Source organism: Stenotrophomonas sp. LC732 (assembly GCF_052446685.1).
Taxonomy (GTDB): domain Bacteria; phylum Pseudomonadota; class Gammaproteobacteria; order Xanthomonadales; family Xanthomonadaceae; genus Stenotrophomonas; species Stenotrophomonas muris.
Genome location: NZ_CP199214.1, coordinates 2,400,290 through 2,455,802 on the forward strand (window position 1 = coordinate 2,400,290; position 55,513 = coordinate 2,455,802).

The following is a 55,513-nucleotide window of genomic DNA, read 5'->3' on the forward strand; positions in this document are numbered from 1 at the left end:
TGCCAGCAACAGGTCCAGCGCCGCGCGTGCGGCACCGTCCAGTGCCAGGCGCGCTGCGGCGGCAGCGTCCGCCAGCGCCTTTCGTTCACCCGCCCCCTGCAGCGAATAGGGCCGGTAGGTGCGGTAATGCCCCAGCACGGACGCCAATGCGCGGGCCAGCGCAGCCACTCCGATATCGGCTTCGGCCAGCCGCGGCTGCAGGACCTGCTGCGCGCTGCGCAGCAGCCGCTGGAAGTCGGCATGAAGGCCCTGGCGCAGCAACATGGCGCGGGCGTCCTGCTGGATCCGGTCGAAGCTGCGCGGGTCACCACCCAGCGCCTGCCACGTGCGCGAGAGCGCGGGTGCAGCCGCCGGATCGTGCAACCAGGCACCGGCCTGGTCCATGAAGTCATAGCCGGTGGTGCCGTCGCAGGCCCAGCCGTCGGGCAGCTGCTCGCCCTCGGCCAGTATCTTCTCCACATGCAGGCTGACGGTCTGCGGGTCACGACCGCCGGCCGCGCAGGCGGCGTCGAGCGATTCACGCAGGCGCTGCAGGTACGCGCCCGGGCAGGACAGGCCATCCACGTGGTCGATGCGCAGGCCGTCCACCCATCCCTCGCGTACCAGCCGCAGCGGCAGCGCATGCACTGCCTCGAACACATCCTCGCGCTCCACCCGCAGCGCGGCCAGTTCGTTGATATCGAAAAAGCGCCGGTAGTTCACCTGATCGCCGGCCGTGCGCCACCAGGCCAGACGGTAGTGCTGCCGCTGCAGCAGCGTGTGCAACCGTTCAACGCTGCGGTTGCAGCGTTCGGCCCACGCCGGCCACTGCGCGGGTTCCAGCGGATGGCTGCGCGGCGACAACGGCAATGCCAGGCCATGGTGGCGCAGCACGGGCCGCGCGTTGTCCACCACCACGCGCACCACGCCGTCGCGTACCGCGTCGTGCAACGGCCGGTCCAGTACCGGCAGCCAGAGCCGGCCCTCGCAGCCCGGCGCCTCCCACTCGATGTCAAACCAAGCTGCGTGCGGGCTTCGAGGCCCGTGCATCAGCACATCGCTCCACCACTGGCTGTGCGGGGACGCCGCCAGATGGTTGGGCACGATGTCCAGGATCAGGCCCATGCCGTGCGCGCGCGTCACTTCCGCCAGCTGCAGGAAGCCCGCTTCACCGCCCAGTTCCGGATTGATGCGAGCCGGGTCGACGCCATCGTAGCCATGCGTCGACCCGGGCACCGCCGCAGCGATCGGTGACAGGTAAAGGTGGCTGACGCCCAGCGCGGCGTAGTACGGCACCTGCGCGGCAGCCGCCCCGAGGTCGAAGCCTGCGTGCAGCTGCAGGCGCGCGGTGGCACGCAACCCCGTCATTGCCCGGTCCTGCGGCGCGTGGCACTCAGGCGCGCCACGCGCGCATCGGCCGCGTCAGCATCCCACGTCGGCGGCAGGCGGCGGCGCCAGTTGGGATGGCCGTCGACGGTGCCTGGCAGGTTCACCTGTGCGCGACCGCCCAGCGCGTCTTCCAGCGGCAGCAACGCCAGCCGGGACGCCGAGTGGGCGACCAGAGACAACGCCCTGGCGTCCAGCGGCGCGCCCTCGCCGCCAACCACCGCAGACAGTGCCTGCGCGTCGCTGGCGCGCGCGCGCAGTGCCGCTGGCAGATCCGCCAGCTCACCCAGGCGTGCACGCCAGCGCAGGTCACGCCCGCGCAGCCAGCCGGCCAGCGGTGGCAGGTCATGGGTGGAGGGCATGGCCACTGCATCGCGGCGCCACTGCGGCGCCGGCAGGAAGCGCGCGCCGTTTCGGGCAAACGGCAGCACCTCGATGCCCAGAATGCCCCGGGCTGCCAGCCGCTGGCGCATGCCCGGCGGAACCACGCCCAGGTCTTCGCCGATCAGCACGCAGCGATGCCGCCAGGACTCCAGCACCAGCAGGTTGATCAGATCATCGAACGGATAGCGCAGGTACACGCCCTGCCCGGCGCCCGCGCCACGGGGCAACACCCACAGCCGCAGCAGGCCCAGGATGTGATCGATGCGCAAGCCTCCGCGGCCGGCCATCACGGCGCGCAGCACGCGAAGGTAGGGTGCGAAGCCCTCGCGCTGCAACGCCATCGGTGACCAGCTGGTGATGCCCCAGGCCTGGCCGAGCGGATTGAACGCGTCCGGCGGCGCCCCCAGCTCAAGTCCCTGCAGCAGATCAGCACCCCCGGTGCGTGCCTCCACGCCCTGCGGCGCGCAGCCCACGGCCAGGTCGGCAATCAACCCGATCGAAGCGCCCTCGTCGCGCAGCGTGGCGTGTACCTGCGCCCAGCCCTGCTGTGCCAACCACTGCGCAAACGCATGGTCGTCCGCGCTGCCGGTGAACCGGTCGGCGGCATGCTGGCAATAGTGCCGCAGCGGATCGCCCTGCATGGCACGCCAGGTTTCGATCTGCGCGTGCTGCGACGGTGCCTGCGCTGCAACCCATTGGCGAACCTGCCGTATCCAGCGCCACTTCACTGCCGCCGAGTGCGGCCAGTCGATGCGACGTGCGGCAGTCCCCGCTTCCACCGCCGCCGCCAGCGCCTCGTCCCCGCCCAGCACGCTGTTGGCGGCATCGGGCAATACCTGCGGCAGGGAGACCTGCAGCGGGTCGAGCCAGCGCCGGTCGCTGGGCGAATAGGGACTGTAGCCTGGGCCCGGTGGCATGCCCGCGTGCAGCGGGCTCAACGCCAGTGCGTCGCCGCCGTGTCGGTGCAGCAGCTCGCTCCATCGTGCACAGCCGGCACTGTCACCGATGCCGGCATCACCGGGCGCGCGCAGGCTGTAGACCTGCGCCGACAGGCCCCAGCCGCGCAGCGTGCCCCGCGGCCACCAGGCACGCTGTGGCGCCACCGCAACCGCCTGTTGCTGGTCGCCCCGGCGCCACTGCCAGTAGCCCGGCTGGTCCGGCACGCGCCAGCGGCCCTGCGCATCGGCACGGGCGGGCAACGCTGCGCCCTGCTCATCCACCCAGCACGCTGCACCGGCTGCCTCCGGCATCACCAGCAGCTGTCCGCAGCAGGCCGTGCGCAGGCCAGCGTGCTCGGGCACCGCCTCGCACTGCAGCCCCTCCAGCACGGCGCGCAGCACGTCCGGTGCGACCTCGCGCGCGGCACCGGCCACGTCGGTCCAGCGGACCAGCAGGCCCGCACGGCGGGCCGTCTCCCGCACCGCTGCATCCGTATTCATGCGGCGACCCAACAGGCCAGCACGCCGCCGCCTGCCGGCAGCATCCCGGCAGCGTCCGGCCCCACGACGCACTCGCCGGCCGGCACCGCATGCGCCACCGGCACAGGGCCCACGTTGATCGCGATCCACCATTGGCCCGATGGCAACTGCCAGCCCGCCTGCACCGCGCCTTGGCCCAGCACGCGCGCGCCCAGCGACCGCGCCTGCAGCAGGCCCGGCTGCAGATAGCGCCTGCGCAGGCCGAGGAACTCACCCGTGCAGCGCAGCCAGTGCTGCGACCAGGGACCATCGCCGGGCGGTGGCGTGTACGACGCCTGCAGGGTCGCCGCATCGTTCGGGTCCGGAATACGCGCTCGCGCGGCGGCGTCGGCAAAGGCGCTGAAACCAGCGAACTCACGGCGACGCCCTTCGCGCACCGCCTCGTCCAGCGGCGGCGCGTAGTCGGTGAAGAACAGGAAGGGCGATTGCGCCTGCCACGGCTCGCCCATGAACAGCAGCGGGATCATCGGCGTCAGCAGGGTCAGCGCCAGCGCCGCGCGCAGCGGCGCAGGATCGGTCAGCATCGACAGGCGCTCGCCGAAAGCGCGGTTGCCCACCTGGTCATGGTTCTGCGCGAATACCACAAAACGCGCGGGCGACAGGTCGGCGCTGGGTTCGCCGCGGGGATTGCCGCGCAGGTCCGGTTCACCCTGCCAGGCGAATCCTTCGGCCAGGCAGCGCGCCAGCAGTGCTTCGGCGCGACCGGCATAGGCCGCGTAATAGCCTTCCTGCTCGCCGGTCAGCATCACGTGCAGCGCATTGTGGAAGTCATCGTTCCACTGTCCCTGGTAGGCGCCGCGCAGCCACCGCGCCTGGTTGCGCTCGTTCTCCAGCACCAGGTGCGCGTGCGGGGCCACCGCACGTACCTCATCGGCCAGCTGCTGCAGGAAACGGTCATCGTCAATGGCGTGCACCGCGTCCAGGCGCAGGCCATCGAAGCCGTAGTCGCGCAACCACATCAGCGCGTTGTCGATGAAAAAGCGCCGCACCCAGGGCTGGCGGAAGTCGATGGCCTCGCCCCACGGCGTGCTGCGGTCGTCACGGAAGAACCCGCGCGCGTAGTCGCGCAGGTGGTTGCCCTGGGGTCCGAAGTGGTTGTAGACCACATCCAGCAGCACCGACAGCCCTGCATCGTGCGCCGCCTCGATGAAGGCCCTCAGCGCTGCCGGCCCGCCGTAGGCATGGGCCGGCGCATACGGGAACACGCCGTCGTAGCCCCAGTTGCGCTGCCCGGGAAACTGCGCGACCGGCATCAGTTCAATGGCGGTGATGCCCAGCGCGGCCAGCATCGGCAGTTGCGCGGTCAACGCCGCGAAGCCGCCCCCGGCCTCGATATGCACCTCATAGATCACCAGGTCCTGCCAGGCATGCCCCTGCCAGGCAGGCCCCGTCGCGTCGGTATCCAGCACCACCGCGCTGTCGCCGTCGATGCCGTCCGGCTGCCAGCGCGAGGCCGGGTCGGGCACGTCCTGGCCAGAAGGCAGGCGGAACCGGTAGCGGTCGCCATGCGATGCCGGTATTCGCAGCCAGTGGCAGCCGTCCGGGTCGCGTTGCATCGGCCGCTGGGTGCCTTGCAGGCACAGCGCCATCGTCCTTGCGCCCGGTGCCCACACGCGGAACTCCACCCCGTCACCGGCCACCGGCCAAGCGCCCAGGCGCGGGGCCACTGTGGTCATGCATCAACCTGCAGGTAGAGCGTGGACAGCGGCGGCAGCGTGAGCCGCAGCGACTGCGCGTGGCCGTGCATCGGCCTCGGCTCGGTATGCACTGCGCCGAGGTTTCCCGCATTGCCGCCACCGTAATACGCGCTGTCGGTGTTGAGCCGTTCGCTCCAGCGCCCCGGTTGCGGCACCCCGACCCGGTAGCCGTCGCGACGCAGCGGGGTGAAGTTGCTCACCACCAGCAGGGTGCGGCCGCTGCCGGCAGGATCCCGGCGGATGAAGGCGTAGACGCTGTTGCGACTGTCGTCCGCCACGCTCCAGTCGAAGCCGCGTTCGTCGCGTTCGTCGCGATGCAACGCAGGTTCGGCGCGGAGCACGTTATTGAGGTCGCCCACCAGGCGCGACAGGCCCTGGCCCTCGTTGCTGGCCGCCCGTGCCCAGTCCAGTGCCGCATCGTGCGACCACTCATGGCCCTGGCCGAACTCGCCGCCCATGAACAGCAGTTTGCTGCCCGGGTGCGCCCACATGAAGCCGTAATACGCGCGCAGCTGGGCCAGCCGCTGTGCCGGCTCGCCCGCCATCTTGGCCAGCAGCGCGCCCTTGCCATGCACCACCTCGTCGTGGGACAGCGGCAGCACGAACCGTTCGGAGAAGGCGTAGACCAGGCCGAAGCTGATCTGGCTGTGGTGATGCGAACGATGGACCGGATCGCGCCCCAGGTACTGCAGGGTGTCGTGCATCCAGCCCATGTTCCACTTGTGGGTGAAGCCAAGCCCGCCCTCCTCCACCGGCGCTGTCACCCCCGGCCACGCGGTGGATTCCTCGGCGATCACCAGCACGTCCGGGAAGCGCTCCCGCAGCGTCTGGTTCATCCGCCGCAGGAAAGCGACCGCCTGCAGGTTCTCGCGCCCGCCCTGCTCGTTGGGTACCCACTCCCCCTCGGCACGGCTGTAATCCCGGTACAGCATCGACGCTACGGCGTCCACGCGCAGACCGTCGACATGGAAGCGCTCCACCCACTCCAACGCACTGCCGATCAGGTAGGCGGCCACTTCGTTGCGGCCGTAGTTGTAGATCAGCGTGTCCCAGTCGGCGTGCACCCCTTCGCGCGGGTCGGCATGCTCGTACAGCGCGGTGCCATCGAACCCGGCCAGGCCATGCGCATCGTTGGGGAAGTGCGCGCTCACCCAGTCCACGATCACTCCCACGCCGGCCTGGTGACAGCGGTCCACGAAGCGTGCGAAGGCCTGTGGCGTGCCGTGGCGTGCCGTCGGCGCGTAGATCCCCAGCGGCTGATAGCCCCAGGAACCGCCGAAGGGATGCTCGCTCACCGGCAACAGCTCGATATGGGTGAAGCCAAGACCGGCCACGTACGGAATCAACCGGTCGGCCAGGGCATCCCAGTCCAGCGGCGCACCATCGTCGCTGCGCTGCCAGGAACCGGCATGCACTTCGTAGATCGACAGCGGTGCGCAGGTTCCGGCCAGGCGGCGGGCCGCCAACCAAGCATCATCGTGCCACTCCATTTGCCCAGCCGAAGGCACCCGCGATGCGGTCGCCGGTGGCAGCTCGGCCCAGCGCGCCATCGGATCGAACTTGTCGGGCATCACCCGCCCGTCGGCGCCGACGATGCGGAATTTGTAGCGGGCACCGGCCTGCACGCCCGGCAGGAACAGCTCCCACACGCCGGCGGTGTGACGCAGCCGCATCGGATGGCGTCGGCCGTCCCACCCGTTGAAATCGCCAACCACGGCGACCCGCTGGGCATTGGGCGCCCACACCGCGAAGCGCACGCCCGCAATGCCCTGCACCTGCATCGGCACCGCACCCAGCTGCCGCGCCGCATCGGCATCACCGGCATGGAACCGCTGCAGCAGGGCTTCGTCCAACAGTGGACCGAACGCATAGGCATCGTGCACCTGCTCCACGCCCTGTTCGAAATGCAGGGCAAGCAGCGGTATCGCCGCGTCACCGGCCGCTCCCTCGAACAGGCCGGGCAACGGGCCAGGGGACAGGTTCCAGCGCCGCCCATCGTCTGCAATCACCTCGACGCGCTGCGCATGCGGCACCAGCACGCGCAGCTGGCGTCCGCCTTCTGGCTGGCGATGCGGGCCCAGCCAGGCGAATGCATCGGCCGGGCGCGCGTGGACGAGGTCCTGCAGCGCCGGGGCGATACGCTGATCCAATCCCGTCTCCGTGATCGCTTCATCCTCCAGGGCGGCCAGATGCAGGCTGTCGTGGCTCATGCGGCCACCTGGCAGGTCTGCTGGTACAGGGCCAGGTACGCGCGACCGGCCGCATCCCAGCCACCCGGCCGCAGCATGGCGGCGCGGCGCATGGCCTGCAGCAGGCCGGGCAGGCGGAAGGTGCGCATCGCCCGTTCCACGCAGCGGCGCAGGCCATCGGCATTGGCGCCGTGGAACAGGAATCCGGTCACGCCATCCTCGACGGTATCCACCAGCCCGCCGGTCGCGTGTGCGATGGGCAGGCAGCCGAAGCGCTGCGCGTACATCTGGCTCAGCCCGCAGGGTTCGAAGCGTGAAGGCATCAGCAGGAAGTCGGCGCCGGCAAACATCTGGCGGGCCAGCGCCTCTTCGAAGCCGATGAATGCGCCCACCCGTCCGGGGTAGCGCCGGGCCAGCGCCTGCACCTGCGCTTCCACCTGCGGCTCGCCGCCGCCGATGACGACCAGCTGGCCGCCGGCCGCCACGATCTGCGGTGCCACGTCGCAGGTGATGTCCAGGCCTTTCTGGTGCACCAGGCGAGAGACCACCGCGAACAGCGGGCCGGTCGACGGCGCCAGCCCGAACGCCTTGCGCACCGCATGCGCGTTGGTGGCGCGCCCGGTCCATTCGCCGATGCCGAAATGGGCCTTGAGGTGGATGTCGCGGCGTGGATCCCAGCTGGCGTCGATGCCGTTGACGATGCCACTCAGGTGTCCGCCGGCCGCCCGGCGCGCCAACAGGTCATGCAGCCCGCAGCCGTCATCCGGGGCGGTGATCTGCTGCGCGTAGCGCAGGCTGACCGTGTTCAGCCGCGTGGCATTGGTGATGCCGCCCTGCAGGAACGACATCTGCCCGTGGAAGTGCAGTTCATCCAGGTGTTCGGCCGGCACGCCCAGCACCGGCGCAAGCGCGTAGGGGAACAGCCCCTGGTAGGCCAGGTTGTGGATGGTCAGCAGGGTCGGCACGGCTGTCCGGTCCCAACGTACGTAGGCGGCAGCCATGGCCACCGGCCAGTCATTCAGGTGCAGCAGCTGCGGCGCCCAGTCCAGCCCGGCACGCCCGGCCGCAATCTCCGCAGCCGCATGCGAAAGCGTGGCGAAGCGAACCGCGTTGTCTTTCCACTCCTGTCCCTGCCCATCCACGTAGGGCGAGCCCTCGCGCTCGTACAGCCCAGGCGACAGCAGCACGTAGATAGGAAGGCCGTCGGCCTGCACCGCCATGCCGATCGTGCACGCGGGCAACCCGGCTCGGGCGCTGACCCGCCCCACCGGTCGCAGCTGTGGCAGGCGCTGCAGAACCTCCGGGTAGCCGGGCAGCAGCACGCGCGAATCACATGCACCGCGCACCGCACGCGGCAACGCCGCGGCCACATCACCCAGTCCGCCGGCCTTGATGAAGTCAGCCATCTCGGTGGCGACGAACAGCACGCGCTGCACCAGTTCTGGGAGATCCAACGGTTGCGAGTGGCCGCGGCGAGTGCCGATCGGCACGGGCGTGAGCGGAGAGATCGCAACGGGTGAAGCGGACTGGGCGGCGCGGGCCATGGGGATGATCTCGGATGCTTCAGGCAGACAGACGCCAGCGGCGCCCGGACGGGCGCTTGTGCTGGGAAGGAAGTCGACGCAGGACGTGGGGGACGTCAGCGAGAGGCTCAGGACGACAATAGCCCTCCATGCGATCAATCAACCGTGAAGCCATGGCGATTTCTTTGTGACAAGGCGTCATGAGCTCAGTACACATGACAGGCGCCCGCCTCCTGCCCGTGTCTCTCCTGTAGAGCCGAGCCCGCGCCCGGCTGCCGGCAATCCCGTTTGCCCCGTGAGCCGAGCATGGGCTCGGCTCTACAGGGATTCTTCCTGCGACACCCGGTCGCAGGCCATCGAGCGACGCGCTTGACCAATGTCAAACCGCCCGCCGCCGCGCGGGCGTATTTCTATGCAGGACCCGAACACGCCGGCACTGCCGGCATCCACAAGGACCCTGCGATGAGCTACACCCCCGACAACGCCCAGCTGCTGAACGCCATGCAGAACGTCATGGTGATCTCCACCACCGACCTGCAGGGCAACATCACCTACGCCAATGACCTGTTCTGCACGCTCACCGGCTTCGCCCGCGAGGAACTGATCGGCCAGCCGCACAGCATCGTGCGCCACCCGGACGTGCCCAAGGCCGTCTACAAGGACATGTGGGACACCATCAAGGCCGGCAAGACCTGGACCGGCATCGTGCCCAACCTTGGCAAAGGCGGCGTGCTCTACGTGGTCGACACCACCGTGCAGCCGCTGTTCGACGCCGACGGCAACATCACCTCGTACATCAGCATCCGCCGCGTGGTGAACGACCTGATGCAGAACTACGACCTGGTCGAGTTCAGCAAGGAAAAGTTCGACGACTTCTACGAGGCCGCGTGAACGCTCTCCCGACCAGTACGCCCTTCAGCCGCCTGCTGGTGGGTTTTGCGTCCGAGTCGGGCAACGCCCGCGCCCTGGCCCAGCGCCTGGGCGCGGGCCTGCAGCTGCACGGGCCGCAGGTACTCCCGTTCAACGACATCGACGTGGCCAGTCTCGGCCAAGGCGATGTGCTGCTGGCAATCTCCAGCTCGTTCGGCGATGGCGAACCGCCGGCCAATGGCGAGCAGTTCTTCGAAACACTGCGCCAGACCCCGACGCTGCGCGGCCTGCGCTATGCGGTGTTCGGCCTTGGTGACACCGGCTACCCGAGCTTCTGCGGCTTCACCAAGGCGCTGGATGCTGCATTGAGCGAGCGCCAGGCCCAGCCGCTGCTGCAGCGGGTGGACGCCGATCTGGGCTACGAGCAGTTCTTCCAGCAATGGCAGCCGGTGCTGGGCCAGGTGCTGGAGGGTGACCTCAGCGCTGGCCAGCACCTGCACCTGCAGGTCACCGCCTATGGCGAAGACAATGCCTTTGCCGCGCGCATCCTCGAACGCCGCCGCTTGAACAGCAGCGACCCGGCCGCGTGGCACCTGCAACTGGACATTGCCGGCAGTGGCATGGCCTATCGCGCGGGCGACACCCTGCACGTAGTACCCGAGAACGATCCTGCCCTGCTGCAGGCGTTGGCCACCTGGTACGGCGACACCGCCGCCGTGGCCGCCCTGCACGACCGCGAGCTGCGCCTGCTGAGCAAGGGCGTGCTGCGCGAACTGGCCCGGCTGGGCGGTAGTGAGGCACTGAAGGGCCTGCTGAAGGTCAGCCAGAAGCGCGAGCTGGACGCCTACCTGCACGGCCTGGACCTGCTGGACGTGCTGCAGGACCACGCCACGCCGGACAGCGTGCCGCTTGCCCGGCTGCGCGAACTGCTGTCACCGCGGCTGCCGCGCGCCTATTCGATCGCCTCGCACCCGTGCGACGACCAGCTGAGCCTGTGCCTGCGCGAAGTGCGCTACACCCTGCGCGGCCGCGAACGCTTCGGCACTGCCACCGGCAGCCTGCTGCATGGAGGCGACCATGCCCGTGTGTACCGCCGCTCCAACCCCGGCTTCCACCTGCCCGATACCGGCGAGGCACCGCTGCTGCTGGTCGGTACCGGTACTGGCATCGCACCCTTGATGGGCCTGCTGCAGGAACTGCAGGCCAAGGCCTGCGAACGCGAAGTGCACCTGGTGTTTGGCGAGAAGCACCGCCAGCACGACTACCTGTACCGTGACCAGCTGCTGGACTGGCGCACGCGTGGCGTGCTGGCCGGCCTGCATACCGCGTTCTCGCGCGATGGCGCCGAAAAGATCTATGTGCAGCATGTGCTGCAGCAGCGCGGCGATGAAGTGCGCGATGTGCTGGCCCGCGGTGGGCATCTGTACCTGTGCGGCAACAAGCGCCACCTGGAAAGCGCGGTGCGCGAGGCCATCGATGCCATCGGCGGCGAAGGCCACTGGGACACGCTGCGCAATGAAGGCCGCACGCACTGTGAATTGTACTGATCCGTTGATCCTGTAGAGCCGAGCCCACGCTCGGCTGCTGTTGGCGTTGTCGCGCAGAGCAGCCGAGCATGGGCTCGGCTCTACAGGTGCAGGTCAACCGTCGACCATGCGGCCATCCACCACGCGCGCCACCTGCTGGCCGAACATGGCCACATCCTGCGGGTCATGGCTGATCAACAGCAGCGGAATGCCGGTCTTGTCCAGCACGGTCTCCAGCTCCTGGCGCAGGTGCTGGCGCAGGTCGTGGTCCAGCGCGGAAAACGGTTCATCCAGCAGCAGCGCCTGCGGCTGTGTCACCAGCGCGCGCGCCAGCGCGGTACGCTGGCGCTGTCCGCCGGAAATCTGTGATGGCAGCAGATCGCCCACCGTGTCGATGCGGAATGCGTGCAGCCACTGCTCCACCGCATCGAAACGCTGGCCGACCCGCGGATTCAGCCATCCCTTCTGCAGCCCGAACGCCACGTTCTGGCGCACGCTCAGGTGCGGGAACAACGCGTAATCCTGGAACACGTAGCCCAGCCGACGGCGCTGCGGTGGCAGGTCCACGCCGGTGGCCGTATCGAACAGGGTCTGCCCCTGCAGGCGCACATGGCCCTGGCCCGGCCGCAGCAGCCCGGCCACCGCCTTCAGGGTCAGGCTCTTGCCGGCGCCGGAGGGTCCGAACAGCACCACCTGCCGCTGCGTGCACTGCAGCGATACGTCCAACACGAAATCCTGGCCGGCCGCCTGCAGGCGACGCTGCACCTGCAGGTCAAGCCACATCACGCAGCTCCCGGCGACGTCCGCCCACCAACCGCGCAGCCAGCAACAGGATCACGATGCACACCACCGAGGTCAGGATCACCAGCGCATTGGCCTTGCCGTCCTGACCGGCCTGCACCGCCTCGTAGATGGCGATCGACAACGTCTGCGTCCGGCCCGGAATGCTGCCGGCCACCATCAACGTCGCGCCGAATTCACCCATCGCGCGTGCAAACGCCAGCAACAGGCCGGCAAGAATGCCGCGCCAGGCCAGCGGCAGCGTGACGCGGAGGAACACCGCCGCTTCGGACACACCCAGCGTCCGCGCGGCCTGCTCCAGCTGTCCGTCCACTTCCTCGAACGCCGCGCGTGCCGGCTTGAACACCAGCGGCAGCGAAGCCACCGCCGCCGCAATCACCGCAGCCTGCCAGGTGAACACCAGGTTGATGCCGAACCACGACTGCAGCCACGCGCCGATCGGGCCGTTGCGACCGATCAGCACCAGCAGGTAATACCCCAGCACCGTTGGTGGCAGCACCATCGGCAGGGTCAACAGCGAATCCAGCAGCTCACGGCCGGGAAAGCGCCGACGCGCCAGCAGCGCGCCCAGCGCCACGCCCAGCACCAGGTTGGCCGCGGTGGCCCAGCCGGCCACCTTCAGCGACAACCCCAATGCACTCCAGTCCAGATCCATGCGTCAGGGCTTGCCGAATCCGTGCCGGGCCAGGATCGCCTGGCCCTGCGCCGAACGCACAAAGGCGACAAACCGCTTGGCCTCTGCCGGCTGCGCGCTTGCCCTGGTCACCGCCAGCGGATAGGCGATGCGCCCGGACACCGGTACCGCGAAGGCACGGCGTACCCGGTCCGGCATCGCCTGCGCGTCAGTGGCATAGACGAAGCCGGCATCCACTTCACCGCGCGCCACGTAATCCAGCGACTGGCGCACGTTCTGCGTGGTGATGATCCGGCCCTGCACCGACGGCCACAGGCCGGCCGCTTCCAGCGCGCCCTTGGCATAGCGGCCGACCGGCACGCTGTCCGGGTTGCCCAGTGCGATGCGTTGCACGCCGGCACCGGCCAGGTCCTTCAAGCTGCGCGGCGCGGCCCTGGCCTGCGGCGGCGCCACCACCCACAGCGCGTTCACCGCGAACACCGCGCGGCTGCCGGCCGCCAGCAGGTCCTGCTGCTGGGCCTGGTCCATGGTGGCTTCATCGGCCGACGCGAACACATCCACCGGCGCGCCGCGGCTGATCTGCTGCAGCAGTACGCCAGAGGCGGCGAAGTTGAAATCGACCCTGGTTCCCGGGTGCGTCTTCTCATAGGCCGCACCCAGTTCGCGGAAGCTCTCGGTCAGGCTCGACGCCGCCGACACCGTCAGGTCGGCCGCCCAGGCCGGTACCGTGGCCAGCAGGCCCAGCCACAACAATGCCGCTCGCTTCATGCCCAGCCCCCTGCCTGATCAGTCCAGTCCGGCGTCCCGGGCTACGGCCAGTTCCGCCAGCCGGTCCGGGTCCAGCAACAGCATCTCACGTTGGTTCACCGCAATCACACCGTCGTCGCTCAAGCGGCGCAGTACCCGGCTCACCGTCTCCGGCGCCATCCGCAGGTAGTTGGCGATCTCGGTGCGGGCCATGCTCAGGTTGAAACGGGTGGCGGAGAATCCGCGCCGGGCATAGCGCTCGGAAAGATCCAGCAGGAACGCCGCCATGCGCTCCTCGGTGCGATGGTTGGCGGCCAGCGTGGCGACCTTGCCGATCTCGGCGCTGAGCAGGCTGAACAGCCGCGCCTGCAACCCCGGCATGCGCGTGGCCAGCAGGCTCAATCGCGGAAACGAGATCCGGCACAGGTAGACGGTGTCCAGGGCCACGGCGTTGCAAGGGAAGCGCGCGCCGTGGATGGCATTGAGCCCGATCACCTCGCCCGGCAGGCTGAAACCCAGCACCTGCTCGTTGCCCTGGCTGTCATCGACGAACGTCTTGACCATGCCGGCACGCACCGCGGCGATCGAGTCGAACGGATCGCCGGCACGGAACAGGTAGTCGCCGGCCTGGAACGGGCCTACGTGGTCGACCAGCACATGCAGTTCGCCCAGCGCGGTCTTGTCGTAGCCCTGCGACATGCAGGCGTCGGAGAACGCACAGGTGCTGCAGAAGTGCAGCGCGTCTCCGTCATCGGCTGCTGCCGGATTGGGCGTGGCCGGCCGGGACGCAGAGGGAGCGGAGGGGTTCAGGGGCATTGCAGCGAGGCAGGAACGAAGGCCCTCATCATACGACAGCGCACCGCCCGGCCCTGCGCAACGTGCGCCTACTCTGGCGCGGGTTCGGAACGCCGCTGCGGGCCACGCTGCCGCATGCTGTCGCGCACGTCCACGTCGAACTGCAGCTGCAGCATGCTGTCGTCATCCAACGCGATACCGAAGCCCAGCCCATCCCGGCAGGGCAGCCTGCCCGCCAGCAACTCAACGGCCTGGCGAGGCAGTACCAACCGGCAGAATGTCCCGCCATCGAGCAGCACCGCCTGATCGCCGGCATGCAGCGACAGCGCCACGCCCCAGCCACCGCTGCCACCAAAGCGCGTCAGGTTCTCCACTGATTCGCCGGCCAGCAATCCTGCCAGTTCTTCCTCATCCACGCGCAGGCGCATCGATTGCTGTTGCAGCTGGACCTTCATGCTGTGATGGACTCCCATTCCGACGGGGTGTTGCAGTTGAGCAGCAACGCCTGATCCTCCGGCGCCAGTGGCATCCGTGTCACGCCCAGGCGTTCCTGCAGGGCGCGCAGTGAACGGCGCGCCGTCGGATCATCGATCAAGGCCTGCAGCACGCGGCGGCAATGATCATCGATCCGCAACCGCATCGGCAACGGTTCATCGTCGAATACCGTGCAGGCACGCCCTTGATCGGCCTGCAGCCGCTGCAACAGCGCGGGTGTCACCCGCGGCGTATCGACCGGCACCACCCAGGCGGGGCCGTCTGGCATCTGCATTGCCACACTGTAGAGGCCGCCCAGCGGGCCGCAGCGTGCGACCCGGTCCGGGATGCCACCAAAAGCTGGGTAGTCGCCGCTCACCCATACCCTCCCGGCGCCGGCCTGCAGCAGCAGGCCGCGCATGTGTTCCAGCAGCGTGCGGCGGTGCCAGAGCAGCAGCGCCTTGTCGCGGCCCATCCGGCTGGACAGGCCGCCGGCCAGCACGATGCCATCAATGGGGATGTTCGTGATCGTGCGCATGGTCATGGCCGGGTTCGCCGTCCGCATGGCACAGGCTGCAACCCTCGCTCCACGCGCTGTCGCCGTCCTCGTAATGCTCCTGCTTCCAGATCGGGCACTGGTGCTTGACCACCTCGATCAACTGCCGGCAGGCGCGGAACGCCTCGTCACGGTGCGGGCTGCCGGCGGCCACCACCACCGCCACATCGCCGATGCCGAGCCGGCCCTTGGCATGCGCCACATACAGCTTCAGCTTCGGACCGAACGTGGCTTCGACCTCGGCGGCCAGGCGCTTGAATTCGTTCAGCACCAGCGGTTCGAACAGATCGTAGGTGATCCCGGTCACCCGCCGGCCCACGTTGACGTCGCGCACCTTCCCGATGAACACGTCGATGCCGCCGAAGCCCGTATCGGAAACCGCCGCGATGCCCTCGGCCGGATCGATTGCCGCCTGCGCGCGGTCCACGACCTTGGCGATGATCGTCTCGCTCATCGCTCAGCCCCCGCTCACCGGCGGCAGGATCGCCACCCGGCCATCGTCGGGCAGCGCCTCGTGGTCGCGCAGCACGCGTTGCTGGTCGGCGAATGCCGAGTAATCCAGCAAGCCGGCACGGAAACCCGGCCAACGCAGCGGCAGCAGCTCGCGCAGCGCCTGGCGCAGATCGGCCACGGTGCCACCGGCTACATCCACGGCGATCTCGCGGCTGGCATCCAGATCGGAAAACGCACCGAACAATTGCAGATTCACCTGTCTCATCACGGCTCCTGGCTCGCCAGCTGCACCGGGTCCTGATGACCCCAGCCCTGCACGCGCACTGGCGTGCCGGCAGGGGCGAGACCGCCCTCGCCGTCCAGCACCACCCAGGCGTTGGCCTGCAGCATGGACATCAAACGGAACGACTCCTGCCCTGCCAGCACGCGCGCACTCAGGCGGCCCTGCGCGTCCACTTCCACCCGGGCCCGCGCATGGAAGCGCAGGCCCGGCGGCGTGCGCACGTCGGCCTGCAGCGGCAACATCAGCACCTGCTCCGGTGCCAGCCCCAGCAGGCGGCGCAGCACCGGCTCGACAAAGAAGCGCTGGCCCACCGCAGCCGACACCGGGTTGCCCGGCAGGCCGAAATACAGCGTGCCATTGGGCAGCACCGCGAACAGCAACGGCTTGCCGGGGCGGATCGCCACCTTGTGGAACACGATGCGCGCACCGCGGCCGCGCAGCGCGTCGGGAATGAAATCGTAGCGGCCGGCCGACACCGCGCCGGTGCTGATCAACAGCTGCGCACCCGCGTCCAGCGCTTGATCCAGTACGGCATTGAAGGCGGCCACCTCATCGCCCACCGTGCCCTGCCAGACCACCTCGGCACCGGCGGCCTGCAGGCGGCCGACCAGGTATGGCCGGTTGCTGTCACGGATCTGCCCGGATTCCAGCGCCTGCGCCGCCTCGGTCACCAGCTCCTTGCCGGTGGCGATCACCGCTGCCTTTGGCCGCGCCACCACCGCCACCTCGCCCACGCCGATCGCATGCAGCAAGGTGCGCGCGTTGATGTCCAGCACCTGCCCGGCCTGCAGCACACGCTCGCCGTCGCTCACATCTTCGCCGCACAGGCGCACGTTCTGGCCCGGCTTCACCGATGCCTTCAGGGCGATGCGGGTCGGGCGTCCATCTTCGCTGGTGAGGATCTCCACATTCTCGACCGGCACCACCGTATCCAGGCCAACCGGCATGCGCGCACCGGTCATGATTTCCCAGGCACCCTCGCCGCCGTCGGCACCGGCATCGCCCGCCGCCTGCCAGCCCTGCACCCCGAATTCGGTACCGGCCTCGAACGTCGCGCCGTTGGCGCGCAGCGCGAAGCCGTCCATCGCCGAATTGTCGAACGGCGGCAGCGACTGTGCGCTGTGGATGTCACGGGCCAGCGTGCGGCCCGCGGCCTCGTGCAGCGGCAGGCGTTCGGCCGGCAGCGGCTTGACCGCGTCCAGCAGGTGCTGCAAGGCATCGCTGTAGGGGATCATGCGTGGCCATCCCCCTCGACCATCGCCAGGGCGTGGCCCAGTACCGGCGCCAGGATGTCCAGGCACTGCGCCGCCGCCTTCGGGCTGCCCGGCAATGCAAACACCAGCATGTTGCCCAGCTGCACCACCTCGGCGCGGCTCAGCCAGGCCATCGGCGTGTGCTGTGCGCTCAGTGCCCGCACCATCTGCGCCAGGCCATGCACCGGCCGCGCATTCAACGAACGCAGCGCCTCCGGGGTCAGGTCACGCGGGCCCAGCCCGGTACCACCGGTACACAGGCACAGGCGCACGCCCTCGGCGGCCAACGCCTGCAGGCGGCTGGCCAACGGCTCGATGCCATCGGGCAGCACTTCGGTGACCACCACCTCGCCACCCAGCTTCTTCAGCCCGGTCACCAGGGTCGGTCCAGAGATATCCTCATAGGTGCCTTCGCTGGCGCGATCGCTCAGCGTGATCACCGCGCAGGCCGCGCCTTCCAGGCCCTTCGGCGCACGCGGCTTGAACCGCTCACGCTCGGCCTCGTCCATGCCGTCCGGGTGCAGCCAGACACCGCGCTTGCCGCCCTCCTTGAACAGCAGGCGGATGCCTTCGATGCGCAACGCCGGCTCCACCGGCTTGCTCAGGTCGTACAGGGTCAGCAGCGCCGCGTTGACGCCGGCCAGTGCCTCCATCTCCACGCCGGTGCGCGCCTCGCTGGCGCACTCGCACCACACGCGGATCGCCTGCCGTTCCGGTACCGGCGCGCAGAACACCTGCACCAGTTCCAGCGGCAGCGGGTGGCACAGCGGCATCAGCATCGAGGCCATCTTGGCGCCCTGCAGGCCGGCAATCTCGGCCATCACCAGCGCATCGCCCTTGGGCAGGCGGCGCTCGACAATCAGCGGATAGGCCACTGGACCGGCATGCAGCTCGCCCACCGCCACCGCACGGCGGCGGCTGATGCGCTTGTTGCGCACATCGGCCATGTGGAAGGCCGCGTTCAATTCCCCACTCATCGTGTTGCTCATCCTCCGATGGAGGCCAGGTGCGGGGTCAGCCCGGTCTGGCCCTGGTGCAGTCCATGCCCGGCCGCTTTCAGGCCAAGCTGGGTGGTGATGCGTGCCAGCAGCGCGTCGTGGTCCTCATCGCGCTGCAGCAGCGGGCGCAGCGGTACGCCGAACTCGCCGAACAGGCACAGCCGCAGGTCGCCCTTGGCGGTCACCCGCAGGCGGTTGCAGCCCTTGCAGAAGTCACGCGAATACGGGGCGATGATGCCGATGCTGCCGCGATGGTCGGGGTGGCCGAACTCGCGCGCCGGGCCGGCGTCGGCCGCGCGCGGACGCTCGTGCCAGCCCGCGGCCAGCAGCTGCTCGACCACCACGTCGGCGCGCAGGTGGTAGCGCTGGAAATAGGCTTCGTTGTCGCCGGTGCGCATCAGCTCGATGAAGCGCACGCTGAAGGGGCGGTCACGCAGGTAGTCCATCCACTGCGGCAGCTCGTCGTCGTTCAGGCCCCGCAGCAGTACCGCGTTGAGCTTGATCGCCGGCAGGCCCAACGCCTGCGCCAGGGCCAGGCCCTGCTGGATCTCCGGCAGGCGGTCGTGCCCGGTGATGGTGTGGAAACGCTCGCGTTGCAGGCTGTCCATGCTCACGTTCAGCGCGGTCAGGCCGGCGCGGTGCCAGCCCGGCAGGCGCCGCGGCAGCAGCGTGCCATTGGTGGTGATGGCCACCTTGCGGATGCCCGGCACCGCCGCCACGGTGGCGATGATCTCGTCCAGATCCCTGCGCAGGCTGGGCTCGCCACCGGTCAGGCGGATCTTGCTCATCCCCAGCGCCGCAAAGGCCCGCACCAGGCGGCCGATCTCCTCCACCTGCAGGAAACGCGGGTGGCCATCGGCCTGGTACCCGTCGGGCAGGCAGTAGCTGCACCGGAAGTTGCAGGCTTCGGTGAGCGACAAGCGCAGGTACGGAAAGCTGCGTCCGAAGCTGTCGGTGAGTTGGCTCATGGCTGTTCCGCCTCCTGGTACCACCCTGCAGCCCTGCCCCTGAACGGGTTGTCGACCCCAGCCCGCAGAGTGCGCTGGGGCGTTGAAAGCGTCAACCCGGGAGGCACGCAGCCTGAATTGGTACCGCCTGTCGCGATAGGCCCTCCGCGCCCGTCCCGTTCGCCGTGACAACCTCGACACCTGTCGCAGATTGCACGCTGCGGGCGGATCACTACGCCAGCCAGCACTGGCGGGGCTTAACAGCGTAGGACAATGTCAAAAGCGTCTCCAATCGAGTGATGTTTGCAACTCTTCTGATTGGCATTGCACAGCGCCAGGGGCTCAGATGGCGTGCCACCGCAAAAGGGTGGCCGGGCTTCGAATCCCGTGTTGGCCTTGAGTAAGTGCGCTTGCCAGCCGGCGTCACCATGCGTGGCGCCGGCTGGCAATCCGTCTGCCGGCTATGGCGGGCGGTGCGTTGGGGGCGTTCGCGCCCGCCGGCTTGAGGCCAACCCGGATTCGAACCACGTACCGCCCGCCACCTTTCGGGTGGCGGCTACCGATTGCCCTGCACGGAGCCTTGCCATGAACGAATCGGACCTCCCGCATCTGCACGCCTACCGCAGCACCGCCGGCGACGACGGTTCGCCTCCGGCTGCGCCAACAGTGGACAGGAACACCTTCATTGCCAATCTCCACCGCATCGGCTCCGGTGCGGCAGCCGACGGACAACCTTGGCCGGAGCGTCACCAGCTGCCCGGCCGCTGCCTGGCCCTGGCCGACGCCGATTGCGCGTTGACTGGGTTGCGGGTGGTGCTGGAAATGCTGCTGGCAGCCGAACGCACCCGGCAGAACGGCGAACCCGGGCAGTACGTGGGCGACCGCGTGATGGAGGGGTTGGTCATGGCCTGCCAGTCGTTGTGCGCCCAGGCGGTAGGGCGGTTGCAGCCCGAAGGGTGAATGCCATGTGCAACGGACTTCAGCGAGGATCGCCTCCCGCCCGACACGCGGTCGGCGCAGCCCCCTTGTTCGGGGGAACCGCGTGTACATTCCAGCGATCTGCCAAAGCGCGTTCGACGCGGAAAGAGAATGACCATGCCTCGGCGGGCATCTTCCCTTGAGAGAAGCCAATAGCTATCTCGAAGCGATCCAATCCGAGGTTCCCCGCCTCCAGTCCCGAGCCATCTTCCCGCTTCACTCCGATGTAGACGACAGGGCGTTTCACGTCCACCTTTGCCCTGGCAAGCTGGCGATCCAATTCAGCGCTGCCATCGAAGAACTGCATTCCTTCGTCCTTGGCGATAGAGCTGAGGGTCTGCTTGAACCGATTCACGCCCTCTTGGTCATGCACGCAGAACTGGATCATCTTGAAGGGCCGCTTTCCTACAGCCCATGCGCCGCCAGAGAATCCAAGTCCGACTCCAATCAGAAGTAGTGCTGTCAGGATCCTCACCATCATCAAGGTCCCAATTTGCAGAGTGTGGCGGCCAACGTCGCCGCAGGGCCAAAAATCTTGACCCCAAGGATATCTCCGCTCGGTCTTCTCAGGCGCCTTCCCCCGGATGAGGGAGACCTTGTCGGGGGTGAGGAATCTGGGCACGGAATGTCCTTCAGAGCACTGCACCCGCCATCGGCAGATGCTCGATCCGCCATGTCCTGGCGTAGATCAGAATGACGCTACCGGTCGAGGTGGTCTCGATACGAAAACACTTCAGGCCGGACAGCGGATAGCCGACCGCCTTCCAACGATCAAGAAGATCAGCGAGTCCCGGCGCGTCATCGTCAACTCTGGCGAACTCAATTCCCTCGTCACCCAGTACGCCGAAGTTCATGAGCGCAGAGCACCCGTACGCTTCCGGGAAGCAAACGATTGACTCCCGACCGTCCGGCCAGCGCACGTGGACCTTTACCTCATCGCATACGCCTGGATTCCTTCTATCGATGTTGATAGCCAGCAACGTGGCGTCACACCATTCGAGCGCGTTGAAATCTTTCATCTACTGGAATTCCCCAAACCCATACAACAGAACGACCGAATCACCGCCGCCATCATTGCTGCGGCGTGTACGGGGAATTTCTTCAGCCTCGCAACGCCCTACTTCACGCAAGACGACTTCAACGCGTGCCTAGCCTGTGCTGATCCAACATTGGCCGACACCAGTTGATCGACGAGTTGACAAGAGATTCTCTGTTCCCCGTGCATAGGGACGACAAACAGATCCCCATTGTCCCTCGTTGTGTCCAACGCAACCCAAACCCTCGCTTGCGCGTCTACAGAGAACCCGGCGAGCAGATGCCCGCCCCCTTCTTCATAGATCAGGTCGCCAACCGGCTGGCGTCTGTACTCCAGCTCGGCGCTTTGCAAAGCGGCATAAACCGGCTTCTCGCCCAGCTCACCTCGTTGGAGTTTGCGAAATGAAAACAGCGCCGCACCTAGGATGAAGAGCAACACGTAAATGAATCTCATGGACTAGATTCCCGATCAGAGCTCTGGGATGCGCGAGGACGATCGCCGGTCACCGCTCCTGAAGCTCCCCAAGATTGAGATCCCGGGCATATGACCGCCGACTACTGATCTGTACTTCTTTGGATGCGAACCTTCGACCATCCCTGCATTCGACGGCGAATTGGTAGCTTCTGGGTTCCGGCCCTGCAACGACCATCATGGGGACCGAGAATGTGCTTCCAACCGGTTTCGACGAAACTACACCTTCGTCCTCCCCGAGCATACTCAGCTCACAATCTAGAGCGCGAACGTCACCCTGACCTGGCGGCACGCTTCCCGAGACGCGCACGATCATATCGCCACCCGATGTTGCACAGCCGGCCAGAACCAGACCGGCAACGACAGCGGCGGCATACCTCACCTTCGGCATCCCCGAATTCTCAGTACGCACTGCGACGTCTACGCCGATTAGCCATTCAGGGATGCATCAATCTCATCAATAGATACCCGCCATGATACGAATGTAGTCGTCGAGCGAATCCACCCGCCGATCGACTGCAATACCACGCTTTTTTGCGAGCGATTGAAGCTCGAATATCAACACCCCATACCCCGAGTCCCAGCCATGAGCTTCACCAGGCGACAGTTCCTTCGAAAATCGATCTCCAGGACGGAGCCTCCCGGAGGGCAAACGAAGCTCGTCTGCAACATGCTCCAGCAGCTCCACTACGGTTTCCTGATCCAGACCACTCTCCGCATAGTATTGGTCATAGAAGCCAGTTGGCGACAGCGCCTCTCTTTCTCTCAGTTTGTCTTTCATTTCCCTTCGCCTCTATCCACCGCCTGCGCTGCAGCCACAATAGACCATGGAGCCGATATCCCATAGGTCCTCCCGCACAGTCGTCACCGCGGCCCAGCAATCTTCCTGCCGAACGCCTGGGTGCTTGAAGCTTGCCGGACCATCCGATCTTCTTACACGGCCCTCCCATTCGTGAACACGGACAAGTGGCAAGGTCGATTTGACACATACCCGAACCCACACGACGCTCGGCCGGAAAGTGCCGAATCAGGCACCGGGAAAGGAGATCGCCACGTGCCACTCACGCATTTCGCTTACTAGGTGAGACCGCCCAGCCACCTATAACTTTATTCCGCTGTAAACAAGGCCCAGCTCTTCATCGCGCATGACCCAGCGGCCAGCATTTCCCTCCGGACACAGATAGAACTTGCCGCCATAGCTTGACGCTCGCGACCACGCGTTGCGGGCAAACGGAGGAAATCTCCGCATGACTCGCGCGTCGGACATCTCCGGCCTGCTCACCAGCCTACATTCTTCGGGCAAAGCAAGAACCCCGCTGGTCAGTGAATCGCCCAGGGTTTTCTAGACAGTCGTCAGCCGTTTAGTGCGTACTGCTTCTCGAACTCTACCGGGGACAGCCCGTCGTTGGAACTGTGCCGCCGTTTTGGGTTGTAGAACATCTCGATGTACTGGAAGACGTCGGCCCGTGCCTCGTCGTGATTGCTGTAGATCCTCCGCTTAATACGCTCCCGCTTCAGTAGCTGGAAGAAGCTCTCCATCGCTGCGTTGTCATGGCAGTTTCCTCGTCGACTCATGCTGCACACGATGTCGTGCTCGCGCAGGAAGCTCTGCCAGTCTTCGCTGGTGAACTGGGTTCCCTGGTCGGAGTGAAGCAGAAGCCCGGGGCTTGGCTTGCGCCGCCACACTGCAGCCAATAGCGCCTGCAAAACCAGGTCCGTATGTTGAGTTGGTCGGGTTGCCCATCCAACGACCTGACGCGAAAACAGATCAAGCACTACCGCCAAGTACAGGAAGCCGTCGTACGTGCGGATGTAGGTGATGTCCGTGACCCACGCGCGATTTGGCTCACTGACTTTGAAGCCGCGAGCCAGAACGTTCTTGGCGACTGATCCAACAGGGCCGCTCAATGGGCGTGGTCGCCGACCGTAGCCGACCATTGCCCGCAGCCCCTCGCTCTTCATCAAGCGTGCCACGCGATGACGACTACACGTCTCGCCAAGCTCGCGCAGATCTGTGGTCACTTTGCGGTGGCCATACACAGAGCCGCTTTCCAGCCAGCTGTGCTTGATTAGGCCGAGCAACCGCTGATCGTCCTTGTCGCGAGCGCTTGCCGGCTCTTTTAGCCAGGCGTAGTAGCCACTGCGATGGACGCCAAGCATCCGACACATCGCCGCGAGGCCGAACTCATCTGCGTGTTGCTTCATGAAGGCGTACTTTGCTCTTACCCCTTTGCAAAGTACGCGGCGGCTTTTTTTAGGATGTCTCGCTCTTCAGTGACCCTGCGTAGCTCAGCCTTGAGGCGGCGCACTTCCGCGTTCTGGTCCTGCTCGACACGCCGGCCAACATCGCCTTTGCCTTGTTGCCGCTTCCAGCCGTAAAGACTATGGATCGACACGCCCAGTCGCTCGGCAACCTCCGCTACCGGACGGCCGTACTCAACGATCTGTCGGACCGCCTCGATCTTGAACTCATCGGTGTACCGCTTCGTGCTCATAACCACCTCCGCCTAAGCCATAGTTTATGGCTGCGAGGTGTCTACGGAACCCTGGGCGATTCACCGTCGCCTGCTGGCCCGGGAAACGCAGCGCCAGTTCGAAGGCCACACCATCGCCGTCCGGATCGGCACTTGGGATCTGGTTGCCGAACACTTCGCTCTTGTTGTTCCACTCCCAGATCGACACATTCCGTACCGGATCGATCACCACGCGCGGCGTACCCAGATGATCCGGCTGCACGTAGGCCAGTGCCGGCACGCCGGTAACCGGCACATTGAGCAGCGCCACCGGATAGTTGTCCAACCAGATGGCCTGCTGCTGCGCCTGGCCCGTGGCCGAGTAGTTGCCCAGCCATTGCCCCGCCTCGTCATACAGGGTGATCTGAGCCGCGCCACCGGCCGGGGTACGCAGCACGCGCTCGCCGCGGTGGTTGTAACCGTAGCTTTCCAGCACGGCATCACCTTGCTTCACCGCGTTCATGCGGTTGGCATCGTTGTAGATGAACGACTTGCCGCCGATGCGGGTGGTGTTGCCCACCGCGTCATGGTCGCGCGCTTCGCCGTCCACGGCGGTCAGCCGGTGGCTGGTTGCGGGATAGGTGTAGCTGGCCGTGCCTGCCGAGGTGGTCAGCGCGGTGCGATTGCCGGTGGCGTCATAGGCATAGGTTTCGATCGGCGTGCCGGTCGTACCGTCCTGGGTCTGGGTCAGGCGACCCAGCGTGTCGTAGGCGTACTGGGCCAGCACCGTCGAGCCTGCGCCGTTCTTCAGCTCGGTGATCGAACCGACCGGATCATAGCCGTAGCCCAGCGACAGGCCACCTGCGGCCGGGTCATGCACCGCCTGCGGGCGGTAATCCAGATCCAACGGACGCTACAGCTGGCGGCCGTTGCCGTAGGTCCAACCGATCACCTATTGCTCGGAACATCCTCAGTCCGGGCGCCTCCTTGGATAGCTAAGGAGCGAGGGCGGAAACGTTTAGGCTCTTATTAGCCCGCAGCGGACAGCCTCCTGGGACGAAGGCTAATAACTGGCGAGAAGTCGACTTTCCATACATCCAACTCAAAAAGATCTCCATAATTGTCCAGTGAAAGTGTCACTATAACTTCAACCCCATCCGTGTCGACAAAGGTTTTGCTGGCCAGCTCCTTTCCAAGCAAACGGTCGAGATTGCTTGATTTGAACAGCAGGCTCCCCATCCCGCCATCATCCATCTCCTCAACTTCAATCGCCGCAAGTGAATCAGCAGTGATGCCCGGAAAATCCACACCTTGAAGCATCAATTTCACTAATGATTTTTCAGATTCCGATAAATGCCTGTACATGCATCAATTCCTGGGCGGAGTAATTCTACTTACATTAATGCTTCCATCAGGAAACTTATGGGAGCTGTATTCAATTTTAACACCGTCGACCATCACAGAGCCAGAATATGTTCCAGAGGGGTGATTCGCCCCGATTCGCTCAATATCGGCGGCAATCGCCGCCTTCACACTAACGCTATCCATCCCAGCCTTTTCGACGTGTCGGAAGGCGTGATAAACCTGATTGTCCACTCGGCCAAATGTGAGCAGTATCCGGCCAGCTTTGACTGGCAGTTTCAGGAGCTTAAGAGGGCCAATACAGATCGCCGCCATCGCAATATTGCCCGGCGTTGGGTTCTCACATGCTTCGTAAATGCCTTTGACGTCCCCGACACCTGGAGTCATGTCCGCAACCCATGGAAGCAACATTCTTGCCTGGGACTCATCGAGGGGATTGGCCATCTCCCTTGGGCTTCCGATAACCTGAAGCCCCTGCGGATCGATCGAGAAGGTTGGCCGAGAGCCAACATATGAGAAGGTGGAAATCCCACCCTCCAATCCAATTGGATCACTCTGCGAATACCGCCCCACCGCCGGGTCGTATTCCCGCTGATAGTTGTAGAACAACCCACTCGCATCCGTGGCCTGCTGGCCCGGGAAGCGCAGCGCCAGCTCGAACGCCACTCCATCACCATCCGGGTCGGTACTCGGAATCTGGTTGCCGAACACCTCGCTCTTGTTGCTCCACTCCCAGATCGAGACATTCCGTACCGGATCGATCACCACGCGCGGCGTGCCCAGATGATCCGGCTGCACGTAGGCCAGCTCCGGCACGCCGGTAGCCGGCGTGTTGATCAGTGCCACCGGGTAGTTGTCCAGCCAGATGGCCTGCTGCTGCGCCTGCCCCGTGGCCGAGTAGTTGCCCAGCCACTGCCCCGCCTCGTCGTACAAGGTGATCTGAGCCGCGCCGGCGGCCGCGGAGCGCAACACGCGCTCGCCGCGATGGTTGTAACCGTAGCTTTCCAGCACCGCATTGCCCTGCTTCACCGCGTTCATGCGGTTGGCGTCGTTGTAGGTGAACGTCTTGCTGCCGATGCTGGTGGTATTGCCCACCGCGTCATGGGTGCGCGCCTCGCCATCCACTGCGGTCAGCCAGTGGCTGGTTGCGGGATAGGTGTAGCTGGCGGTGCCTGCCGACGTGGTCAGCGCGGTGCGATTGCCGGTGGCGTCATAGGCATAGGTTTCGATCGGCGTGCCGGTCGTACCGTCCTGGGTCTGGGTCAGGCGACCCAGCGCGTCGTAGGCGTACTTGGCCAGCACCGACGAGCCTGCGCCGTTCTTCAGCTCGGTAATTGAACCGACCGGGTCATAGCCGTAGCCCAGTGACAGGCCGCCCGCGGCCGGGTCATGCACCGCTTGCGGGCGATAGTCCAAGTCCAGCGGACGCTGCAGCTGGCGGCCATTGCCATAGGTCCAGCCCGTCGCCGGGCCGAAGGCCGCGTAGGTCACGTTGTTCACCACGATCTGGCGCGCTTGGCCGGGGCGGGTGAGGCCGATCTGAGTGATGCGGCCCTGGGTATCGCGCACGTAGTCGGCCACGCTGCCGTCGGGGTAGGTCAGCGCGGTCAAGCGACCCGACTTGCTGTAGGCATAGCGCAGGGTGGTGGCCACACCATTGACGGTCTGCACCTTGCGGGTGACCTGGCCGAAACGGTCATGGCAGTACTGGGTGCTGCCATTGGCGTGCAGCACCTGCCCCAGGCGCCCCTTGGCAAAACGCTCGTCGGCGGTACACGCAGCAGGCGCCACGTCATAGCTGTAGCCCACGTCCAGATTGGGGTCCGGGTAGGCGATACCGATCAGGCGGTTGAGTGCATCGTAGTGATAGGTGGCGGTGACGCCACGCGCATCGGTAGCGGTCTTGCGATTGCCGGCGGCGTCCACGGTGAAGCTGCTGGCGCCACTGTCCGGGCTGACTTGCCCGGTCATATCACCGAAACCGTTGTAGGCATAGGTGGTATGCAGGCCCTTCGGGTCGGTGACCTGGGTGACCTGGTCCAGCGCGTTGTACTGGCTGCGGATCTCCGCCGCCACGCCGCCGACATCCTGCAGGGTCTGCGCCAGTCGGTTGAGCGGATCGTACTGCTGGCTGGTCACGCGCTGCAGGGCGTCGGTCACGGTCCGCGGGTTGCCGTTGGCATCGTAGGCAAAGCCGGTAGCGTGATTGCCTGCGTCCTTCAGTGCGGTCAGCTGGCCGAGCGTGTTGAACGTCCGTGCCAGGGTGCGGCGCAGGGTACCGCCTGCATCGAGCGTGTCTTCCTTGAGGCGATTGCCGGCATTGTCCAGCGTGTAGTAAATCGTGTTGCCCGCGTTGTCCTCGATATCGGTCAAGCGCAGCGCCGCATCGTAGACATAGGAAACGCTGCTGCCGTCGGGCTCGGTGATCTGTTGCACCTGGCCGGTCGGCGATGCGCATCTGGCCGACCTCACGGCCGTGATCGATACGCTCGCCCCCGGTCGCCGCGTTGTGCTGGTGGGTCATTCCTATGCCGGCCTACTGGCCACGGAGTTTGCATGCCGCCATCCGGAGCGCCTGCAGGGCCTGGTGCTGGTGGACCCGGCCACGATGGGGCAGCGCCATGCGTTCAAGCAGGCCGACAGTGCCCGCGTGCAGGCAGATGATGCCCAGCTGCGGGCGATGCTGCCGCCAGCCATGGCCGCCGACTACGCCGTGCTGACCGAACAGCTGGATGCACCCGGTGCGGAAACCCCGCGCACGATGCCGGACGTGCCGGTAGCGCTGCTGACTGCAACCCAGCTGGCTGCCGAACCGCTGTTCTTCGAGGAAACCGCAGAGGGCAAGGCACTCTGGAAAGCACAGCACGCCCTGCTCTTTTCGGGATTCACGCGCGGCTCGCACCGCTACCTGGCAACCGGCCACACCCTCCAGCGCGAAGTTCCTGCTGCGGTGGTGGCCGCGATTCAATCGGTCTCCGGCACCTCGAAGTAGCTGTTCCAGGCAGGAGCTTCCCGGGCTGTCCCCGGCTACTGCCCACGCAGGCGCACCGCAAAGTACCGCGCCGGGGAAAGGCCAAGCGCTTTCTTGAACATCGTGATGAAGGCCGTCACCGACTCATAGCCCAGCGTCTCGGAAACGCGTTGTACCGGTGCACCGGCGGCGAGTTCCCGAATGGCGATGAGCAGGTGCAGTTGCTGCCGCCAGCGCCCGAAGGACAGTCCCGTTTCCCGTTCGATGAGGCGGGTCAACGTACGCTCGCCCAGGGCCAGGCGCACGGCCCACTGGCCGATGGTGCTGCGGTCTGACGGATCCGCCGACAGCGCCGCCGCCAGCGCACGCACCTTCGGGTGATGGCTGACCGGCAGCGACAGATGCTCGGCCGGCATCTGTACCAGCTCGTCCAGCAACACCCGCGCCAGCCGGTCGGTGTGGCTGCCATGCGGATAGTCCAGCGGCGCGTCGGCCAGATGCAGGATCATCTCGCGCAGCATCGGCGAGATGGCCAGCGTCACGCACTGCGCCGGCAGGTCGACGATGCCGGGCTCGACGAACAGGTAGCACAGGCGCGCGTTGGCGGTGGCGCGGTTGCTGTGCGGCATGCCGCCCGGAATCCAGACGCCACACTGGGGCGGCACGATCCACAGCGCATTGGCCACTTCGCAGGTCACCGCGCCATGCAGCGCAAGAATGAGCTGACCCTTGCGGTGCTCATGCACCGGAATTTCCGCGTCGTGCTCGGCCACCTGCAGGCGGCTGGCAACCGCCGGGCGATCGGTCTCGTCAGGGTCCAGGTCAAAGCCGGGGAGCGAAATGCGAGCCATTCTCACATTGACCGGTTTTAGCGATTGGTTGTCATTGTAGCGAAATTCGCCGGTGCGGCCGATCACTAGCATGAGCCGCATGCACTCCCCCACTCCTGCCCGTCCCCACGTGTTCCAGGCATTCGCCCGGTTGAAAAGCCCTGCCCTCAGGACCGATCAGGAGGCGGTGCTGTTCTCGCTCAAATGCCTGCTCGCCGCGTCGCTGGGGCTGTATGTCTCCCTGCGGATCGGCCTGAATCGCCCGTTCTGGGTGATCGGCACGGTCTATCTGGTGTCGCAGCCCCTGTCCGGGGCAACACTCAGCCGCGGCCTGTTCCGCCTGCTCGGTACCGTGGGCGGGGCCGTCGCCACCGTCGTGCTGGTGCCACGTTTCGCCAATGCACCCCTGGTGCTGAGCGCCGCGCTCGCCACCTGGATGGCGCTGTGCCTGTACCTGGCGATGCTCGACCGCACGCCGCGTGCCTATGCGTTCCTGCTGGCCGGCTATACCACCAGCCTGATCGGCTTTCCTGCGGTGATGGTGCCGGGAGACGTGTTCACCATTGCCATCACGCGGGTGCAGGAAATCGCCATCGGCATCCTGGCCGCAACGCTGGTACATACGCTGGTGCTGCCGCGCCGGGTCTCGATGCGCGTGCACGCGCGGGTTGCTGCCGTGCTGGATGATGCGGAACGATGGACGCGCGACATGTGCGCCGGTGCATCGGACACGGTGCTGGCGACGGACCGCTCGAAAGTGGCAGCTGACCTGCTCGAACTGCATGTGCTGTCGATCCACCTGCCCTTCGACAGTGCCCAAGGCGTGGCCCAGGTGCAGATCCTGCGTGCCCTGCATGACCGGATGCTGGACGTCCTGATGCTGTCCAGCGCGGTGGAAGATTCCATCGCCCGGCTGCGTTCACCACAGGCCAGCGCAATGGATGCAAGGGGCTGGCGCGATCTGCTGCGGGCCAGCCTGGTCGCGCAACAGGCCGAGCTCGACCTGGCCCACGCCGACTGCCGCGTGCTGCAGGCGCAACTGCACACCGCCCGCCCCGATTGGCGCCGGCATGTACCTGCCCGCCTTGCGCGACATACGCAGGGTGCGGTACTTCACCGGGATCATCGGCTTGCCCTGCGCAGCGCGCTGGGCGCGTTCGTCGGCATCCTGCTGAGCTGCGTGTTGTGGATCGTTACCGGCTGGTCGGAGGGCGCGACGGCGGTGTCCATCATCGGCACGGCGTGCGTGCTGTTCGGCACGATCGAAGCGCCTGCGCCGCATGTCATGCGCTATCTGGTGGGGTCATTGATCGGCGTTGCCGTCGGCCTGCTCTACGGTCTGCTGATCTTCCCCGCGCTGTCCGATGTCGTCGGCCTGATTGCCGCGCTGGCGCCTGCGCTGCTGCTGTGCGGATCGTTCCTGGCCCGGCCTCCCTTCATCATGGCTGCCCTGGGCGTGGTGCTGACGTTTCCGCTCATCGCGGGACTGGGCGCGACCAATACGGTCAACATCGTCGGCGCACTCAACAACAGCGTAGCGTTGTTCGTGGGTACGACAATGGCACTGTGCAGCATGCAGCTGTTCCAGACCGCCGATGCGGGCCGCAACCGCGCACGGCTGGAGCGTTCGATCCGTCGGGATATCGCACGACACGCCGCCGGACAAGGTGGCGTGGCCCGGGCCTGGCTCAGCCGCATGCTGGATCGAATCGGGCTGCTCGCTCCCCGGTTGCGGGGCGGTTCCAGTGCCGCAGACGACCTGCGGGCATTGTTTGCGGACGTGCGTGCGGTACGTGCATCCAACCAACTCCGCGCACTGGACAAGTGCCAGGAAAACCCGCAGGTCCGGGTGCTTCATGCGGCGCTGATCGAACGCGTCGCCGCACATTTCAGGGTTCGTGCCCACGCGCCACGCAGCGTCGACGCCCATCTTCTGGAACTGCTCGACCGCATGCGCGAGGCAGCAGTGGCCAGCAGCGGGGATGATCGTGAGCATCTGTCGCACCTGCTCTGCGGATTGCGCCGCGACCTGCTGGCGCCTGCTCTCACCCTTCGGCACTGACCTCATGTTTTCTGATCTCTCCATTGATGGCGTGCTGATCCCCGGCCTGCTCGCCGTGGCCGCCGCCGCGCTGGCGCTGTCGATGCTGACCTCGCGCCTGCTCGCCAGTCTCGGTCTGTACCGCTTGTTCGCCGCGCGACCACTGGTGGGCCTGTCCCTGTTCGTGATCCTGGCGGAGCTGATGATCCGGCTCTCGCCCCTGCTCGAGAAATGAAATGAAACACCTGCTTGCTGTCATCGGGCGCTGGAGCGCTACGCTGGTTGTATTCGCGATTGCTGTCGTCGCCGCGCTGTCCATCTGGAAGCGTTACGAAACACGCCCGTGGACGCGGGATGGACGGGTCCGCGCCGATGTGGTGCGCGTTGCGTCGGACATGGGGGGGCTGGTCACCCAGGTGCTGGTGCACGACAACCAGCGGGTCAGCGCCGGACAACTGCTGCTGGTGCTGGATCAGCCACGCCTGGCTGCCGCGCTTGAGAAGGCCGACGCAGCGGTCAGCAGCGCACGCGCGACGCTGGCGCTGGCCCGCCGCGAATCGACGCGGGACAACGCACTGGGCAACCTGGTCGCCTCGGAGACACGCGAACGCAATGCGGCCAAGGTCGACACCGAGCTGGCCGCCCTGGCGCAGGCACGGGCCGAACAGCGCGTTGCCCAGCTCAACGTGCAACGCACCGAGGTGCGCGCGAGCACCGACGGCATCGTCACCAACCTGGACCTGCATGCGGGCGATTACCTGCAACCGGGCGCGCAGGCGCTGGCGCTGATCGACACCGGCAGCCTGCGCATCGAGGGCTACTTCGAGGAAACCAAGCTGGGCTGCATCACCGAGGGCGATGCCGCCGTGGCGCGGCTGATGGGCGACACCCGCGATGTCCGCGGACACGTTGACAGCATCGCCGCCGGCATTGCCGACGATCAGCGCTCAAGCACGCACAACCTGCTGCCGGCCGTGGCGCCGACCTATACCTGGGTGAGGCTGGCACAGCGCATCCCGGTACGCATCCGCATCGATGATGCGCCGCCGGATACGCGCCTGATCGTGGGTCGCACTGCGAGTGTGACCATCACGCCCTCGGCACCGGGAGCCTGCAAGTGAGCGTGCGGACAGTACGTGGTGGGCTGCTTGCCCTGTTGCTGCCCCTGACGGCCTGCGTATCCGGCCCCGACTATCACCTGCCTGCGAACGCCATCGCAGCTTCACAACAGGCTGCGCGGGCGTTCGTCTCAGGCCAGGACGCATCGTTCAGCCACGACGCGCCACCGGATCGATGGTGGCACCTGTATGGCGACCCCCAGCTTGACGCCTACGTACGCGAAGCACTGGCGGCCAATACCGACCTGCGCGCCGCCGATGCCAACCTTCGGCGCGCCAGCGCCACCGTGCTGGAGTATCGCGCGCGCGGTGCCGTACAGGCCGACGTGGATGCATCGGGCACGCTCACCCATGCCGGTGGCTACACCCAGGCATCGGCCGCGCCACAGTCGTATGCGCTCGGCCTTCACCTCTCCTATCCACTGGATCTTGCAGGCGGCATCCGCCGCGGCATCGAAGCCGCCAACGCCGACGCGGAGGCGGTTGCTGCGGCACGCGACCAGGTCCGCGTGGTCGTCGCTGCGGCCGTCACCCGTGCCTATCTCCAGGTGTGCACCCGCAATCACACGCTCGCTGCAACCCGGCAGGTGCTGGCGGTGCAGCGCGCCACCCTGGACGCAACCCGACGCCTGGCTGCAGGCGGGCGCGGAACGGACTTCGATGTCAGCCGTGCCGGTGCCGCCGTCAATCGCAGCGCGGCGGCGATACCGCACCTGCTGGCGGAACGGCAGGCCGCACTGTTCGAACTGGCCGCATTGATGGGCAGGCTCCCGGCGGACTATCCCAGGGAGGCCGAAGCCTGCCCCCAGCCCCCTGAGCTGGAGCAGGCGCTGCCGGTCGGTGATGGCTGGCAGCTGCTCCAGCGGCGCCCCGACATACGTGCCGCCGAACGCAGCCTGGCCGCCGCGACTGCAATGATCGGTGTCGAGACGGCGGGTCTCTATCCGCAGATCACCTTGGGCGCCTCTTCGGGCGTGGCCGGCACACCGGCGCATCTGCTGTCGGCCGACGGCTTCGGTGCGGGCATCGGTCCCGTGCTGTCATGGCACTGGCCCAACCGCCGCGTGGCCAAGGCCCGCATCGCGGCGGCCGGCGCCAATGCAGATGCCGCTCTCGCGTCCTTTGACGGCGTCGTGCTGCAGGCTCTGCGGCAGACCGAGACCGCGCTTTCTGCCTGCACGCAGGAGCTTGAACGCGAGCGCAGCCTGGCGCAGGCGCGTGGGGATGCAGCGCGGGCCGCCGGGCAGGCGCAGCAGCTGTACCGTTACGGCAGGATCGATTTCCTCGATGTGCTTTCGGCCCAGGCCGCGCTGGCAGATGCGGAGTCCGCATTGGCTGCATCGCGCGCGGACCGGGTCGACCGCCAGCTGGATCTTTTCCTGTCGTTGGGCGGAGGCTGGGCCGCAACGGATTCGGCCGCGGGCGGTGCCCGGTGACCCGTTCAGGGCAGCGACTGCACGCCGCGCCGTCTGTTCAGGAACGTACCGCCTACACCCGTATTCATTCACTCTGACTGCCCTATATTCCCGCCACAGCGCCGCATGCTGCGGCCATGACGGAGGCATCCCCATGAAGACCACACGTTTGCTTGCCATCGCATTGAGCGCAGCCACCGCGTTGGCCGCGGCCCCCGCCTTCGCCGATCCGCCGCACCACGCCCGAGGCAACGGCCCGCCGCCGCACGCAGGCGGCCCGCACCACCGCGATGCGCCGCCGCCGGGCTGGCAGAAGAAGGCCTGGCGACGTGGCGAGCGCCTGCCGTGGGCCGAAGTGGACCGCCGCTACTGGGTAGACGATTACGCGCGCTATGACCTGCGCGAACCGGGCCGCGACCGGCGCTGGGTGCGCCAGTCCGATAACGAGTACCTGTTGGTGGAGATCGCCACCGGGCTGATCATCGACGCCCTGCATCGCTGAAGCGACCTGCAGCGTCCGCACACGCAGCGATTTACATCGGTGCAGACACCTTACGACCGGGGCCGTCCCGGTCGGCGGTGTCTGCGCCCACGGCGCCCCGCCCGCCTCTGCGGCCCGCCATGCATGCCCTCCCGCAGCGCGATGTACCCGCATATCAGCGCTGCGGCAAAGAGCCCCAGCGCCACCAGTAATTCGAATCCTCGATCACCAAAAAGCAGGCGGATGGAGATCTGCAGTGAGCACAGCTTGCCGCAGCGCAGGCCCTGCTCCTTGAAGCCATGGATGAGCACCAGTACGCCCATCAACGTGCACCACGCCACCAGGGCCAGGCTTGCGATGAAGATGAAAGGACGATGGATACGCATGCGCTTGCTGCGGTCCTCTACGGTGATGTCAGGCGCGACGTTGCGATCACGCGATCGGAAGCATCCAGTTCCACCGACCAGGCTTCGGTATCCAGTCCCAGCCGGTTCTCATACCACCATCGGTGCGCACAGCGACCACTGCATCCACGGCTGGCATAGCGGGTAAAGGGAACACCGGCGTGCTCCACCACGTCAGGGGGCCCCAACGCTCGCAGTACCTCGACCCTGCTCGCCCCGACCGGGACCGAGGCGAGCGCGTGGGAATGCCACGCCGAGATCGCCGAGCAACCGGCCACGTACGCCACGAACAGGCCCGCAAGCCCCCACATCAGTGCCCTCATTGACAGATCCCCTCCTGCGCCGCGCGCCCGCGCATCATCCGCGCAGACTCTCTTCGACGTCAAACCCCAACGACAAGCGGACCTGTTGCGGCTCCCGGCAACCGTGCTAGCGTGCGCCGACCGATGTTTCAGGACGAGCGCAGGGACACCCGTCGATGGCAGGCAAGCGCCGGAAGTGCAGGATCACGCAGGAGCTCGGTCTGGTCGTGAAGCGGTGCGGGCCCAAGGGCAGCGCCATGCCGAATCCAACGACCGGCCCTACGGACTGGAACTGCGAGAGCGGCTCAAGCGCCTGGCGCCGGAAGATCTGGTCAGGCTGCTTCCCGGCGGGGACTACAACGATGATCAGCCCTGAAGGAATGATCCGGCGCGCCATCGTCGTGACGCTCTGCAGTGTGCTGTGCGCCTGCGGCCTGGTGATGGACAGTTCGTTCGACACGCTGCGCGAGGCGCTTGACTCCGACATGGTGAACAAGGGATGGATTCCCGGCTGGGTGCCCCACGAGGCGACCGACCTGCGCGAGGTGCACGACCTCGACTCGAACACCAGCGCGCTGGCCTTCACCAAGCCTCCTGCGATACCACTGCGGCTGCCTGCGGATTGCCAGGCAACGACATTCAGTCACAGCGATCCTGTTGCGTTCGATCGATACTGGTGGCCGGGCGACGGGACGCTCAAGTCGTCGTATCGCGTCTTTCGCTGCGCGCCCGAATCCGGAAAATCAGTCTTCGTCGCCATCAACAGGACCGAAGACCACGTGCTCTTCTGGCGAACCTACGCGCGGTGATGCGCCCGCGCCACCCTATTTCTCCCCAGGACCCCATGATGCCCAACGCACGTGCACGCTTCGTCGCCCTCGCCCTGTTGCTCCCGGCGTGGCTGCCGGCCTACGCCACGCAGAATGCCCCCGCCGACGTCAAGGCGATCGAACAGGTGGTCGAAGCGTTCCGCACCTCGCTGATCAACAAGGACAAGCCGACCTACATGGGCCTGTTCTTCTCTGACAAACCGGAAGACATCGGCTGGCAGTTCGTTTCCGAGGATGTGCGCCTGCAGGACATCCGCAAGGCCAAGCCCGATGCGATCAAGGCACGGCAGATTCCCGCCAACAACTTCATCGCGCTGATCGACGGGGCGATGGCCTCGCCGAAGCCGAAGGAGGAGAAGTTCTCCAACACGAAGATCGAAACGGACAGCGATGTGGCCTCGGTCTCGTTTGACTACAGCTTCCACGACGATGGGGTGAAGACCAACTGGGGCAAGGAAATGTGGCAGCTGGTCCGCACCGAGCAGGGCTGGAAGATCTTCTCGGTGATCTACTCGATCCGCGATTCACGCAGCCCGGCCGATTGAACGTCGCTTGACCGGGCCGAACCCAGGCCGCGATCCATTCAGCAAGGGCATTGGCATTCGGCCATCGATCGGGCAGAGTTCGGCCACGCGCAAGGACGCATGCCATGACCCGCCTGCTGATCATCGAAGACAACCCCGAGCTGGTTGCCAACCTGTATGCCTTCTTTGAACCGCTCGGCTACGTGCTGGACGACGCGCGCGACGGCGCCAGTGGCCTGCGCCGGGCCACGCAGCACGACTACGACGCCATCCTGCTGGACCTGATGCTGCCGCGCCTGGACGGCATGACGCTGTGCCAGAAGCTGCGCCAGGAGTTCCAGAACCCGGTGCCGATCCTGATGCTGACCGCACGCGATCCGGTCGAAGACCGTGTGCAGGGCCTGGCCCTGGGCGCGGATGACTACCTGGTCAAACCGTTCTCGCTGACGGAACTGGATGCACGGATCAAGGCCCTCGTACGAAGGGCACAGGGGCGCCAGGTCCAGAGCGTGCTGGCGTGGAAGGACCTGCAGGTGGACACGCGCTCGCCACAGGCCTGGCGGCAAGGCCGCTGCATTGCGCTGACGCCCACGTCGCACAAGCTGCTGATGTGCCTGGTGCGTGCAGCTCCCGCAGTGGTGCGCAAGCAGGAGATGGAATATCTGGTCTGGGGCGACGAGCCACCGGACAGCGGCGCGCTGCGAACCCACATCCATGAGCTGCGCCTGCAGGTGGACCGCAGCTTCGACACCGCGCTGATCACCACGGTGCACAGCGTCGGCTGGCGCATGCAGGCGTGAGCCCTGCCTCCCTCTACCGCCGCCTGAGCCTGCGCACGCGCATCACGATCTCGTTCGTGCTGTTGATGGCCGGTGCCATGGGCTTCATCGTACTGGCCGAACAGGTCGACTACGACCAGGTCCGGGCTGCTGTCGTCGCACGGACCCAGCACGGCGAAGTGCAAAGGCTGCAGGCCGCGCTGGATCGTGGCCAACACCCCGCCCTGCCACCAGGGACCCAGCTGTTCGATGCCCAGGACGTGCCATTCGTACTGCGCCAGTACGGCCCGGGCTACCACGGCGAAGAGGCGCCCAACGAGTGGCACCTGCGTGTGTTCGACAGTCGTGGCCAACGTTACTACCTGCTGCAGGACGCTGCACCCTATGGCTATCTGGAACACCTGATCAATGCCTTTGCGGCACTGGTCATTTCGGTCTGCGTGCTCGGCGCCTTCCTCATCGGCCGCAAGGTCGCTACCCACGTCATCGCGCCCATCACACGATTGGCCGATGCGGTGCAGGACGGCCACAAGCCCTTTCCCTACCAGGACGCACGCGACGAGATCGGCGTGCTCGCGCGCGCCTTTGCCCGCCATAGTGACGAGCTCGAACGGTTCCTGCATCGCGAGCAGTGCTTCAGCGGCGATGCCAGCCACGAGCTGCGCACGCCCTTGGCCATCATCGGCGGTGCTGCCGAAACGCTGGCCTGCCAGCTTCCGGCCGACAGCCACCTGGTTCCCAGCGCGGCACGCATCCTGCGTACCACCCAGGAGATGCAGCGCCAGCTGACCTGCCTGCTGCTGCTCTCGCGCGCCCCCGGCGCCGTGCCGCGCAACGCGGTGGCCCTGCGTCCGCTGCTCGAATCCTGCATGGAACGCTGCCAGCCCTGGCTTTCCGGCAAGCCGGTGACCGTTGCGTTTGATGCCCGGCATGACCCCGTGCTGGTCACCAACGCGGATCTGGCGCACAGCATCATCTGGAATCTGCTGCGCAATGCCTGCCAGTACACCGAAAGCGGCGAAGTGCGGATCACCCTCCACGACACCGCACTCATCGTCGCTGACACCGGACCCGGCCTGCCGTCCAGCATCGACCCACGGCAGTTCCAGCGCTTCGTGGCCGGTGGCGCGCACAGCGGCGAGGGGCTGGGGTTGTCGATCGTGCAGCGCGTCGTCGAGCACCTGGGCTGGACGATGACCGTGCAATCCTCCGGGCAGGGGTGCCGGTTCACCCTGCGCTGGCCCCGCCCCCCGCATCTGACGGATTCCTGACATCGGGCTGCACATGCTCCGGGCTGCTCCCCCGCTCTGGAGACGGCATGCAGCACCCCAAGGACAGCGGCAAGTACCCGCACGGCAAGACCGGATTGAGCCGCATCTTCCACACCCTCATCCATTCGCGCGATGGCTTCATCGCCACCTTTCGCGGCGAGGCGGCGTTCCGCCAGTTGTTGCTGCTGCACGCGCTGCTGATGGCGGCTGCGTTCGTGCTGGACATCAGCACGGTCGAGCGGGCACTGGTGCTGGCGGTCTGCTTCATCAGCCTGCTGGTGGAACTGCTCAACTCGGCGATTGAAGCCGTGGTTGATCGCATCTCGCTGGAGAAGCATCCGCTGTCCAAGAACGCCAAGGACATGAGCAGCGCCGCGCAGACCACCGCGTTGTTGATGGTGGGTGCGGTGTGGGGCGTGATCCTGCTGGGCTAGCCCGGCAATCCTGACAACTTCCTGATAAGGCCGTTTCGATACTGCGCGCACTCCTGTTCCGCGGAACCTGCTCGTGCGTCAATGCCTCCGTTTCCCGCGGTCCCATCCAATCGTTCTGGTCTGGGCCGCCGCACTGTTCTTCGCCACGATTGGAAACCTCGCCCTCTGGAAGACGCTGTGGGGGCTGATCGATCTCAACAGCCTGCGCAGCATGCTGTTCCTGGCCAGCCTGCCGCCGCTGCTGTTCTGCCTGTTCAACCTGCTGCTGACGCCACTGCTGGCACTGCCATTCCTGCGCAGGCCGCTGCTGGTGCTGCTCGTTGTCGTCAGCGCCGCGTGCAGCCACTTCATGCTGCACTACAACGTGCTGATCGATCGCAGCATGGTGCAGAACGTGTTCGAGACCAATCAGGCCGAACTGAACGCCTATCTGTCGCTGCCGCTGCTGTTGACCCTGCTGGCGCTGGGCGTGCTGCCCGCTGCCGGGCTCGCCCTGGTGCGCACCACCAGCGGGGCCGGTTCGATACGTTCGCTGCTGGTGTGGCCGGCCAACGTCCTGGCGTCGCTTGTGGTGCTGCTGGTGATCGGCTTTGCGTTCTACAAGGACTACTCCTCGCTGCTGCGCAATAACCGCTACATCCGCGACCAGGTACTGCCGTTGAACGTGGTGCGCCATACCCACGGCTATCTGAAAAGCCTCTACAGCACCCGCCAGCAACCGTTGCGCCCGATCGGCACGGACGCGCGGCGCGTTCCGGGCCCGCGCCCGAAGCTGGTGGTCATGGTCGTCGGCGAGACCGCTCGTTCACAGAACGTCCAGCTCAACGGCTACCCACGCCCGACCAATCCCCGGCTCTCGCGCAAGGAAGGCGTCATCAGCTTCAGTGATGTTTCCTCATGCGGAACCGCAACAGCGATCTCGGTGCCCTGCATGTTCTCGCAGATGACCCGCCAGCAATACGACGACGTCCGCGCGGCGACCGAGGAGAACGTGCTCGACATCCTGCAGCGTACCGGCGTCGGCGTGCTCTGGCGCAACAACAACAATGGCGGCTGCAAGGGCGTGTGCGAGCGCGTGCCGACCGAGGACATGCCCGCACTCAAGGTGGCCGGCCAGTGCGTCAACGCCGACGGCACCTGCTACGACGACGTGCTGCTGCATCGGCTCGGCGCACGCATCGACGCCATCCATGGCGATGCCCTGGTCGTGCTGCATCAACTCGGCAGCCATGGACCGACCTACTTTGAACGGTATCCCGCAGCGTCGCGGGCCTTCAGCCCGACCTGCGACAGCAACCAGATCCAGCACTGCAGCAACGAGGCACTGGTCAACACCTATGACAACACCCTGGTGCATACCGACCAGGTGCTGGCGGAGACCATCGACCTGCTGCAGGGCTATTCGGACCACCGCGACGTTGCGCTGATCTATGTCTCCGACCATGGTGAGTCGCTCGGCGAACGCGGCATGTACCTTCACGGCACGCCCTACTTCATCGCCCCGCGCGAACAGACCCAGGTGCCGATGGTGATGTGGTTCTCAACGGAGTTCAGCCGCAACGCGGGCCTGGACATGCCCTGCCTGCGTGGGAATGCGCTGCGCCGCGCCTACAGCCACGACAATGTCTTCCATTCCCTGCTGGGCCTGTTCGGTGTCAGCAGCAGCGTGTACCAGCACGAGCTGGATGTCTTCGCCGGCTGCCGGGCGACGACCGGCGCGCCGCTCGCCACCGCGCCGGCCAAGCGGCACCGGCTGATGCCGGTCACCGCCCGGAACGTGGCGCGTTACTGTGCGGCCAGGGCGAAATCCAGGCCGGCGCATACCGCCGCCACCTGGGCGTCGTTGCATTCCTGCGGGTTGGTGCGCGGGCTGTCCGGGTAGACCTCGGTGGTGGTGGCAAAGCGTGCATCGGTGAAGCCGGCGCAGGCACCAATCGAACGCGATTCGCCCCAGACCACGCCCGGCGACTGCAACGGCAGGCCGACCAGGTTGCCCTCGGCGTCGGCCGGGGCGATATGGGTGACCGGGGCGACGGCGGCGATCAGGGCCTTCTGGAACTCGGCCTGCGGATCCTCGCTGTTGCCGATCACGTAGAAGCCGTCCGGAATGGTGTCGCGCTCGAACGGCTTGCCGTCGCGGGCGCAGCGGGCCGGATCGAACTCGTGCAGGTCGCTGTCGGTGGTCTCGTGCAGGTCCAGGTGCACCAGCAGGTTCGGCTTGCGCTCGGCCACCCAGCGCATCAGCGCGGCGGCTTCCTCGATCTGGCCGCCGTCACGGAAGCTGCGGTTCGGGTCGACGGCATCCGGGTTCCAGCGCTGGATGCGCTCGTAGCCCCATGGGCTGACGCACGGCGCCACGATCAGGTTCAGCCGGCCCAGGTAGCGCTCGGCCTGCTGTTCCAGGAACTGCAGGGCGCCATGCACGCCACTGGTCTCATAGCCGTGCACGCCGCCGGTGATCAGCGCGGTCGGCAGCGCCGGGTTCCAGTCGTGGTTGACCACGGCGAACAGCGGGTAATGGTCCGGCGCGTAGTCCAGCTGACCGTACTGGATCACATCGAAGCTGTCGTCCAGGCGTTCAAGCGCGGCCACCACATCGTCGTGGTAGCTGCGCTGGCGCTGCTGGCGGGCCCGCCACTGTGCGCGTTCCGCGTCGCCCCAGGGCTGTCCGGGGGTGCCGATCGGGTAGAACTGCGCAACAGTCATTGGGGAACTCCAGGGGTCGAACGGATGGGTGCAGCCGGACATTCTAAGCCTTGTCGCGCCTGCGGGGCCCCTCCCCCCGGCCCCGCCTTCATCCAGGCCGGGTCATCTGGTTGTAAAATCAACGGTTTTTGGCCCCTCACCCCTTGATGGCGAACGCAGCGCAGCCGGTCCTGGGTGGACCGGAGTTCCTCCGCCTGCTCGCCCGTCTCAGCGACGGCGCGATGCCGGCCACCAGTCCCGCCCTGACCGATCGCCTCGGCCAGTGGGTGGACTGGAGCCGCGCCGTGGCCCTGTCCGGGGCGCTCGGCGGACGCCTGCCCGAGCCCGGTGAAGCCGCCGAAGCGCTCGAGGATGTGCTGGCCGACTGCGCGCAGGCGCACGCCAGCCTGCTGGCCTCGATCAGTGAGGATGCCGAAGCCGAGCGCCTGCTGGACCTGGCCGAAGCCGCCGCTGTACCCAACTTCGCCTCGCTGCGCCAGCGCTATCGGGTGCTGCAGCAGGCCATCCAGACGGCCACCGGGCGCCTGCGCGGCCGCCTGCGCGACCAGCTGGTGCAGGTTTCACCCGAGCTGGCGCGGCTGGCCGAGGTCGATGCGGTGATGGAACAGACCCTCACCCCGCGCGAGCACAGCCTGCTGGCCACGGCGCCGGCGGTGCTCGGCGCCCGTTTTGAACGCGTGCACGGCCAGCCCGGCTGGCGCGCGGCCTTCCGCCATGACATGCGCACCCTGCTGCTCGCCGAGCTGCAGCTGCGCTTCCACCCGATCGAAGGGCTGCAAGACGCCCTGCGCTCCCACTGACCGGAACACCATGTCCAGAACTGTTTTCCATGTCGTTGTTTTCCTTGTCGGCCTGCTGGCCGTGTGCTGGATCGGCATTGGCTACGTTTCGGTGCATCCGCTGGGTGCAGCGGTGGCGGCGATCATCGCGGCCTGCTACGTCGCCGGTGGCGTGGAGCTGTATCGCTACCGCCAGGCCAGCAACGGCCTGCGCAGCGCGCTGAACGACCTGTCCAGCGCGAAGGAAAGCCTCGCCGCCTGGCTGGAACGCGTGCCGCTGGGCCTGCGCAACGCCGTGCGCCTGCGCGTGGAAGGCGAGCGCACCGCCCTGCCCGCACCGGTGCTGACCCCATACCTGGTTGGCCTGCTGGTGCTGCTGGGCATGCTCGGCACCCTGCTGGGCATGATGGACACGCTGCGTGGCACCGGCCTGGCGCTGCAGAGTGCGACCGACATGGCCGCGATCCGCGGCTCGCTGGCCTCGCCGGTGCAGGGCCTGGCGGTGGCATTCGGTACCTCGATCGCCGGTGTGGCCAGCTCGGCCATGCTCGGCCTGCTGGCGGCATTGCTGCGTCGTGACCGCCTGCAGGCCGTGCAGCAGCTGGACCGCGCCATTGCCGGCGACCTGCATCCGTACTCGCAGGCCTGGCAGCGCGCCGAATCGCTGCGCCTGCTGCAGGCACAGTCTGCGGCGCTGCCGGCGCTGGTCGACCGCCTGCAGGCGATGACCAGCACTTTTGAACAGCACAGTGCGGCCGCCAATGAGCGCCTGCTGGCCGGCCAGGCCGAGTTCCTGACCCAGAGCCAGGCCCTGCAGGAACGCCTGGCCGTCTCGCTGCAGCAGTCGCTGCGCGAAGGTGCCGAAGCCAGCGCCGCCGCCATCGGTGGTGCGCTGCAGCCGATGGCCGAAACCACCCTGGCTGGCCTGGCCCATCACGGCGAAGCACTGCATGCCCGCGTCGAGCAGGCCGTGCAGCAGCAGCTGGCCGGCCTGAGCGAGGGTTTCGAGCGCAGCCGCGTCGCCACCGAGGCCAGCTGGGCCAAGGTGGTGAGCGAGCAGACCCAGGCACAACAGGCGCTGGTCAGTGATCTGCGCCAGCACCTGCAGGCCTTCAGCGATGGCCAGGGCACGCACGCCGAAGCACTGGTCGCGCGTATCGGCGAGCGCCTGCAGGCCGATGCCCGCGGCAATGCCGAGGCATGGCGCGCCGCCGCCGAACAGCAGCAGGCACTCAACAGCGCGCTGGTCGAACGCCAGCAGCAGGCGTTGCTGGCCTCCAGCGAGCATCTGGACGCGCGCGCGCAGGCGCTGCTACAGGCGCTGGAGCAGCACCACAGCACCAGCCAGGCGCTGCTGCAGGACCACGAACTGCAGCGTTCGCAGCAGTGGCAGGCCGCGCAGGCCGCTGCCGCGGCCGCGCACGCCGAACTGCAGGCTGGCCTGGACAGCCGCGAGCAGCAGCGCCAGGCGCGCTGGGACGCGATCAACGCCGAGCTGCAGCAGGCCCACGCCGCGCTGCAGGCGCAGCTGCAGGCCGGCGACGAACAGCGCCTGCAGCGCTGGAGCGAAGCCTTGCAGCACGTTTCCAGCGACCTGACCGAGCGCCTGCAGGCCAACGGCGAACGCCTGGCCGCGCAGCAGCAGCAGGTCTGCGACACGCTGGCGGCCACCGCACAGCAAATCGGCGAGAACGGTCGCGCGCAGGCCAGCGCCACGCTGGCTGAGGTGTCTACCCTGCTGCAGACCGCCGCGGCCGCTCCGAAGGCTGCTGCCGACGTCATCAACGAGCTGCGCAGCACGCTGTCCGAGAGCCTGGTGCGTGACAACGCGATGCTGGAAGAGCGCGGCCGCCTGCTGGCCACCGTGCAGACCCTGCTGGATGCGATCAATCACGCTTCGCACGAGCAGCGCACCGCTGTGGACGCACTGGTCGGTGGCTCGGCCGAGCTGCTGGAGCGGGTTGGCAATCGCTTCACCGACCATATCGCCGCAGAGACCGGCAAGCTGGATGGCATTGCCGCAGCGCTCAACGGCAGCGCTGCCGAAGTGGGCCAGCTGGCCGGCACGTTCGGCGAAGCGGTCGCGCAGTTCGGCAGTGCCGCCACCGAGTTGTCCGGCCGCCTGGAACAGATCGGCGGCGCACTGGATGCCTCGCTGGCCCGCAGCGACGAGCAGCTGGCCTACTACGTAGCCCAGGCGCGCGAGGTGGTCGACCTCAGCCTGCTGTCGCAGAAGCAGGTGATGGAAGAACTGCAGCAGCTGGCCGCGCGCCGCGGCAAGGCCGGCAGCGCATGAGCGACGAGCTGGAGGTCGACGGCGGTTCGCATGCCCCGATCTGGGCCGCCTTCGGCGACCTGATGTCGGTGCTGCTGGGCGCGTTCGTGCTGATACTGGTCGGTGTGGTCGCCGTGCAGCTGGAGCTGTCGCAGCGACTGGACCAGGAAGTGAAACAGCGCCAGGCCGAAGCCAAGCGCCTGCAGACGCTGGAGCAAGCGTTGGCTGGACCGCTGGCGGCCGGCCGCGTGACGCTGGTGGATGGCCGCATCGGCATCAGCGGCAGCGTGCTGTTCGCGCTGAACTCCGACCAGCTGCAGCCGGAAGGCCAGGAGCTGCTGCGCAGCCTGGCCGCACCGCTGGCCGCCTACCTGGGCAGCCGCGAAGAGATCCTGATGGTCAGCGGCTTCACCGATGACGCGCCGGTACGCGAAGGCAACCGGCGTTTCGCCGACAACTGGGAGCTGTCGGCGCAGCGCTCGCTGACCGTGACCCGCACCCTGATCGCCGATGGCGTACCGGCGGACGCCGTGTTCGCCGCCGCGTTCGGCAGCGAGCAGCCGGTCAGTTCCAATGCCAACGAGGAAGGCCGCGCACGCAACCGTCGCGTAGAGATCGCGCCGATTCCCAAGCCCAAGGCCCCGGATGCCAAGTAAGTCGCCAGCGCTCGAAGGCCTGCGCGCACTGGTGCGCGACCTTGATGCAGGGTCGCGCTCGCTGCCGCATTACCCGCAGGTGCCGATGCTGCAGCAGGTGCAGCGCGAGTGGACGGAGCTGCGCAGCGAACTGCAGGTGCGCCGCTCCCTGCGCGCCGAGGCCCCGGCTGACGGCGGCCCGCTGAACTCGGCGGTGCTGGTGCAGCGCATGCTGGACACGATGCAGGCCACCAGCCCCGGCTACCTGCGTCACTTCATCGACTACGTGGACATCTTGTCCTGGCTGCAGGCACTGCAGGATGGCGCCGCCAGCGGTGCGGATAACGCAAAGCCGAAGCGCACGCGCAAGCCGCGCCAGACGCCGAAGGAGTAGCGCCGGCTGCTGGCCGGCAGCTACGCATCTCCGCGCGGGTCATGTGGTTGCCGGCCAGCGGCCGGCACTACCATCGCGGGTGCGCTGTGCGCCGGAACACGATCTGCGCTGCGCTTCGGTTCTGCCGTGGTACTGCCGGCCGCTGGCCGGCATCAAACCGGACCGACCACGGCCGAAGCGCACTCAAGCGGCGCCGAACAGCGAATGGCCGCGCTGAACATTGACTGGTAGTGCCGGCCGCTGGCCGGCATCACACCCAGACCGACCACGCATGCGGATACTCGCCAATCTGCCCAGCAAGACCGGCGCGTACCGGATTCCCCAGGATGTACAGCGCTTGCCGCGCCATCGACTCCTCGGCCCTCACGGCATGATCGAAGTAGCCGGGCTGCCACACCGTACTTCAACGGCCCGCCAAGCGATTCAGGGCAAGCGCGCTCGACGATTTCATCCGGCGTGCGATGTCTGGAAGGTCAGCTGCGCGCAGCTCGAACATCCAGTGGACGTGATCCGGCATGACGACCCATGCGTGTGACCGTACGAGCCCGCGCTGTTCGATGTAATCGAACTGGTCGATCACACATGCTGCTGCAGCTTTGCTTTCAAAGAGGCGGCGGCGCTGATGCGTGGTAGTTGTCAGAACGTAGACCTGGCCGATGATCGAGTGACGGCCCAGGCGGAGGCGATGGCTGCTCATGCCCCATGGTGGGTCGATCATTGCGCGTTGGCTGTCGGGCCATGCCTCGATGGAGGCTGGGAGATGTCTGAAGGTGAATGAGGTTGCCGGCCAGCGGCCGGCACTACCAGCCGTCGGGGCTCAGCCGCGCAGGGTGGCGCCGCCGTCGACGTACAAGTCGCTCATGGCCACGTGCCCGGCCTGATCGGAGAGCAGGAACATCACCGAGTGCGCGATGTCCTCCGGGGTGGCGAGTTTGCGCAATGGAATGCCGGCCTTGTAGGTCTCCAGGTTGCCGGCGATCACCCGCTCGGCACCGTGCTCGTCCTGCCACATGCCGGTCTGCATCGGGGTCAACGTCGATCCCGGGGCGACGATGTTGCAGCGGATGCCCAACGGCGCCAGCTCCAGCCCGAGGCAGCGGGTGAACATGGTGGCGGCGGCCTTGGATGCCGCATAGGCGGCCATCCCGTGTCGCGGCACACCGGCCGCATTCGAGCTGACGGTAACCATCGCGCCCTGCCCGCGCGGCGACATCACCCGCGCCAGAGCACGCCCGACATGGAACACGCCGTCGGTGTTCACCGCGAACACCCGGCGCCAGTCGTCATCGCCGGTCTCGGTCACGCCGCCCACATGCAGCACACCGGCCACGCTGGCGGCCAGCATGATCGGTCCGATGCTGGACTCGACCCGATCCACCAAGGCGTCGACGACCGCACTGTCGGTCACGTCAAGAGCAAACGCCTGCACACGTGCATCCGCGAACATGGGTGCTTCGCGATCAGTCGCCACCACGATGCAACCGGCCGCGGCCAACAGCCGTACCAGTGCCTCACCGATTCCCCCGGCGGCACCGGTCACCAGCGCCACACGACCTTCAAAACCGGTCAATTGCATGTTGCGGTCTCCTGTTGCTCGTCCCAGTGGCGCAACCGCGCCGACAACCACGGTGCCAGCTGCGCCACCGCATCGCGGCCGGTCAGTTCGGCGTGCAGGAACGGCAGTTCCAGTGCCTGCACCTTGCGCGCGTGGCTCCGCCACAACGTCGACTGCAGCTGTGGCCGCGCCTGGTGATCCCGGCCAGCGCGGACGTGCACCAGCGTGCCCTCGAACGGCCGGTGGATATGTTCACGGATCAGCCGATTGGTACCGGTCACCGCGCACACCACGCCGTCAAGCACCACATCCGGCAGGCTGCCCAGTGCACTCCCGCCGCGACGCAGGAACGCGAGTATGCGTTCCCGGCTGTCCAGTTCCGGATGCGCATCTGGGTCATGGCCGGCAATCGCCAGTAGTGCCCGCAGTGCGGCGACGGCGTCCGGTTCAGGCTCGGCCCGCCAGCACTCGCTGGGATAGGCGTCCAGCAGCACCAGCTCTCCAACGTCGCGGCCGATCTCATGCAGCCGCACCGCCATCGCCTGGGCCAGGATGCCGCCCACCGACCAGCCCAGCAGATGCACCGGCCCCTTCGGCTGCAGTGCGACCACGCGCTGTACGTAGTCGTTGGCCATCGCCTCGATGCTGCTCGGCAGTGGCAGCCGCGCGTCCAGTGCCGGCGACTGCAGGCCATACACCGGGCGGGCTGGTTGCAGTGCCCGGGCGAGCGTGCGGTAGTTCCAGGCGATGCCACCGGCCGGGTGCAGCACGAACAGCGGCGTGGGCCCGGCAGCGTCGGTTGCGGCCAGCGCGATCACCGGCCCCAGCGCGTGATCGGCCAGCGCGGGTGGCGCGGCAATACGAACCGCCAGCGCGGCCACGGTGGGCTGGGCAAACAAGGCGCCCAAACCCAGATCGCAGCGCCAGCGCTGCTCGATCGCCAGCAGCAGGTGCACCGCCGACAGCGAGTCACCGCCGAGACTGAAGAAGTCCGCATCCACCGCCACCGGCGCCTCACGCCCAAGCGCCTGTGCGAACAGCAACGCCAGCTCCTGTTCCAACGGCGTGCGCGGCGCCAAGCCGGCAACTTCACGTTGCGGTGGCTTCGGCAACGCATTGCGGTCGAGCTTGCCGTTGGCGGTCACCGGCCAGTGGTCCACACCAACGATGGCCGAGGGCACCATGTAGTCCGGCACACGCGTGGCGAGGTGGCTGCGCAGCATTACGGCATCGGCAAGCGCGGTCGGCACATAGGCCACCAGACGCGCTTCGCCGGGAGCATCCTGGCGTAGCAGCACTTCCACCCGCTCCATGCCCGGCAGTTCGCGCAAAGCCGCCTCGATCTCGCCCAGTTCGATGCGCAGGCCGCGCAGTTTCACCTGATGGTCGCTGCGGCCCAGGTACTCCACCGCACCATCGCGGCGCCAGCGCGCCACGTCGCCGGTGCGGTAGATGCGCTCGCCCGCCAGGAAAGGATCGGCAAGGAAGCGTTCGGCGGTCAGATCGTCGCGACCGAGATAGCCGCGTGCCAGCTGCACGCCGCCCAGGTACAGGTCACCGGCCACACCGACCGGCACCGGCTGCATCCGGGCGTCCAGCACGTACAGGCGGGTGTTCCAGACCGGGAAGCCGATCGGCACCGGCCGCGAGCAATCCTGCGCTGACGCCGGCCAATAGCTGACATCTACTGCGGCCTCGGTCGGGCCGTACAGGTTGTGCAGTTCTGCGCGCACGCGCGCATGGAAGCGGTCGCGCAACGCAGCGTCCAGCGCCTCGCCACTGGTGAATACGCGGCGCAGCTGCAAACCTTCGGAGGCCGGCGCAGCGAGGAAGGCGTCGAGCATCGACGGCACGAAATGCGCGGTGGTGATGCCATGGCCCCGGATCAAGCGCGCCAGTTCAGTGGGATCGCGATGCGCATCGGGCCTGGCAACCACCAGCGTTGCCCCGCACAGCAGCGGCAGGAAGAATTCCCAGACCGAGACATCGAAGGTGGCCGGGGTCTTCTGCAGCACGCGGTCATCGGCGCCGATGCCGTAGTGCTCGCGCATCCACAGCAGGCGATTGACGATCGCGCGGTGTTCGACGACCACGCCCTTGGGCTCGCCGGTCGAACCGGAGGTATAGATCACATAGGCGGCATCGCTGGGCGCAGGATCCGCCCATGGCGCCGCGAAACTCAGCGCGGTCCACTGCTCCGGCGCGAGCACCGGCACACCGGCCACGCGCACCGATACGTCTGGCGCAGCCAGTACGCACACCGGCTGCGCCGACGCAAGAATACGTGCCAACCGCTCGTCAGGATGGGCAAGGTCCAGCGGAAGATAGGCCGCGCCTGCGCGCAGCACCGCGACCAGCGCGAGCACCAGTTCCAGCGAGCGCGGCAATGCCACCGCGACTACGCTGCCCGGGCCGACGCCCATCCCGCGCAGTTGTGCGGCAAGCGCGAAACTGCGCGCTTCCAGCGTTGCATAGTCGAGCGTAGTGTCGCCGAACACCAGCGCCGGCGCGTGCGGATCCCGATCCATGCCCTGCTGCAGCAATTCAACCAGGGTAGTCTCGGGAAGCGCATGCGCGGTGGCATTGAAACCGTGCAGCACCTGCTGCGCCTCCTCAAGCGTCGCCAAAGGCACGGCTGCAATATCGTCAGCCTGCAATGCTGCCGACACGAAATGCAGCAACCGCGCTGCATGCGCCTCGACATCCTCGCGACTGTACAGCGCGGGATTGGCCTCGATCTCAAGATCGAGAAGGTGCTGGCCATCGCCACGGAAGCCCAGTGTCAGATCATCCACCGGCCCGGTGCACAGCACCTCCAGCGTCGCCTGCACGCCGGCCAGCGCCAGCGGCTTGTAGAACGGCTGCACATTCACCAGCGGACCGTGCAGGCGCTGCTGCGCGCCGACCAGCCCCAGGTCCCGGCGCAGCTGCTCACTGCGGTAACGGCCGTGCTTGCGACCCTGGCTGAGCTGCCGGCCCAGGCCGCGGGTGAAGGCCTCGACGCTGCCCTCGCCGGCCGCTACGCGCAGCGGCAACACGTTCATCGCCATCGCCGGCACCCGCGCCGACGCGTTGCCGAGCCGGCCCATGTAGGGCACGCCCAGCACCACTTCATCGGCGGCGCTCATCCGCCGCAGGTACTCGGCCGCCAGCGCGGCCAGCACATCCGGCCAGGGCTGCAGCCAACGTGCCGAGGCCTGCAGCAGCTGCTCACGGAAGGCCGCATCGAGCGGCTGCACCCAGCGCAGCGCATCGTCGCTGGCCGCCACGGTACCCGCCAGGCCCACGCCCGCCGGCGCCCCCTGCAACTGCTCGCGCCACCAGTGCCCGGCCTGCGCACGACGCGGGTCGGCACGATAGGCGGCGTCATCCGCCAGCACGCCCGCCAGCCCTGGCAGCGGTTCAGACATGCGACCGGCATGCAACGCGCACACGCGATCGGTGAACAGCGCCATGCCGTAGCCATCGGCGGCCAGATGATGCACGCGCAGGTACCAGACCCAGCGCTGCCCGCCCAGGTCAAACAACACCTGCTGACTGATCCGGTCACGGGTGGGATCGACCGGGCTCAGACGGTCGGTGTGCATCAGGTTGCGTGCCGCAGCGGCGGGATCCGCCGCGGCGGAAACATCGCGCACCGAAAGCAGCGGCACGTGTGCCGGGTCATGCCACTGCAGCGGCTGGCCATCGGCCCCTTCGGCAAAGCGCAATGCGAAGGCCTGGGCCTCGCCTGCAGCCTGGTCTGCCGCTGCAATGAACGCGGCCACGTCCAACGGGCCGTCGATCCACACCGCGTGCGCGGTATTGAATGACGGATTGTCCGGTGCCAGCCGCTGTGCGAACCACAGTCCGGCCTGGGCCTCGGTCAACGCCACCGGCGTGGCCAGCGCTGCGGTGTTCATGCGTTCTGCGCGGCCTGCAGTTGCTGCACCACAGCCCACCACTGGCGCAGCGTGGTGTGCTCGGCCAGCTGCGAGAACTCAATGGGCAGGCCGGTGTTGCCCCAGGCCAGGACCAGGCCGAGCATGCGCATCGAGTCCAGGTCCAGGTCGATCAGGTTGTCGTCGTCACCGATCTCGGCCGGGGCACATTCCAGCACGCGCGCCACGTCGGCACGCATCCGCTCCAGATCCAGCACCTCACCCGTGGCGGCCATCACAGCACCTCCAGCAACTGGTCGGTGGTCATCGGTACGCCACAGGTGCGGGCGATCCAGTACAGGGCCTGATCGTGGTCGGCACGCGAGAAGTCCGCCACGGCATCGGCGGCGATGAAGGCCTCGATATCACGCTGGAACGCTTCGACCACGGTCGCGGTGCAGCCGATATGCGCGTACACGCCGGTCACCAGCAACTGGTCGCGGCCACGCACCCGCATCAGCGTCTCCAGGTTGCTGCGCTGGAACGCGCTGTAGCGGTGCTTCACCAGCACGTGCTCGCCAGGCTGCGGTGCAAGTGCCTCGATGATTGGTTCATGGTCGGCGCTGCGACGCATGCCTGGTCCCCACAGGTCGGCCTGCAGGCCACGGTCACGGCGGTCCTGGTCGCCATGCTGGGCGGTGTAGAACACCGGAATGCCGTGCGCGCGGCAATGCGCCAGCAGCCGTGCGATGTTGTCCACTGCCGGCCGCAGCGGTGCGTTGCCGGCGTCGAATGCGGCCAGGAAATAGCGCTGCATGTCGTGCACCAGCAGCGCGACTCGATCGCGCTTCGGGCGCCACGGGCCGCGCGCCTGCGGCAGTTCGGCGGCAGTCGGCAAGGGGTAATCGGTGATACGGGGCAGCGCCATCAGCGCGTTCCTCCTGTCTGTTGCAGATGACGCGCACGCAGCTGCGCGCGCAGTTCGCGGCGGCTGATCTTGCCGACCGCGGTGGTATCGAAACTGTCGACGAACACGACCTGGTCGGGCACCTTGAACGCGGCCAGGCCGCGCCCGCGCATCCAGGACTTCAGCGCCGGCGCCTTGAACGGCTCGCCCTGCGCAATCACGAACGCGCAGCTGCGCTCACCGAGATACTCGTCAGGAATGGAGACCACGGCGGCGTCGAACACGCCGGGGTGGGCCAGAAGGTGATCTTCGATCTCCTCGGCGGAGATTTTCTCGCCCGCCCGGTTGATGTGGTCACCGGCACGGCCCTGCACCACCAGGTAGCCTCCGGGCAGCTGCTGCACGCGGTCGCCGGTGCGGTAGAAGCCGTCGTCGGTGAACGAACGCGCATTGGCCACCGCATCGTTGTGGTAGCCACGGATGGTGTACGGGCCGCGGGTCAGCAGATGCCCTACCTCGCCTTCCGGCACCGGCTGGTCATGGTCATCGACCACGCGCACCTCGTCGTCCGGGCTGATCGGCCGGCCCTGGCAGGCTAAGATCAGTTCTTCCGGATCATCCAGCCGTGTGTAGTTCACCAGGCCTTCGGCCATGCCGAACACCTGCTGCAGCGTGCAGCCAAGACCGTCAATCACCCGCCGTGCGGCTTCCGGCACCAGTTTGGCCCCGCCTACCTGCAGTACCTGCAGGCTGGACAGGTCGTGCTTGCTGGTGGCGGCGGCCTGTGCCCACAACAGCGCCAGCGGCGGCACCAGCCCACAGCAGGTCACTTGCTCGCGCGCGATCAGCGGGAAGGCCGCGTCCGGCCCCGGACCGGGGCTGAGCACCACGCGGGCACCGGCATACAGCGCGCCGAAGAAACCGGGCGAGCTCATGGGAAAGTTGTGCGCGGCCGGCAGCGCGACCAGATACACGCTGTCGCGGTCGATGCCGCAGAGGTCATTGCTGGCACGGAACGAGTAGATGTAGTCGTCGTGGGTGCGTGGAATCAGCTTGGACAGCCCGGTGCTGCCGCCGGAGATCTGCAGGAACGCCACCGACTGCGGGTCCGGGTCGGCCGGCAGCTGGTTGCGGTCTCCCTGCAGCGCCTCGAGCGCGGTGAACTCTGCTGCATCGCCATCGATGACCACGTGGCGCAGCGCCGGCACCTCGGCCTGCAGCGCCCGCGCCAGCCCGCGATGATCAAAGCCATCGTGCAGGTCGGCAGTGATGTAGGCACTGGCTTCGGCCTTGTTGGCGAAGTGCACCAGCTCGGTGATGCGGTGCGCCGGCAGCGCGTACACCGGCACCAGGCCGGCGCGGAACAGCCCGCATACGGTGGCGATGAACCCGGCGGTGTTGCCCAGCTGTACCAGCACCCGCTCACCGGGTTGCAGGCCGAGTGCCAGCAGTCCGGCACCGATGCGACCGGCCTCGTGCCACAGCTGCGCGTAGCTCAGGCGCACATCGCCAGCGACCACGGCGATGTCATCAGCGTAGCGTTCCGCACGCTCACGCAGGAACGCCGGGAAGGTCTCGCCGCGCCAGTAGCCCGCCTCGCGATAGCGCGCCACCAGCGCATCGGGCCATGCCTGCTGCAGTGGCAGGCGGGAAGAAACAGTGGGCGTGTTCATGCGGCAGGCTCGATGACGGGCGCGGCGTCGTGGACGCCCAACGCGTTCAACAGGGCGGCAAACTTCGCCGCGGTTTCGGCGACCTCGGCCTCGGGCTGCGACTGGGCAACGATGCCGGCGCCGGCGTACAGGCGCAGCTGCGTGCCCTGCAGGCGTGCGCAGCGGATCGCCACATACCAGTCACCATCCCCTTGCGCATCCAGCCAGCCGACCGCACCGGCATAGAAGCCACGCGGCACCGGCTCAAGCTCGCGGATACGCTGCAGTGCCGCAAGCCGGGGTGTACCGCAGACCGCCGGCGTTGGATGCAACTGCGCCAGCAGCTCGGCCGCCGATGTCTTCGGATCCTTCAGGGTGGCGTGGATGCGGGTGCCGAGATGCCACATGCTGGCGGTGGCATGCAGCACCGGGCGCGGCTGCGCATCGATGTGGCTGCAGTACGGCGCCAGGCCCTCGATGATGGCCTCGACCACGTGGCGGTGCTCGTCATGGTCCTTGTTCGAAGCCAGCAGCGCCTGCGCGGCGCGCTCGTCCTCGGCGGCATCGGCACTGCGGCGCGCGGACCCGGCCAGCGGGTGCGACAACAGCTCGGCGCCACGCTTGCGCAGCAGCAGCTCCGGTGTTGCGCCGACCAGCCAGGCCGGTGCGTGCCCCGGTTCAACCGGAAGCGGCACCGCATAGGTCGCCACCGAGGGATCCGCGCCCAACCGCGCCAGCAGCACCTCTGGAGACAGCGCATGGCGGCTGTGCGCCAGCAGGCTGCGCGCCAGCACCACCTTGTGCAGGTCCTGGTCGGGCGCGCGCAGCGCCTTCACTGCCTCGGCAACCGCGGCTGCATAGTCCTGCGCTGCGGGCTCCGCCTGCAGCGGGCCCTGCAGCGCCGGCGCCGCCCGTGGTTGCAATGGCAGGGCCGGCAGCAGGCGCTCAGGCTGGTACAACGCGTCGTCGGCACGCGGTTCGAATGGCACCGCACCGACCAGCAGGCCCGGACCGCCACGCTGCTGGGCGAAGAAGGCCGCAACGCGCTCCGCCAGGGTTGCCAGCGCGCCACCCGGCAGCGCGAGGCGGCAACCGCGTGCGTGCACATGCTGGCCTGCATGCTGCAGCAGGAACAGCGACGCGTCGTCAGTGCTCTCCAGCGGCGCGGGCGCAGCCTCCGGCCACGCGCCCTGCATCAGGGAATCGTTCATGGGGTCTCCTTCATCCGATGCGCTGCAGCCAGCGCGCACAGCAACAGCAGCAGCGCGCCGACCAGCAGATATGGCAGGCTGGGCCCGCCGCGATACAACAGCGTGCCGAGCATCGGCCCGGCCACCATGCCCAGCCCCTGCGCGGCAGCGACCGTGCCCGCCGCGGCACCCTGCTCGTGCGCTTCCACCGCGTCGGCGGCCAGCGCCTGGAACGAGGGGAATACGAAGCCCATGCCGAACGCGGCCAGCGCGTATGCCGCCGGCAACTGCCAGCCCTGCTGCACGCCCGCCACCGAAGCAAAGCCAATGCCGGAAATCAGCGCGCCGAGGATGATCCAGCGGCGCGGATGCACCTCCAGCTTCATCACCAGCGCCTGCGCCAGGATCAGGCCGATGCCGACCGCGGTCAGCGCGATGCCGGCCATGCGTGCACCAGCGGCAGCATCCAGGCCCAGGCGATCAATCGCGAAAAAGCCCACCGTCACCTGCGCGATGGTCACCGAGACCATGGCGATGAGCGCCGCCAGCTGCGGCAGGCACAGGCGCGGGTCGAGGCGGCTCATCGGCGCGCGGCGCTGCGCGGACGCGCCAACCACCGGCGGTGTAGCCGGCAGCCGCCAGGCCAGCAATGCCAGTGCCAGCAGCGGCAGCAACGCGGCCACGTACAGCGCCAGCGAAAGGTTGGTATAGGCAAGCCAGCCGGCAGCGGCCGGCCCGAGCACCATGCCCAGCGCATTGGCGCTGCCCAGTCGGGCGAGGAATTTCGCACGTTGGCCGGTCGGTGCCTTGTCGGCGATGATCGCGGCTGCGGTAGGCGGCACCGCCGCGTAGAACAGGCCGATCAGGCCTCGCGCACCGACCAGCAC

At 67.3% G+C, this 55,513-nt stretch carries 51 protein-coding genes and 4 pseudogenes (2 of these 55 cut by a window edge); 19 read left to right on the plus strand and 36 right to left on the minus strand.

What is annotated here, in order from left to right:
* The 5 genes in view from treY to glgA are tightly spaced (each overlapping or abutting the next) and all read right to left on the minus strand, a layout consistent with a single transcriptional unit that may run on beyond the window.
* Positions 1–1,347: the 5' portion of a malto-oligosyltrehalose synthase gene (gene treY, locus ACT6SE_RS11510; RefSeq protein WP_046430986.1), read on the minus strand. 1,227 nt of this gene lie to the left of the window's left edge; only the first 1,347 of its 2,574 coding nucleotides appear in the window; its start codon is at positions 1,345–1,347; the stop codon falls past the left edge of the window.
* Positions 1,344–3,188: a 4-alpha-glucanotransferase gene (locus ACT6SE_RS11515; RefSeq protein WP_046430987.1), complete on the minus strand. Its 1,845-nt coding sequence runs from the start codon at positions 3,186–3,188 to the stop codon at positions 1,344–1,346. The genes treY and ACT6SE_RS11515 overlap by 4 nt, the downstream gene beginning before the upstream one ends.
* Positions 3,185–4,903, minus strand: coding sequence for a malto-oligosyltrehalose trehalohydrolase (gene treZ / locus ACT6SE_RS11520; RefSeq protein WP_046430988.1), 1,719 nt, complete (start codon positions 4,901–4,903; stop codon positions 3,185–3,187). The genes ACT6SE_RS11515 and treZ overlap by 4 nt, the downstream gene beginning before the upstream one ends.
* Positions 4,900–7,134 (minus strand): 1,4-alpha-glucan branching enzyme, encoded by a 2,235-nt coding sequence (locus ACT6SE_RS11525; RefSeq protein ID WP_046430990.1) that lies wholly within the window; start codon positions 7,132–7,134, stop codon positions 4,900–4,902. The genes treZ and ACT6SE_RS11525 overlap by 4 nt, the downstream gene beginning before the upstream one ends.
* On the minus strand, positions 7,131–8,657 hold the full coding sequence (gene glgA, locus ACT6SE_RS11530) for a glycogen synthase GlgA (protein WP_080342759.1): 1,527 nt from the start codon (positions 8,655–8,657) through the stop codon (positions 7,131–7,133). Before glgA ends, ACT6SE_RS11525 begins: the two co-directional genes overlap by 4 nt.
* Positions 8,658–9,098: 441 nt before the next feature.
* Between glgA and ACT6SE_RS11535 the strand changes: the two genes are divergently transcribed.
* On the plus strand, positions 9,099–9,527 hold the full coding sequence (locus ACT6SE_RS11535) for a PAS domain-containing protein (protein WP_005409905.1): 429 nt from the start codon (positions 9,099–9,101) through the stop codon (positions 9,525–9,527).
* Positions 9,524–11,053, plus strand: a complete 1,530-nt coding sequence (locus tag ACT6SE_RS11540) for a diflavin oxidoreductase (protein WP_046430992.1) — start codon at positions 9,524–9,526, stop codon at positions 11,051–11,053. Before ACT6SE_RS11535 ends, ACT6SE_RS11540 begins: the two co-directional genes overlap by 4 nt.
* A 93-nt stretch (positions 11,054–11,146) precedes the next feature.
* Here the strand turns inward: ACT6SE_RS11540 and ACT6SE_RS11545 are convergent, their stop codons facing one another.
* The 11 genes from ACT6SE_RS11545 to moaA form a co-directional block, all read right to left on the minus strand.
* Positions 11,147–11,815: an ATP-binding cassette domain-containing protein gene (locus ACT6SE_RS11545; protein ID WP_046430993.1), complete on the minus strand. Its 669-nt coding sequence runs from the start codon at positions 11,813–11,815 to the stop codon at positions 11,147–11,149.
* Positions 11,805–12,488 carry a molybdate ABC transporter permease subunit gene (gene modB, locus ACT6SE_RS11550; RefSeq protein WP_046430995.1) on the minus strand — a complete coding sequence of 228 codons (684 nt, stop codon included), beginning with the start codon at positions 12,486–12,488 and terminating at the stop codon, positions 11,805–11,807. Before modB ends, ACT6SE_RS11545 begins: the two co-directional genes overlap by 11 nt.
* Positions 12,489–12,491: 3 nt before the next feature.
* Positions 12,492–13,235, minus strand: a complete 744-nt coding sequence (gene modA / locus ACT6SE_RS11555; RefSeq protein WP_046430996.1) for a molybdate ABC transporter substrate-binding protein — start codon at positions 13,233–13,235, stop codon at positions 12,492–12,494.
* Positions 13,236–13,253: 18 nt separating this feature from the next.
* Positions 13,254–14,030, minus strand: coding sequence for a helix-turn-helix domain-containing protein (locus ACT6SE_RS11560; RefSeq protein ID WP_046430997.1), 777 nt, complete (start codon positions 14,028–14,030; stop codon positions 13,254–13,256).
* 68 nt (positions 14,031–14,098) lie between these two features.
* Positions 14,099–14,464: a hypothetical protein gene (locus ACT6SE_RS11565; RefSeq protein ID WP_046430998.1), complete on the minus strand. Its 366-nt coding sequence runs from the start codon at positions 14,462–14,464 to the stop codon at positions 14,099–14,101.
* A complete protein-coding gene (mobA, locus tag ACT6SE_RS11570; protein WP_046431000.1) occupies positions 14,461–15,027 on the minus strand; it encodes a molybdenum cofactor guanylyltransferase in 567 nt (188 codons plus the stop codon). The genes ACT6SE_RS11565 and mobA overlap by 4 nt, the downstream gene beginning before the upstream one ends.
* Positions 14,993–15,493, minus strand: a complete 501-nt coding sequence (locus tag ACT6SE_RS11575) for a molybdenum cofactor biosynthesis protein MoaE (protein ID WP_046431002.1) — start codon at positions 15,491–15,493, stop codon at positions 14,993–14,995. The genes mobA and ACT6SE_RS11575 overlap by 35 nt, the downstream gene beginning before the upstream one ends.
* Before the next feature lie 3 nt (positions 15,494–15,496).
* Positions 15,497–15,757: a MoaD/ThiS family protein gene (locus ACT6SE_RS11580; protein ID WP_005409914.1), complete on the minus strand. Its 261-nt coding sequence runs from the start codon at positions 15,755–15,757 to the stop codon at positions 15,497–15,499.
* Positions 15,757–17,010: a molybdopterin molybdotransferase MoeA gene (locus ACT6SE_RS11585; protein WP_046431004.1), complete on the minus strand. Its 1,254-nt coding sequence runs from the start codon at positions 17,008–17,010 to the stop codon at positions 15,757–15,759. Before ACT6SE_RS11585 ends, ACT6SE_RS11580 begins: the two co-directional genes overlap by 1 nt.
* On the minus strand, positions 17,007–18,005 hold the full coding sequence (gene moaCB, locus ACT6SE_RS11590) for a bifunctional molybdenum cofactor biosynthesis protein MoaC/MoaB (protein WP_046431005.1): 999 nt from the start codon (positions 18,003–18,005) through the stop codon (positions 17,007–17,009). Before moaCB ends, ACT6SE_RS11585 begins: the two co-directional genes overlap by 4 nt.
* An 8-nt stretch (positions 18,006–18,013) precedes the next feature.
* A complete protein-coding gene (moaA, locus tag ACT6SE_RS11595) occupies positions 18,014–18,994 on the minus strand; it encodes a GTP 3',8-cyclase MoaA (protein WP_049420408.1) in 981 nt (326 codons plus the stop codon).
* A gap of 564 nt (positions 18,995–19,558) precedes the next feature.
* Here moaA and ACT6SE_RS11600 point away from each other — a divergent pair.
* Positions 19,559–19,933: a hypothetical protein gene (locus ACT6SE_RS11600; protein WP_049420410.1), complete on the plus strand. Its 375-nt coding sequence runs from the start codon at positions 19,559–19,561 to the stop codon at positions 19,931–19,933.
* Between the two features lie 19 nt (positions 19,934–19,952).
* On the opposite strand, the gene ACT6SE_RS11605 is transcribed toward ACT6SE_RS11600, so the two are convergent.
* The 8 genes and pseudogenes from ACT6SE_RS11605 to ACT6SE_RS11640 form a co-directional block, all read right to left on the minus strand.
* Positions 19,953–20,339 (minus strand): hypothetical protein, encoded by a 387-nt coding sequence (locus ACT6SE_RS11605; protein WP_049420417.1) that lies wholly within the window; start codon positions 20,337–20,339, stop codon positions 19,953–19,955.
* A gap of 244 nt (positions 20,340–20,583) precedes the next feature.
* Complete coding sequence (locus ACT6SE_RS11610; protein ID WP_049420411.1) at positions 20,584–20,970, minus strand: hypothetical protein; 387 nt, start codon at positions 20,968–20,970, stop codon at positions 20,584–20,586.
* A 98-nt stretch (positions 20,971–21,068) separates the two neighbouring features.
* Positions 21,069–21,440, minus strand: coding sequence for a hypothetical protein (locus ACT6SE_RS11615; RefSeq protein ID WP_049420413.1), 372 nt, complete (start codon positions 21,438–21,440; stop codon positions 21,069–21,071).
* A 475-nt stretch (positions 21,441–21,915) separates the two neighbouring features.
* Complete coding sequence (locus ACT6SE_RS11620) at positions 21,916–22,239, minus strand: hypothetical protein (protein WP_069116524.1); 324 nt, start codon at positions 22,237–22,239, stop codon at positions 21,916–21,918.
* 572 nt (positions 22,240–22,811) lie between these two features.
* A protein-coding gene (locus tag ACT6SE_RS11625) for an IS3-like element ISStma9 family transposase (protein WP_087944428.1) occupies positions 22,812–23,953 on the minus strand; the annotation gives its coding sequence in 2 pieces (ribosomal slippage) (positions 22,812–23,716 and positions 23,716–23,953; 1,143 coding nt in all).
* A 64-nt stretch (positions 23,954–24,017) separates the two neighbouring features.
* Positions 24,018–24,857 (minus strand): annotated as a pseudogene (locus ACT6SE_RS11630) (RHS repeat-associated core domain-containing protein); the annotation flags it as partial.
* Between the two features lie 83 nt (positions 24,858–24,940).
* Positions 24,941–25,276, minus strand: a complete 336-nt coding sequence (locus ACT6SE_RS11635; protein ID WP_180834333.1) for a DUF6984 family protein — start codon at positions 25,274–25,276, stop codon at positions 24,941–24,943.
* A gap of 465 nt (positions 25,277–25,741) precedes the next feature.
* A pseudogene (locus ACT6SE_RS11640) lies at positions 25,742–27,793 on the minus strand (RHS repeat-associated core domain-containing protein); the annotation flags it as partial.
* Here ACT6SE_RS11640 and ACT6SE_RS11645 point away from each other — a divergent pair.
* Positions 27,723–28,265, plus strand: a pseudogene (locus ACT6SE_RS11645) (alpha/beta fold hydrolase); the annotation flags it as partial. The pseudogenes ACT6SE_RS11640 and ACT6SE_RS11645 sit on opposite strands and share 71 nt — an antisense overlap.
* Before the next feature lie 35 nt (positions 28,266–28,300).
* Here ACT6SE_RS11645 and ACT6SE_RS11650 read toward each other — a convergent pair.
* The gene (locus tag ACT6SE_RS11650) at positions 28,301–29,095 is read right to left on the minus strand and encodes an AraC family transcriptional regulator (RefSeq protein ID WP_033835087.1); all 795 of its coding nucleotides are present in this window, start codon (positions 29,093–29,095) and stop codon (positions 28,301–28,303) included.
* A 79-nt stretch (positions 29,096–29,174) separates the two neighbouring features.
* On the opposite strand from ACT6SE_RS11650, the gene ACT6SE_RS11655 reads away from it, so the two are divergent.
* From ACT6SE_RS11655 to ACT6SE_RS11675, 5 genes are all read left to right on the plus strand, one after another.
* Entirely contained in the window at positions 29,175–31,136 is a 1,962-nt protein-coding gene (locus ACT6SE_RS11655; protein WP_227864601.1) for an FUSC family protein, read from the plus strand.
* A gap of 4 nt (positions 31,137–31,140) precedes the next feature.
* On the plus strand, positions 31,141–31,350 hold the full coding sequence (locus ACT6SE_RS11660) for a DUF1656 domain-containing protein (protein WP_014647401.1): 210 nt from the start codon (positions 31,141–31,143) through the stop codon (positions 31,348–31,350).
* Between the two features lies 1 nt (position 31,351).
* Positions 31,352–32,236 (plus strand): efflux RND transporter periplasmic adaptor subunit, encoded by an 885-nt coding sequence (locus tag ACT6SE_RS11665; RefSeq protein WP_046431015.1) that lies wholly within the window; start codon positions 31,352–31,354, stop codon positions 32,234–32,236.
* Positions 32,233–33,669, plus strand: a complete 1,437-nt coding sequence (locus tag ACT6SE_RS11670; RefSeq protein ID WP_046431017.1) for an efflux transporter outer membrane subunit — start codon at positions 32,233–32,235, stop codon at positions 33,667–33,669. The genes ACT6SE_RS11665 and ACT6SE_RS11670 overlap by 4 nt, the downstream gene beginning before the upstream one ends.
* Positions 33,670–33,802: 133 nt before the next feature.
* Complete coding sequence (locus tag ACT6SE_RS11675) at positions 33,803–34,150, plus strand: RcnB family protein (RefSeq protein WP_046431019.1); 348 nt, start codon at positions 33,803–33,805, stop codon at positions 34,148–34,150.
* Between the two features lie 50 nt (positions 34,151–34,200).
* Here ACT6SE_RS11675 and ACT6SE_RS11680 read toward each other — a convergent pair whose 3' ends face one another.
* Positions 34,201–34,515 (minus strand): hypothetical protein, encoded by a 315-nt coding sequence (locus tag ACT6SE_RS11680; protein ID WP_049420791.1) that lies wholly within the window; start codon positions 34,513–34,515, stop codon positions 34,201–34,203.
* 17 nt (positions 34,516–34,532) lie between these two features.
* Positions 34,533–34,856 carry a hypothetical protein gene (locus ACT6SE_RS11685; RefSeq protein WP_080342761.1) on the minus strand — a complete coding sequence of 108 codons (324 nt, stop codon included), beginning with the start codon at positions 34,854–34,856 and terminating at the stop codon, positions 34,533–34,535.
* 341 nt (positions 34,857–35,197) lie between these two features.
* Between ACT6SE_RS11685 and ACT6SE_RS11690 the strand changes: the two genes are divergently transcribed.
* From ACT6SE_RS11690 to ACT6SE_RS11715, 6 genes are all read left to right on the plus strand, one after another.
* Positions 35,198–35,644, plus strand: coding sequence for a hypothetical protein (locus ACT6SE_RS11690; RefSeq protein WP_046431050.1), 447 nt, complete (start codon positions 35,198–35,200; stop codon positions 35,642–35,644).
* 35 nt (positions 35,645–35,679) lie between these two features.
* Positions 35,680–36,210: a nuclear transport factor 2 family protein gene (locus ACT6SE_RS11695; protein ID WP_046431023.1), complete on the plus strand. Its 531-nt coding sequence runs from the start codon at positions 35,680–35,682 to the stop codon at positions 36,208–36,210.
* A 104-nt stretch (positions 36,211–36,314) separates the two neighbouring features.
* A complete protein-coding gene (locus ACT6SE_RS11700; protein WP_032962486.1) occupies positions 36,315–36,989 on the plus strand; it encodes a response regulator transcription factor in 675 nt (224 codons plus the stop codon).
* Entirely contained in the window at positions 36,986–38,239 is a 1,254-nt protein-coding gene (locus ACT6SE_RS11705) for a sensor histidine kinase (RefSeq protein ID WP_046431025.1), read from the plus strand. The genes ACT6SE_RS11700 and ACT6SE_RS11705 overlap by 4 nt, the downstream gene beginning before the upstream one ends.
* Positions 38,240–38,286: 47 nt before the next feature.
* The gene (locus ACT6SE_RS11710) at positions 38,287–38,673 is read left to right on the plus strand and encodes a diacylglycerol kinase (RefSeq protein ID WP_046431027.1); all 387 of its coding nucleotides are present in this window, start codon (positions 38,287–38,289) and stop codon (positions 38,671–38,673) included.
* 73 nt (positions 38,674–38,746) lie between these two features.
* Positions 38,747–40,555, plus strand: coding sequence for a phosphoethanolamine transferase (locus ACT6SE_RS11715; protein ID WP_046431029.1), 1,809 nt, complete (start codon positions 38,747–38,749; stop codon positions 40,553–40,555).
* On the opposite strand, the gene ACT6SE_RS11720 is transcribed toward ACT6SE_RS11715, so the two are convergent.
* Complete coding sequence (locus tag ACT6SE_RS11720) at positions 40,459–41,379, minus strand: M14 family metallopeptidase (RefSeq protein ID WP_033835608.1); 921 nt, start codon at positions 41,377–41,379, stop codon at positions 40,459–40,461. The genes ACT6SE_RS11715 and ACT6SE_RS11720 overlap by 97 nt on opposite strands.
* 146 nt (positions 41,380–41,525) lie before the next feature.
* Between ACT6SE_RS11720 and ACT6SE_RS11725 the strand changes: the two genes are divergently transcribed.
* From ACT6SE_RS11725 to ACT6SE_RS11740, 4 genes are read left to right on the plus strand one after another with little or no spacing between them, the layout of a single operon-like run.
* A complete protein-coding gene (locus tag ACT6SE_RS11725; protein WP_014647411.1) occupies positions 41,526–42,179 on the plus strand; it encodes a DUF3348 family protein in 654 nt (217 codons plus the stop codon).
* A 10-nt stretch (positions 42,180–42,189) separates the two neighbouring features.
* On the plus strand, positions 42,190–44,454 hold the full coding sequence (locus ACT6SE_RS11730) for a DUF802 domain-containing protein (protein WP_046431030.1): 2,265 nt from the start codon (positions 42,190–42,192) through the stop codon (positions 44,452–44,454).
* On the plus strand, positions 44,451–45,089 hold the full coding sequence (locus tag ACT6SE_RS11735; protein WP_005409939.1) for an OmpA family protein: 639 nt from the start codon (positions 44,451–44,453) through the stop codon (positions 45,087–45,089). The genes ACT6SE_RS11730 and ACT6SE_RS11735 overlap by 4 nt, the downstream gene beginning before the upstream one ends.
* Positions 45,079–45,462, plus strand: a complete 384-nt coding sequence (locus ACT6SE_RS11740; RefSeq protein WP_046431032.1) for a DUF2894 domain-containing protein — start codon at positions 45,079–45,081, stop codon at positions 45,460–45,462. Before ACT6SE_RS11735 ends, ACT6SE_RS11740 begins: the two co-directional genes overlap by 11 nt.
* Positions 45,463–45,712: 250 nt before the next feature.
* Here ACT6SE_RS11740 and ACT6SE_RS11745 read toward each other — a convergent pair.
* The 8 genes and pseudogenes from ACT6SE_RS11745 to ACT6SE_RS11780 all read right to left on the minus strand — a co-directional run.
* Positions 45,713–46,159, minus strand: a pseudogene (locus tag ACT6SE_RS11745) (REP-associated tyrosine transposase).
* Positions 46,160–46,279: 120 nt separating this feature from the next.
* Positions 46,280–47,038 carry a 2,3-dihydro-2,3-dihydroxybenzoate dehydrogenase gene (locus ACT6SE_RS11750; RefSeq protein WP_046431034.1) on the minus strand — a complete coding sequence of 253 codons (759 nt, stop codon included), beginning with the start codon at positions 47,036–47,038 and terminating at the stop codon, positions 46,280–46,282.
* On the minus strand, positions 47,029–50,919 hold the full coding sequence (locus ACT6SE_RS11755; RefSeq protein WP_046431036.1) for an enterobactin synthase subunit F: 3,891 nt from the start codon (positions 50,917–50,919) through the stop codon (positions 47,029–47,031). Before ACT6SE_RS11755 ends, ACT6SE_RS11750 begins: the two co-directional genes overlap by 10 nt.
* On the minus strand, positions 50,916–51,173 hold the full coding sequence (locus ACT6SE_RS11760) for a phosphopantetheine-binding protein (RefSeq protein ID WP_014647418.1): 258 nt from the start codon (positions 51,171–51,173) through the stop codon (positions 50,916–50,918). The genes ACT6SE_RS11755 and ACT6SE_RS11760 overlap by 4 nt, the downstream gene beginning before the upstream one ends.
* Positions 51,173–51,805, minus strand: coding sequence for an isochorismatase family protein (locus ACT6SE_RS11765; RefSeq protein WP_046431037.1), 633 nt, complete (start codon positions 51,803–51,805; stop codon positions 51,173–51,175). Before ACT6SE_RS11765 ends, ACT6SE_RS11760 begins: the two co-directional genes overlap by 1 nt.
* Positions 51,805–53,457, minus strand: a complete 1,653-nt coding sequence (locus ACT6SE_RS11770; protein WP_046431039.1) for a (2,3-dihydroxybenzoyl)adenylate synthase — start codon at positions 53,455–53,457, stop codon at positions 51,805–51,807. The genes ACT6SE_RS11765 and ACT6SE_RS11770 overlap by 1 nt, the downstream gene beginning before the upstream one ends.
* Positions 53,454–54,647: an isochorismate synthase gene (locus ACT6SE_RS11775; protein ID WP_046431041.1), complete on the minus strand. Its 1,194-nt coding sequence runs from the start codon at positions 54,645–54,647 to the stop codon at positions 53,454–53,456. The genes ACT6SE_RS11770 and ACT6SE_RS11775 overlap by 4 nt, the downstream gene beginning before the upstream one ends.
* Positions 54,644–55,513 carry the 3' portion of an MFS transporter gene (locus tag ACT6SE_RS11780; RefSeq protein ID WP_046431042.1) on the minus strand. It continues 327 nt past the right edge of the window, so only the last 870 of its 1,197 coding nucleotides appear in the window; its start codon lies beyond the right edge, outside the window; the stop codon is at positions 54,644–54,646. The genes ACT6SE_RS11775 and ACT6SE_RS11780 overlap by 4 nt, the downstream gene beginning before the upstream one ends.

Excerpts from the sequence above, each read along its gene's own strand:
- ACT6SE_RS11730 (WP_046431030.1), top strand. The coding sequence starts at position 42,190 with ATGTCCAGAACTGTTTTCCATGTCGTTGTTTTCCTTGTCGGCCTGCTG.
- ACT6SE_RS11660 (WP_014647401.1), top strand. The coding sequence starts at position 31,141 with ATGTTTTCTGATCTCTCCATTGATGGCGTGCTGATCCCCGGCCTGCTC.
- ACT6SE_RS11775 (WP_046431041.1), bottom strand. The coding sequence starts at position 54,647 with ATGAACGATTCCCTGATGCAGGGCGCGTGGCCGGAGGCTGCGCCCGCG.
- ACT6SE_RS11600 (WP_049420410.1), top strand. The coding sequence starts at position 19,559 with ATGAACGAATCGGACCTCCCGCATCTGCACGCCTACCGCAGCACCGCC.
- ACT6SE_RS11765 (WP_046431037.1), bottom strand. The coding sequence starts at position 51,805 with ATGGCGCTGCCCCGTATCACCGATTACCCCTTGCCGACTGCCGCCGAA.
- mobA (WP_046431000.1), bottom strand. The coding sequence starts at position 15,027 with ATGACCATGCGCACGATCACGAACATCCCCATTGATGGCATCGTGCTG.
- ACT6SE_RS11535 (WP_005409905.1), top strand. The coding sequence starts at position 9,099 with ATGAGCTACACCCCCGACAACGCCCAGCTGCTGAACGCCATGCAGAAC.
- ACT6SE_RS11695 (WP_046431023.1), top strand. The coding sequence starts at position 35,680 with ATGATGCCCAACGCACGTGCACGCTTCGTCGCCCTCGCCCTGTTGCTC.
- ACT6SE_RS11755 (WP_046431036.1), bottom strand. The coding sequence starts at position 50,919 with ATGAACACCGCAGCGCTGGCCACGCCGGTGGCGTTGACCGAGGCCCAG.
- ACT6SE_RS11650 (WP_033835087.1), bottom strand. The coding sequence starts at position 29,095 with ATGGCTCGCATTTCGCTCCCCGGCTTTGACCTGGACCCTGACGAGACC.
- ACT6SE_RS11710 (WP_046431027.1), top strand. The coding sequence starts at position 38,287 with ATGCAGCACCCCAAGGACAGCGGCAAGTACCCGCACGGCAAGACCGGA.
- ACT6SE_RS11675 (WP_046431019.1), top strand. The coding sequence starts at position 33,803 with ATGAAGACCACACGTTTGCTTGCCATCGCATTGAGCGCAGCCACCGCG.
- ACT6SE_RS11615 (WP_049420413.1), bottom strand. The coding sequence starts at position 21,440 with ATGAGATTCATTTACGTGTTGCTCTTCATCCTAGGTGCGGCGCTGTTT.
- ACT6SE_RS11725 (WP_014647411.1), top strand. The coding sequence starts at position 41,526 with ATGGCGAACGCAGCGCAGCCGGTCCTGGGTGGACCGGAGTTCCTCCGC.
- ACT6SE_RS11770 (WP_046431039.1), bottom strand. The coding sequence starts at position 53,457 with ATGAACACGCCCACTGTTTCTTCCCGCCTGCCACTGCAGCAGGCATGG.
- ACT6SE_RS11585 (WP_046431004.1), bottom strand. The coding sequence starts at position 17,010 with ATGATCCCCTACAGCGATGCCTTGCAGCACCTGCTGGACGCGGTCAAG.
- ACT6SE_RS11545 (WP_046430993.1), bottom strand. The coding sequence starts at position 11,815 with ATGTGGCTTGACCTGCAGGTGCAGCGTCGCCTGCAGGCGGCCGGCCAG.
- ACT6SE_RS11740 (WP_046431032.1), top strand. The coding sequence starts at position 45,079 with ATGCCAAGTAAGTCGCCAGCGCTCGAAGGCCTGCGCGCACTGGTGCGC.
- ACT6SE_RS11620 (WP_069116524.1), bottom strand. The coding sequence starts at position 22,239 with ATGAAAGACAAACTGAGAGAAAGAGAGGCGCTGTCGCCAACTGGCTTC.
- treZ (WP_046430988.1), bottom strand. The coding sequence starts at position 4,903 with ATGACCACAGTGGCCCCGCGCCTGGGCGCTTGGCCGGTGGCCGGTGAC.
- ACT6SE_RS11525 (WP_046430990.1), bottom strand. The coding sequence starts at position 7,134 with ATGAGCCACGACAGCCTGCATCTGGCCGCCCTGGAGGATGAAGCGATC.
- ACT6SE_RS11560 (WP_046430997.1), bottom strand. The coding sequence starts at position 14,030 with ATGCCCCTGAACCCCTCCGCTCCCTCTGCGTCCCGGCCGGCCACGCCC.
- ACT6SE_RS11680 (WP_049420791.1), bottom strand. The coding sequence starts at position 34,515 with ATGCGTATCCATCGTCCTTTCATCTTCATCGCAAGCCTGGCCCTGGTG.
- ACT6SE_RS11750 (WP_046431034.1), bottom strand. The coding sequence starts at position 47,038 with ATGCAATTGACCGGTTTTGAAGGTCGTGTGGCGCTGGTGACCGGTGCC.
- ACT6SE_RS11735 (WP_005409939.1), top strand. The coding sequence starts at position 44,451 with ATGAGCGACGAGCTGGAGGTCGACGGCGGTTCGCATGCCCCGATCTGG.
- ACT6SE_RS11760 (WP_014647418.1), bottom strand. The coding sequence starts at position 51,173 with ATGGCCGCCACGGGTGAGGTGCTGGATCTGGAGCGGATGCGTGCCGAC.
- ACT6SE_RS11515 (WP_046430987.1), bottom strand. The coding sequence starts at position 3,188 with ATGAATACGGATGCAGCGGTGCGGGAGACGGCCCGCCGTGCGGGCCTG.
- modA (WP_046430996.1), bottom strand. The coding sequence starts at position 13,235 with ATGAAGCGAGCGGCATTGTTGTGGCTGGGCCTGCTGGCCACGGTACCG.
- ACT6SE_RS11700 (WP_032962486.1), top strand. The coding sequence starts at position 36,315 with ATGACCCGCCTGCTGATCATCGAAGACAACCCCGAGCTGGTTGCCAAC.
- ACT6SE_RS11665 (WP_046431015.1), top strand. The coding sequence starts at position 31,352 with ATGAAACACCTGCTTGCTGTCATCGGGCGCTGGAGCGCTACGCTGGTT.
- ACT6SE_RS11575 (WP_046431002.1), bottom strand. The coding sequence starts at position 15,493 with ATGAGCGAGACGATCATCGCCAAGGTCGTGGACCGCGCGCAGGCGGCA.
- glgA (WP_080342759.1), bottom strand. The coding sequence starts at position 8,657 with ATGGCCCGCGCCGCCCAGTCCGCTTCACCCGTTGCGATCTCTCCGCTC.
- ACT6SE_RS11690 (WP_046431050.1), top strand. The coding sequence starts at position 35,198 with ATGATCAGCCCTGAAGGAATGATCCGGCGCGCCATCGTCGTGACGCTC.
- ACT6SE_RS11565 (WP_046430998.1), bottom strand. The coding sequence starts at position 14,464 with ATGAAGGTCCAGCTGCAACAGCAATCGATGCGCCTGCGCGTGGATGAG.
- ACT6SE_RS11605 (WP_049420417.1), bottom strand. The coding sequence starts at position 20,339 with ATGATCCAGTTCTGCGTGCATGACCAAGAGGGCGTGAATCGGTTCAAG.
- ACT6SE_RS11635 (WP_180834333.1), bottom strand. The coding sequence starts at position 25,276 with ATGTACAGGCATTTATCGGAATCTGAAAAATCATTAGTGAAATTGATG.
- ACT6SE_RS11720 (WP_033835608.1), bottom strand. The coding sequence starts at position 41,379 with ATGACTGTTGCGCAGTTCTACCCGATCGGCACCCCCGGACAGCCCTGG.
- modB (WP_046430995.1), bottom strand. The coding sequence starts at position 12,488 with ATGGATCTGGACTGGAGTGCATTGGGGTTGTCGCTGAAGGTGGCCGGC.
- ACT6SE_RS11610 (WP_049420411.1), bottom strand. The coding sequence starts at position 20,970 with ATGAAAGATTTCAACGCGCTCGAATGGTGTGACGCCACGTTGCTGGCT.
- moaA (WP_049420408.1), bottom strand. The coding sequence starts at position 18,994 with ATGAGCCAACTCACCGACAGCTTCGGACGCAGCTTTCCGTACCTGCGC.
- moaCB (WP_046431005.1), bottom strand. The coding sequence starts at position 18,005 with ATGAGTGGGGAATTGAACGCGGCCTTCCACATGGCCGATGTGCGCAAC.
- ACT6SE_RS11685 (WP_080342761.1), bottom strand. The coding sequence starts at position 34,856 with ATGAGGGCACTGATGTGGGGGCTTGCGGGCCTGTTCGTGGCGTACGTG.
- ACT6SE_RS11580 (WP_005409914.1), bottom strand. The coding sequence starts at position 15,757 with ATGAGACAGGTGAATCTGCAATTGTTCGGTGCGTTTTCCGATCTGGAT.
- ACT6SE_RS11655 (WP_227864601.1), top strand. The coding sequence starts at position 29,175 with ATGCACTCCCCCACTCCTGCCCGTCCCCACGTGTTCCAGGCATTCGCC.